Below are 57,239 nucleotides of genomic sequence, written 5' to 3'. Positions count from 1 at the left end.
TTTCAGCGGAGCCCATGAAAGCAGATAATCCCCTGCTGAAAGCCAGGAACTGCATCATCACCCCTCACATTGCCTGGGCTCCAAAGGAAACGAGACAGAGGCTGATGAATATTGCCGTAGATAACTTAAGGGCTTATGCCGAGGGCTGTCCCCAAAATGTTGTAAATAAATAACCGGCACTTATTTTCAGAATGCCGGTAAAAATAAAAGGTTTGTGGAATGAAAAAGGAGTATTGCAATTATGATGGAATAAAATGACATTTGACTGGAAGAGGAGAGCATATGATAGTTTCATGGATGACAACAAACCAGTGCAATCTTAAGTGTAAGCATTGCTATCAGGATGCAGGCAGCAAAAAGGCAGATGAACTGACAACAGAGGAAGCGAAAAAACTGATTGATGAGATTGCTGCGGCAGGTTTCCGCATTATGATATTCAGCGGAGGGGAACCATTGATGCGCCCGGACATTTACACTTTGGTATCTTATGCGTCCGGCAAAGGGCTCAGGCCTGTTTTCGGCACCAATGGAATGCTGATTACAGAGGACGTGGCTAAGAAGCTGAAGGAGTGCGGTGCCGCATCTATGGGCATCAGCCTTGACAGCCTGGATGAAGAAAAGCATAACCAGTTCCGAGGAGATGAAAACGCATACCGCCTGACTCTTAAGGGAATTGAAAACTGTAAAAAGGCCGGTCTTTCTTTTCAGCTCCATACGACCATTATGGACTGGAATCAGGAAGAGGTAAGCGATATCATTGATTTCGCCGTAAAAGCCGGGGCTGCCGCCAGCTACTTATTTTTCCTGATTCCCGTTGGAAGAGGAATATATTTGGAGGAAACCTCCCTGGAAGTGATGGAATATGAAAGGCTTTTGCAGACCATTATGGCAAAGCAAAAGGAAGTTCCCATTGATATCAAGCCTACCTGTGCCCCTCAGTTTACAAGAGTGGCAAAGCAGATGGAGGTGGATACCCGTTTTACAAGAGGATGTCTTGCAGGACTTTCCTATTGTGTGGTCAGCCCTGTAGGAAAGGTCCGGCCCTGTGCCTATATGGTTGAGGAAGCAGGGGACGTCCGCAAGGACGCTTTTGACCAGATATGGAAGAACAGCAGCCTGTTTGAAAGCCTGCGCACCCAAGATTATAAGGGGACATGCAGAGAATGCACCTATGGGAAAGAGTGCGGGGGCTGCCGGGCCAGAGCAGGATATTATCATGAGGGTGATTATATGGCAGAGGATAGTTACTGCGCTTATGGAAAACAATTATTGGAAGAAGGAGCCTTGCTTAATTGAAGATAAAAATAATGTCTTATGCAGTAATGTTTCTTATGGTGTTAAGCGTGCTTGCAGGATGCGGGAAAAAGGCGGCAGAACCGGCCTCTGCCTCCCAGGAAGGATATCGGTTTACCGATGCCCTGGGGCAGGAGATAACGGTTCAAGAGCCCAGGCGTGTGGTTGCTTTAATGGGAAGCTTTGCAGAAATCTGGCTGTCAGCCGGAGGCACTTTGACAGGTGTTACGGATGATGCTTTTGAGGAAAGAGGGCTGGAGCTTTCAAAAGAAATTGTTTCCGTGGGGAAATACAACAGTCCCAGTACAGAGGAAATCATAGCCTTAAATCCGGATCTGGTTCTGCTGTCCTCGGAAACAAAGGAGCAAGCAGCCCTTAAGGAAGTTTTCAAACAGGCAGGTATTCCGGCGGCTTATTTTAAGGTGACTCACTTTGAAGATTATCTTTCCATGCTTAAAACCTGTACGGAAATAACAGGAAACCATGAGCTGTATCAGAAAAACGGGCTGGATGTGGAAGCAGAGATCAAAGAAATCCTTTCCGCACCAAGGCCTCAGACAGCGCCGTCTGTTTTGCTTCTCATTACCTATTCCGGCGGAGCAGCGGCTCAAAATTCCAAGACCATGACGGGAAAAATGCTGAATGACTTGGGCTGCAGCAACATTGCCGATGAGAATCAAAGCGTGCTGAAGGAATTTAATATGGAAAGCATTGTAAAGGAAGACCCGGATTATATTTTTGTGATTCCTATGGGAAATGACGATGATCTTGCCAGAAAGAACTTAAAGGAAACCATTGAAAAAAATCCGGCCTGGAGCACCCTTACTGCGGTGAAAGAGGGCCGCTACATCCTTTTGCCAAAAGAAAAGTTTCTGTATAAACCAAATGGAAAATGGGCAGAAAGCTATACATACCTTTGGGAGATTCTTTATGGAACGAAATAATAAAGCCAGGATTCTGATTATCCTTTTGTCAGCCGCAGGGCTGGCGGCTTCTGTTTTGCTTGGGTTGTGCCTGGGAGCCAGTCATATCCGGCCCTTTGAACTTATTGCCACACTCTTTGCAGGTGATCCTGCTGATTCCCTATACCGGATACTTTACACAGTGCGTCTGCCCAGAGTGATGGGAGCCCTGCTTGCAGGAAGCGCCCTTGCAGTATCCGGTGCTGTGATTCAATCTGTTCTGAACAATCCTCTGGCCAGTCCAAATGTCATAGGTGTTAATGCTGGGGCAGGGCTGATGGTTTTGTTGACTTCCGCCTTTCTTCCGGCAGCCCCTTTGCTTTTGCCTTTGGCAGCATTTTCCGGTGCACTTTTGGCCTGTATGCTGATTCTGGCAATTACCATGTTTGCCAGGATGTCAAGGGTTCTGCTGGTTTTGACTGGCTTTGTTGTCAACAGTATTTTCAGTGCAGGGATGAATACAATTATGATTTTGTATCCTGATGCTTATGTAGGGGCCGGAAACTTTCTTGTAGGAGGGCTTTCTGCAGTTACTTCCGGCACCCTCGTTTATCCTGGGGTTTTTATCGGTGCCGGGCTTATTCTGGCATTGTTTAGTTCCAAAGGACTTAATATTTTAAATCTTGGGGCTGACAGCGCAAAAGCCCTGGGCATGAATGTAAATGCATGCCGTTGTATTTATTTGACCATTGCCGCTATCCTGGCGGGTGCGGCGGTCAGCTTCGCAGGAATGATCGGCTTTGTAGGCCTTTTGGTTCCCCATGGGGTGAAATTAATCATAGGGCAGGATAACCGCTTTGTCATTCCTGCCAGTGCTTTGGCAGGAGGAATGTTTGTTATTTTATGTGATCTGCTGGCGAGAACCTTGTTTCTTCCGTATGAGCTTCCGGTGGGCATTCTGATGTCATTTTTGGGAGGTCCGTTTTTTCTTTATCTGATTTTTAAAAACATGCAAAAGAGGTGAGAGAAATTATGATCAGGCTGGAAGGCGTGACTTATTCCTACAGTAAGCAGCCGTTAATTCAGGAAATGGATTTAAGCTTTGAAAAGGGGAAGATAACCACCATCATCGGCCCCAATGGCTGCGGAAAGAGTACAGTGTTAAAGCTGGCCTCCCGGCTTTTGCATCCAAATAAGGGAAAGGTGTTTTTAGAAGAGAAAGAGATCGGCGGTATGAAACGGAAGGAGTTTGCCCAAAAGGTGTCCGTGTTGCTGCAAAGCGGATATACACCTGATATGGCCGTGGAAGATGCGGTGATGTCGGGAAGATATCCTCATCAATCCCCTATCAGCATTTCTTCTGCCGAGGATAAACGGCTGACGGAATATGCCATGGAGGTGACCTGCTGCCAGTCACTCCGAAAAAAGAGCCTGCGCCAGCTATCGGGGGGAGAGCGGCAGAGGGTTTTTCTTGCCATGGTTCTGGCCCAGGATACTCCGGTTATTTTTCTCGATGAACCGACCACTTATCTGGATATTAATGTTTCCTATGAAATTATGGAACTGATCAGCCGCTTAAACAAGGAACTTGGAAAGACCATTGTGCTGGTTCTTCATGACCTGAATCTGGCTTTGAACTATTCAGACCGGCTGGCAGTGATGGAAAAGGGGAGAGTAGCTGCTTATGATGAGGCTTCCAATTCTGAGGTCCATCGCTGTATCAGTGATATTTTTAAGGTGGATATCCGGCAGATGACGGAGAATGGGAGGTCTTATTATTATTCCTTTAAGATATAAAAGAGAGGGGAAGGGCGCGTATTCAATATATGCAATGTATGGCAATGGTCAACGGCTGGATAACATCGATTTATCTGAATATGTAACGGTTGTTTATAATGGCATAGAGGCAGAAAAAAAGCCACTGGATATTCCATCCAATAGCTTTTTAAAAAATAAATTTAGTTTCCCGAAAGTATTTTTGCCAATTCACTGTCTTTATTCAAAACAATAGTCTTATTTTCGCCCTTTAACGAAGCTTTCAACGCATCTAAAGACCGGACATAATTATAAAAATCAGCCTTCGATTCATCATTATATGCATTACTTAGTATCTGCATATATTCAGCTTCAGCCTTTCCTCTGGTTTTTTCGGCTTCAGCCTCAGCTTTTGCAATGGTTTCTTTTACTGATTTATCAGTTTCATTGCGAATCAGGGAAGATTGATAGTTTCCATCTGCAGTATACTGTGCAGCTATATTATTCCTTTCTGATATCATACGCTGATAAACGGATTCTTTATTGGAATCGGGAAGATCCAATTTTTTGGTTTCCACAGCATGAACTAAAATACCGTAGGAATCCATGGATATTCCTATATTTTCTGTAATTGTCTTGGCCAATAGCCCTTCTCTGCCGGAAATAATATCGTCCTGGCTTGTTGATGACATGATTGTTTTAATTGAGTTATAAACAACGTTATCAAGTCTTATTTCAGCTTTTTCAATGCTTGCATTCAAAGATGAAAGATATTTTACAGGGTCTGTAATTTCCCAGATAACGAAAGAATCCACATTCATTACTTTTTTATCTTTCGTAGTGACATCGCTTGGACGGAGGTCGTAGATCATCTTCATCTTTGGAATATTCTGTGTCGTTTGAATAAGGGGGATTTTATATGACAGACCAGGTGAGGATTCCACTCGAACCACCTGACCAAATTGCTTAATCAGGGTATATTCATTTGCTTTTGTAACTACTGTCGGATTGAGAACCAGAAAAGCCAGTAATAATAAAAGGCAGATTGCCAGGACTTTCATTGTTTTACTGATCGCTTTCATTTGAAACACCTCCATTTTGTATATTTGTGGAAAACTGATCTAATGGCAGCAGCATCTGGGTTCCATCGGAACCATCAATGATAACTTTTAAAGAAGGCAGCACATCTTCCATGGTTTCATAAAACATTCTTTTCTTGGTAATAAGGGGATATTTTATATATTCATCATACATTTGATTAAATCTTGCCACCTGTCCTTCCGCTTCACTGATTCGCTGCTGATAAAACGCATCTGCATCTTTTCTGGCTTTATCCGCGCTGGCATTTGCTTCCGGTATCCTTTCTGACTGATACTTCTTTGCTTCATTGATCATGGTATCCATACTTTGTTTGGCATCTTCAACAGCCTTAAAAGCATTGTTTACTTCTGTTGTTGGAGGCTCTGAATCCTGAATTGTGACGTTTTCAATTCCAAGACCGATATCTTCAAGTTCCAGGCGTTCTGACAGCTTGGACTTTACTGTGGCCTGTATCTCAGCTTTTCCGGTAGTAATTACCTCATCAACATTGTAAACACCAACGGTATCTCTGATATAAGACTGAGCCAGATTCCTCAGTATTTCAACAGATGTGTCCTTATGGATATAGGCTCTGACCGGATCAATGATACGATATTCAATGTAGAAATCAATATTGACGAAATTGAAATCTTTTGTGATCATTTCAGATTCAGAACGTGTGGATTCATCCTGCTCATTATATCCGATACTCATACCGCTTATTTCTTTTGACATTTTATAAACTTCCTGTATAAATGGAATTTTAAAATGAGGGCCTGCTTTTGTTACACTTATTGGCTTGCCAAATGTATTTACAACTGCAACCTTGTCTTCCGATAACATGTAGAAGCTATTGGACAATAAAAAGGCGGCAACAATCAAAAGCAGAACTATTTTAATTCCGCCGGCACCGGCTTTGGCTATTTTTTCTGTTGGAATCTGGTGAGAATTCCTTAGTTTTTTAAACATAGAAATCTGATTCTCCTTTTCTTTTTCTCTAATAAAAATAATATGAGTGACTTCATTTAAGTAGTATAGCATATAGTAACTGGTGGATGCAAATGGACAAACTTTCGTCACAAAAAATAGATTGACAATAAATGAATGATCGTTTATTATAAAGTCATAGAGGTGATGGCATGAGAAAAAAAGACGACGAAAAGGCGAGAAGCATAAAAGAAGCAGTAATTAAGCTGATCCTGCAGGAGGGCTTTCACGGCACCTCTGTCTCTAAAATTGCCAGACTGGCAGGGGTTTCGCCGGCAACGGTGTATATCTATTTTGAGAATAAAGAAGATATGCTCCACGACATTTACACGGAGTATTCAGAAGATATCTATGATTACCTTCTGGCCCGCATCAACCGGGAGATGGAAGGACGAAGGCAGATTGAAATGCTGATCCGTAGTTACTACAATTATATATTAGAGAACAGGGACGTATTCAGCTTTGTGGAGCAGTTCTCCAACTGCCCATCTTTAGCCAATAACTGTTCCGGAAAAAAGGGTGTCTGTAACATCTACGATCTGATGACAGACATGAAGAGGAGCCGCATCATAAAGAATTATCAGGAAGATAATTTACTGGCGATCATGTTTCAGCCGGTAAAAGTAATTGCCATTGATAACTGCAAAACCGAAGAGCAGAAGGCAGATCTTTTACAGGAAATGATTCAGATTATTCAGGATGCAATATTATTATAAGGTTTTTAACAGGCGGGATTCTTTTGTAAAGCTGTTTTTACGAAAAGTCTCGCAAAAAATCGAAACATAATTAAACGAACATTCACTTTTGAAATACTCACAGAAAGGATAAGACCATGATGAATAACTATGAAAGCAAAACAGGAATCGTTTTTCCCATATCAAATAAAGTTATACTTCCTCATACCGACGCTATGCTTCTGTTTGATTCTGTAAACAACAGCCAGATTCAGTACCTGGAAGACGGCGAAGCCGTAAAAATCGCTCTTCCTTTGAGCAGCAGCAACAGCGGCAATCTTAAGGAAGAAGATTTTCATAAAGTCGGCGTGATCTTTAAGGTAAGCGGTGCAGAGCTTACAGAAAAAGGCGCCAAGGTGGCCGCAAGGATTTTAGACCGGGTGGAAATAGGAGAAATCCGGACAGAGGGCGGTGTCACATATGCCCAGTACCGGCTTAGTCCTGACCAGGAGGACTTAGATGAAAAGAGCCGGGAGGAAATCCTTGGCTATATTAAAAAAATCACCGGTGAAATCAGTGCCAAATTTACAGGCGGAGAGCAGTATCAGAAAGTGGTCAACGGTTTTCACGACATAAATTCTCTCATATCCTACTTATCCCAGTTCACCCAGATACCGGCTCAGGAAAAATATGAGCTTCTGGAAATGAGTTCTCTAAAAGAGAGAAGCCTGCGTTTTATGGACTATCTGTTAAAGCAGAAGGAAATGATTGAGCTTCAGATGGAGATATCCGAGAAGTTCTCAGAAAAGGCTAACAAGAATTACCGGGAAACCGTACTCCGAGAGCAGTTAAAGGCCATTCAGGAAGAACTGAACGAGGGCAGAGAAGGCGGTAAAAAGGACGTAGATTACTTAACCAGAATTGAAGAGGCCGGTATGCCTGATGAGATTAAGGAAGCCGCTCTGGAAGAACTGGATAAGTTAAATGAACAGGAATCCAACAGGCCGGAATATAATATTATCCGTAATTATTTAGATCTCCTTGTTCAGCTTCCCTGGAAAAAGGAAGCAGCAAAGTCTATTGATTTAGAGAATGCCAGAAAGATTTTAGACGACCAGCATTACGGCCTGAAAAAGGTAAAGGACAGAATGATCCAGCATCTGGCTGTTATGCAGTTAAATAAGAACAAAAAAGGTTCCATCCTGCTTCTTGTAGGACCGCCCGGAACAGGTAAGACCAGCTTAGGAAAGAGCATTGCAGAGGCCCTCGACAGAAAATATATCCGCTTAAGCCTGGGCGGTGTCCGGGATGAATCAGAAATCAGAGGCCACCGGAGAACCTATGTAGGGGCCATGCCGGGAAGGATTATTCAAAGCATGAAAAAGGCCGGGGCAACCAACCCTGTCATGATTTTAGATGAGGTGGATAAGCTGATGTCCGGCGGTTTCAGCGGAGACCCTGCCAGCGCCTTGCTAGAGGTTCTGGATCCGGAGCAGAATAACACATTTACCGATCATTACTTAGATCTTCCTTATGATTTATCCGATGTATTCTTTGTGGCAACGGCCAATTCTCTGGATACCATACCAGGACCCTTGTTAGACCGTATGGAGGTCATTCAGATATCCAGTTACACGGCAGATGAAAAGTTCCATATCGGAAAAAATCACCTGATTCCATCTGTTTTGGAAGAACATGGATTAAAGCCGGAGCAGATAGTTATTGATGACCAGGTATTGCAGAAGATTATCAGCGACTACACCCTGGAAGCAGGAGTGCGGGGACTGAAGAAGCAGTTGGCAAGCATAGCCAGAGTTACGACAGAAAAAATCGTTTCCAATAAAGCAGAGCTGCCCTTTGAGATTAGAGAAGAAGATTTGGAAGATATCCTGGGCAGAAAGGTATCCCGCCACGACAAGGCACAGCTTGACAATCCTCCGGGAGTGGTGACCGGCTTGGCCTGGACTCCGGTGGGAGGAGAAATCCTCTTTATAGAAGCGACCCATATGCCTGGAAACGGAGCCATTATGCTGACCGGAAAACTGGGAGATGTGATGAAGGAATCAGCCAGAATCTCTCTGAGCCTGTTAAAATCCAGACTTCCCTTAAATGCCTTTGATTTTAAAGAACGGGATCTTCATATCCATGTTCCGTCAGGAGCTGTTCCAAAGGATGGCCCGTCAGCGGGAATCGCATTATTTACAGCCCTGGCCTCTCTGGTGACAGGCAGCAAGGTGGACCCAAAACTTGCCATGACAGGCGAACTCACCTTAAGGGGTGCCGTACTTCCAATCGGCGGCCTGAAAGAAAAATTATTGGCAGCTCAAAGAGCCGGAATTAACCGTGTTCTCATTCCAAGAGATAATGTCAGTGACTTAAAAGATGTTCCGGAGGAAGTGAAAGACCAGCTTACTATTATTCCGGTAGAAACCATTGAAGATGTGCTGAAAGAGTCCTTAGGCATTTTCCTTCCCCGCATTGAGCATGTACTCATGCAAAACAGCGGGAATGGACGGCTTTTGGAAGGACCTGATCCATCATACATGAGTATGAAAGGAAACGCTTGACAAACAGAACGATCCTATGTCAAGATAGAGTGACACCCTCCTGAATGCCGGTATAAATTCGGAAAAGGGAGTGATACTATGGGTGAAATCGAAAAAAGGAGTTCAGAAAACTTATGATCAAGCCATACATCTTTTTTAACGGTAATTGCGAAGAGGCCTTTCAGCTGTATGCAAAAGCCTTTGACGGAGAGATAATCCACATGCAGAAATACGGGGAGATGCCGCAAAACATCGATTTTCCAATCTCAGAAGAGGAGAAAAATCTGGTGCTGCATGCTCAGGTAAGTTTGAATGAAGGCGGAGTTTTAATGGGAGCTGATGTTGCAAGACCTTTGGAAAAAGGAACAAATATCAACTTCAGCCTTGAGATGACTTCTGAAGAAGCAGCTAAAAAAGCATGGAACCTTCTGAAAGAAGGAGGTCAGGTGCTGATGGAACTGGAGCCCTCATTTTTTGCCAAATTACACGGTTCTCTCCAAGATAAATATGGAATGATCTGGCTGTTTTCTGTATCATAGTCAGTATTTGAAAACGGGGCGCAGTGAGGAAAACTGTCCCCGTTTTTATCTGCGTCTAAAAACTTTTTGAAAAAAGATTGACAAAAGAGCATCGTACTAGTATAGTAAACATATATGTTTAGTATGATATGAATATAAAGCAAGGAGAAAAGACATGAAAATCAATTACCAACAGATTATGAACAACAAAATGCAGTGCTGTTGTTGCTGTAGATGCTTCGTTTGTGAAGAGATACGGCCTGTTGGTGTGCGCATTTAAGTGTCTGATTTCCAATTTTTGTCTTGCAGTATTGAGAGAATGAATGGAAGGGAGCGGGTGTGCGCGCATGCCCCTTCCTTTTTTCATTTTATATGAAAAAGGGAGGAATATTATTACATGTATCAGATAGAGGATAAGGCGGGAGGGGAGAAATATCATGGATTTTGAATTTATCCGCGCCCATGTGCCTATGTATATAGAAGCGGCAGGTATCACACTCCGGATTTCTTTGGTGGGGATTCTGCTGGCAACGGCCATTGGCCTTTTATGCAGCCTGGTCAAGGTATTCCACATACCGGTACTTAGAAATATTGTAAACGGATACATCGAGGTTTCCAGAAATACACCTTTATTGATCCAGTTATTCTTTTTATATTTTGGCCTTCCCAAGCTGGGAATTGTTTTAAGCTCTGAAAGCTGCGCCATTATCGGCCTGTCTTTCCTGGGTGGAAGCTATATGGCGGAGGCGTTCCGGACAGGAATTGACCAGGTGCCGCCCATTCAGTCGGAATCAGGTCTCAGCCTGGGACTTACAAAGTGGCAGGTATTTCTCCACATCATACTTCCCCAGGCCATTACCACGTCGGTTCCGGTGTTTTGTGCCAACATCATATTTCTTATTAAAGAAACATCGGTGTTCAGCGCAGTTGCCCTGGCTGACTTAATGTTTGTGGCAAAGGATTTGATTGGAATTTACTATAAAACAGATGAGGCCCTTTTCATGCTGGTAATCGCTTACCTGATTATTTTACTTCCAATATCCTTACTTTGTACCTGGATAGAAAGGAGGGTCCGTTATGCAGAATTTGGGAATTAGAATACTGTTTGAGGGAACCAACTTCCTGCGCCTCCTTGGCGGGCTTTGGGCATCCCTTCGGATTGCGGTTATAGCCATGGTGCTGTCTGTAGGGCTTGGAATTTTACTTGGAATGGTCATGACCAGCAAGAAAAAGCCTGTCCAGATATTCTGCCGCCTTTATCTGGAGACTGTAAGGATCATGCCTCAGCTTGTGCTTTTGTTCCTGGTTTACTTCGGAGCGGCAAAGCATTGGAATATCAATCTCTCAGGCGGAACAGCGGCCATTATTGTGTTTACCTTCTGGGGAGCGGCGGAAATGGGAGATCTGGTGCGAAGCGCCCTGGAATCCATACCGGTTCACCAGTACCAGAGCGGTTTTGGACTTGGTATGACAAAGCTTCAGGTATACCGTTATATCATCATCCCCCAGACCGTGAGAAGGCTGATTCCATCGGTGATGAATCTTTTGACCAGAATGATCAAGACTACCTCCCTGGTGGTGCTGATCGGAGTCATTGAAGTGGTCAAAGTGGGAAAGCAGATCATTGACGCTTCCAGATATACCATTCCAGATGCATCCCTTTGGGTGTACGGTGTGATCTTTGTGATGTATTTTGCAGTCTGTTACCCGTTTTCCAGGGCAGCCGCTCTGTTGGATAAAAAATTAAAGGATTGAGAAAAATGAGACAGGAAGAGATTTTAAAAATAGAAAACCTCAGGAAATCTTACGAAAACGGGCAGCCGGTTTTAAAGGATGTTTCCTTTACCTTGGAAAAGGGAGAGGTAGTTGTGGTAGTAGGGCCTTCCGGATGTGGAAAGAGCACATTTTTACGATGTATCAACATGCTGGAGCCCATTGATTCCGGGACTATCCAGTTTAAGGATCAGGTCATTGACAGAAATGGCCGTGATGTTTATGAGATCAGGCAAAAGATCGGCATGGTATTCCAGAGCTATGATTTATTTCCCCATAAGACCATTCTGGGAAATATCCTGTTGGCGCCTTTGAAGGTGCAGAACCGGGATAAAAAGGAAGTGACGGAAGAGGCAGAAAAACTTCTGGAACGGGTCGGGCTTTCAGATAAGAGGGATGCCTACCCGAGACAGCTTTCCGGAGGTCAGAAGCAGAGAGTAGCCATTGTACGGGCTCTCATCATGCACCCGGAAATCCTGCTTTTAGATGAAATTACAGCAGCCCTGGACCCGGAAATGGTCCGGGAGGTTTTACAGGTAGTATTGGAGCTGGCAAAGGAAGGAATGACCATGGTCATTGTCACCCATGAAATGGAGTTTGCCAAGGCAGTGGCAGACAGGGTCCTGTTTATGGATCAGGGAGTCATTGTGGAACAGAGCCGGCCGGAAGAATTTTTTACTTCTCCGGAAACAGACCGGGCAAAACAGTTTTTAAATACGTTTCATTATGAAGCGTTATAAAAAAATATAAATGGAGGATATTATTATGAAGAAAAAAGTATTCGGTGCATTATTGGGCGTAGTCATGGCAGCAGGTATTTTAGCAGGCTGCGGTCAGACAGGTGGAACAAAGGAGAGCGCAGCAGGAGAGGCTGGCGGAGCATCTGCACAGGCCAGGACTCTTGATGAGATTAAGGAAGCCGGAACTATTAAAATCGGTGTATTCAGCGACAAAAACCCATTTGGATACGTGGATTCCAACGGAGAAATCCAGGGCTATGACGTTTATTTTGCAAAGCGTATGGCAAAGGATCTGCTGGGAGGCGAAGACAAAGTTGAATTCGTATATGTTGAGGCTGCAAGCCGTGTGGAATATTTAAAGTCTGCTAAGGTAGATGTGATTTTAGCTAACTTCACTGTAACAGATGAAAGAAAAGAGCAGGTAGATTTTGCACTTCCTTACATGAAGGTTGCTCTGGGCGTGGTATCACCGGATGCAAGTCTGATCGAGGATGTGGCTGATTTAAAGGATAAGACTCTCATTGTGGTAAAGGGAACAACAGCAGAAACATATTTCTCTCAAAACCATCCGGAAGTGAAGCTGTTAAAGTTTGATGAGTACCAGGAAGCATATGATGCCCTGTTAGACGGAAGAGGAGATGCTTTCTCTACCGATAACACGGAAGTTCTTGCCTGGGCAATTCAGAACAAAGGATTTACTGTAGGAATTGAATCCATCGGAAACCTGGATACCATTGCTCCAGCCGTTCAGAAGGGCAATAAAGAACTGTTAGACTGGATCAACAGCGAGATTGAAACTCTTGGAAAAGAGCAGTTCTTCCATAAGAATTTTGAGGAAACCTTAAAGCCGGTATATGGCGATGAGATTGATCCGGAAAATCTGGTTGTAGAAGGCGGTCAGGTTTAAGAAATAGAAAATAGAATGAAACGGGCAGAGGCAGTCGGAGAATATCTGACTGCCTCTGCCCGTTTTAATATTGGATGGAAAATGGGGTGAGATGGTGGTACAATACAGATATGCGGGATGTTTTATTGTAATAGTCAGATGAAACTGAGGGAAATAAGGAATGGAAATGATATTGAGAAAAGGGGAGTCGAATACGGGTATGAGATTATTTCAGATTTATTTTAGTCCGACAGGCGGAACAAAAAAGATTGTTGATTTCATGAGCAGGTCATGGGACTGTGAGAAAGTGGAAATAAATTTGTCAAATTCTTTGGAGGATTTTTCGGAATATGAATTTGGTGAAAATGATGTCTGTATGGTGGCAGCTCCTGTATTTGGGGGGCGTGTACCTATGCTGGTGACGTCAAATATCCGGAAGCTGAAAGGGAATGGTGCAAAAGCAGTTCTTATTGCAGTGTATGGAAACCGGGCTTATGAGGACGCTTTGCTGGAATTGAAAAATACCGCGGCATTGGCCGGATTTTGCTGTATTGCCGGAGTTGCTGCTGTTGCGCAGCATTCTATTATGAATCAGTTTGCAGCGGGTAGGCCGGATTTGCGGGATGAGGAAGAGTTGCTGGATTTTTCTGAAAAGATTAAAGGTATTACTGGAGAGAATACAGTGGGAGCTGAACTGTGGGTTCCGGGGAACGATCCTTACAAAGAATATAAAGTAGTTCCGGTGATTCCGAAAACCGGAGAGGAATGTAACCAGTGCGGTTTATGCGCAGAAGAATGTCCTGCTGGTGCCATTCCCAAGGAGAATCCTATGCTGACGGAACCGGAGATGTGTATTTCCTGTATGCGGTGTGTGGTGATTTGTCCTCAAAAGGCCCGTTATGCAGATGAGGGGCTTGTAGAGATGATGTCAAAAAGGTTAGGGGAAGTATGTTCTGTCAGAAAGGAAAATGAATTGTTTCTTTTGGACTTTGCGGAGGAGTGATATGAATAAGGGGATTCAGGAGTATATTGAAAGGTACAGCAAAGAAATACAAGACCTTTTTGCCGAAATACGGAAACTTATCATTAAAAGTGTCCCGTGTGAGATAGAAGAAAAATTATGGGCCAAACTGCCAAGTTTTTATGTTGGGGATAAATTTATAAAAATTATTCCTTTTAAGGATCATATTAATATTGAAGCTGCGGCAGTTATCAGGTATAAACCGCAGTTGGAACAATATAAAATCACGCCTAAAGGGATGTTGCAGATTTATCTGAATCAGGATATTCCATGTGTTATTTTAGAGTCAATTTTTATGGAATCATTAACATAGCTATATTTTAGCAAGGAGGGGCCAGATGGAAATTAAAAATATTGATCAGCTTTCAGATGAATTTATTTGGCAGGATTCTGTGGGGTTAATTACAAAATCATTGGGTGCCGCAGGAGGAAGTCAGAAAGTTTATGTGAATATTGATTATGTTCCGCCGAAAGCATATAGTACCAAATACCATAGTCATTCCCAACAGGAAGAATTTTTTATAATTCTTTCCGGCACTGGTACCTTGCGGTTGCAGGATAAGGAACGGGATGTGAAGCAAGGAGATTTTTTTGCAAAGCCCGCTGGGCAAAACATTGCCCATACATTTTATAATTCCAGTGATGATATTTTAGTTATTTTGGATGTCGGGACAAATGAAAAGGAAGATACCTGCTACTATCCGGACGAAGATGTGTACATGCAAAAGTCAAATGAACAGCGCCGTGTTTTTCGGGGAGGGGATTCAGACCTGCTGTGGACATCGGAACCTAATCAGTGAGCGTTGTATGAGTTTAAATTTCAACTTGCAGTCTTATTAAAAATGTATTCCACATATAATACGGATTATATTTTAACGAAAGAAAGTGACTTTGAAAAGGCTGTTTATGTTCTTGGATGCAACGTCTACGAAATGAAATAATAAAATTCTGGTTTTTTGAGCCGGAATTATTGAATGAATTACAGGTGACGGAGGGGAGAGTAAGAAATTAAAATGAATGGTTCTTTATTGTTATTACCCTTTTGGCTGATAAGGTTTGGGCTTTTGTCAATTTTAAGCAAGGATGCCATAAGACGTGCGGCCCATTTTCCACCAATGTTTGGAAATGAGATATTAGCATATTGGATATATCAGGTTTCAAATGCAGCAATATTTGTGTATTTATGTTTTCTCAAAGTTACAATAGAAATTTCTTGGCAATTCTATACAGGATTAGTTTTCTATATATTTGGATTAATATTATGTACAATCACAATGATAAACTTTGCGTTTTCTTCCAATGAGGGATTAAATCGTAATGGGCTTTACCATTTTTCACGTAATCCTATGTATTTGTCATATTTCATATATTTTATTGGGTGCACCTTGCTGACGCGGTCATGGATATTATTTGGAATCGTATTAATATTTCAAATCGCTTCCCATTGGATTATTCTTTCGGAAGAAAGATGGTGTATTGATAAATTTGGAGAAGAGTACAAGAAATATATGAAAAAGGTCAGACGATATATTTGATGTTAAATGTTACAGCAACTAAAACAAAAGTTAAATAGAGGAGAATAATTTACCGGGGGGATCGGGAGCAGAGTTTTATAAAAAGATAGGATTCATGCCCAATAAAGATATCTTTTTAAGTATTCTTTGTAAACGGTTTTGAAATTGAAGAATTTAAAGTGCAGATTATTTATATTACAGGAGGCTCACGATGACAGAAAAAGAACTTTTTAACCCTGTGAAGTCCGTTATAGCTATTTATCTGGTATGTATCGTATTCAGGGTCATTGAATACATGGTTATCCGTACGGATCAAAGTATTTTTGGGGAAGCGTTTCTACATAAATTGGCGGGTATTGCTGTGCTTTTGCTTGCGATGCGGTATGTTTCCCTGAAATGTATGGACATGGGTTTTGCAGGTAAGTCAGCAATGAGATATGTGACCTATGGACTGTTGCTGGGCGCAATCGTATTTACAATTGCCTACGGAACCGAATTTTTCATACATCTTTCAAGTGGCAGCCAACCTGGACTTCAAATTTATATGACCAGCTATGCAATTGACGGTAATATTGGACGGCAAACTGGCCTCATGTTTTTTATCTTTTGCATAATTGGAAATTTAATCAATGTAGTTATGGAGGAAGGAGTATTCCGGGGCCTGTTTGTGAAGCTGCTGGAAACGAAATACTCATTTATTAAAGCAGCTATTTTTTCTTCAGTGCTCTTTGGTTTTTGGCATATCATTGCTCCAGTACGCGGTCTGTTGGATGGGGAAATTAGCCCAACCGGAGCGGTGATGTCCGCCCTTATGCTGGTTGTAACCACAGGCATCACTGGATTAAAATTCTGTTTGTTGGCTAAAGTCACCGGTTCGCTATGGATGTCCATGGCTGATCACTTTTTAAATAACACGGTTATCAATCTTCTGCATGTCATAACAACCTCCGGCGCGGATGAGTTTCAGATAATACGTATTTCAATCGCGCAGACGGTATCATTTCTGATCGTTCTTTTTATCTATTGGAAAAGCGGAGCGCACCACAAGCCGACATTCCGCACATAGGTATACAGATAAAAACATTGATTGATGAAGATTAAATCAGATCAGGGTAAATAGTTTGCGCAAACCATTTGGATAAAGTATACTGATTTTAAGAAAAATTACAATAGAGGGATGAATTTAAAATTGAAAGGATTTGATAGCATATGAAAAAGAATCCGGCAAGGAATATGGCTGCTGCAATTTCTTTGTGCGTGATCCGTTTTTTACTATTGGCACTTCAATCATAGAGGGCTCTTTGCGGTTCTTTCACCGAAGAAATGAAATCCTTCCAATCAGAGATATTCTCGTTAAAGAAGCCTATGACAGCGACGCTTTTTATGTGTCAGTGCCAAGACCAGATATTTCGGAAGGGTTAGAAGATGAAAAGGGACCTTTTTTGGAGGGTGGAGATATCCTGGTTTTAGGAAAAACTGTTTTTGTGGGCAATTCCGGATTAGCTTCAAACCATAATGGCTATCTTTGGCTCAAATCATATTTGTCCCACTGGAATTACGAAGTGGTGGAGGTTCCGCTGAAAAAAGATGTGCTTCATTTGGATTGTGCCTTAAGCTTAGTGAAGGATGGATTGATGATTGTTTGCGAAGAAGCTCTGTTAAACGGAATCCCCGAATCATTGAAGAATTGGGATAGAATTTCTGTTCCTTATCAGGATATTGCCTATCTGGCTGTGAATGGCCTTCCCGTAAATGAGTCTGTTTATATTTTAGATCCTCAATTTGAATATATTGCAGAGCAATTAAGAGCGCGAGGGATAACTGTGGAATATGTTGATTTTAAAATCTCAAGAAGCCTGGGAGGTTCCTTTCGATGCAGTACCCAGCCGCTTGTAAGAATATAGATGGAAAAGAGGTATATCCTGTTAAAGAGACTGCGTTGGAAGGTATACGTTTTTGGAGGTGCATACCATTAAGGAGATCGTTGCTAAAAGTCTGATTTCGGCAAAAAATAATATGAACATATACCGTGGCTGTACACATGGCTGTATATATTGTGATAGCCGAAGTGAGGTTTATGGTAAAACCTATGATTTTGAAGATATTGAGGTAAAAGTCAATGCAGTAGAACTAATTGAAATAGAACTGTCTAAAAGAAGAAAGAAATCAATGATAGTAACTGGCTCAATGACTGACCCTTATATTCCGCTTGAGAAAAAGCTGGAAAACACAAGAAAATGCCTTGAAGTCATTGAAAGGTATGGTTTTGGAGTGGCTCTTTTAACAAAATCAGATTTAATTTTAAGGGATATTGATTTGTTAAAGAGAATCAATGAAAAGTCAAAATGTGTTGTTCAAATGACACTTACAACTTTTGATGAAGAACTTTGCAAACTATTAGAACCTAATGTCTGTACTACAAAAAGACGGGTTGAAGTGTTAAAGGAAATGCAAAGGGCAAATATTCCTACTATTGTTTGGCTTACTCCAATTCTGCCTTTTATAAATGATACAGAGGAAAATATTTTAGGTATTTTAAATTACTGTAAAGAAGTGGGTGTGAAAGGTATTATAACCTTTGGTATTGGTATGACACTCAGATATGGAAACCGTGAATATTATTATAAAAAATTAGAAGAACATTTTCCAAATCTTAAAAAAGAATATATGAAAAAATATGGTTCCGCTTATGGGCTTAAGAGTCCTCGTAGTGGAAAATTATCCAAACTAATACAGTCATTCTGCAAGGAAAACAATATGCTTTATGGCGAAAAGGAAGTTTTTAACTATGTTTGGGATTTTACGGAACAAGATGGACAACTCTCATTGTTTGAGAGTTGAGAAAAAACAGATTGGATACGCTATTTGCTTTAAAATAGATCATGTACCAATTTCCAAGTGGCAGGGTGGGGGAATCCGGACTATGTGTTTGGTTCGGTATTTCTACGGCATATGGCTGCACCCGGTATAAATGAGAGGAGAGAATATTATGAATGACAAAACTGTAGTATTAAACGCCGGTCTGGTAAATTATGATGGAAATGTTGATTACTCACAAATTGCATCTGAGGTGGTAATCTATGATGAAACACCAGAAGATAAAATTTTGGAGAGAGTTGAAGGTTTTACGATTGTTGTAACGAAAGAAATGAAAGTCAGCGGTGACATTATTAGAAAGTTTCCTGATAGTGTAAAAATGATTTGTGAAGCCGGAACCGGATACAATAATATAGATTTGGATGCGGTACGTGAAAAAGGAATCATCGTATGTAACATCCCTGCGTATAGCAGTGAGCGGGTGGCACATACAGCAATCCTTTTAATTTTAAGCCTGGCAAGCTCAATGCAAAAACAGATTCGTATGCTTGCAGAAGGCAATCATGACAATTTCCATAAACATTTAATGGTGGACCACGTAGAATTAAACGGCAAAACATTGGGAGTGATCGGTTATGGAAATATTGCAAAGGAAATAATCAAAGTAGCCCAAGCACTGGGAATGGATATTTTAGCAGCTACCAGAAATCCAAGAGCAGATGTGGGGAACATTCACTTTACAACTAATGAGGAAGTTTTAAGGCAAAGTGATTTTATTTCCCTTAATTGTCCTTTAAATGAATCAACAAGACATTTGATTAACAAAGAAACTTTAGCAATGATGAAACCAACAGCATACTTAATCAATACTGCACGAGGAGCGCTGGTTGATGAAAAAGCACTGATTGAAGCATTGCAAAATAATGTAATTGCAGGAGCGGGATTAGATGTGCAGGAAATAGAACCATTGGATGATGCAAGTCCATTGTATACAATGGATAATGTGATCATTACTCCCCACATGGGCTGGAGGGGATTAGAAACAAGACAACGTTTAGTTTCATTAATCCAAGGCAATATCAGTGCTTTTTTCAAAGGGCAGCCGATTAACAGAGTGGATTAAAAAGTCAATTAGAATCTTAGGTTATGGCCAATATCCGGCATAATAAGAGCAAGGCAGTTTTGTATTTATTGATATTAATATTTAGTAGATAGGAAAAAAGAATGAAGTCATTTTTACTAATTGGACAGTCAAATATGGCAGGTCGTGGATTTACACATGATGTGTCTCCGATTTATAATGAAAGAATTATGATGCTGCGAAATGGCAGATGGCAAATGATGACTGAACCAATTCATTTTGACAGGCCGGTTGCGGGTGTAGGGCTTGCGGCATCATTTGCAGAGGCTTGGTGTGAGGATAATGAGGGAGAAAAAATTGGTCTTATTCCATGTGCAGAAGGCGGCAGTTCCATTGATGAGTGGTCGACAGATGGAACATTATTTCGTCATGCAATAAATGAAGCTAAATTTGCAACGGAAGACAGCGAATTGGCAGGAGTACTATGGCATCAGGGTGAAAGTGACAGCCAGGATGGAAAATACAAAGAATACTATGAAAAAATGCAAAGAATTTTTCATGAAATAAGAAGAGAATTATCCATACCTAATATTCCATTTATCATAGGTGGTTTGGGTGATTATTTGGGTAAGGAGGCATTTGGCGCAGGATGTGTGGAATATCAATTCATTAACGAAGAACTTGAAAAATATGCACAGGACAAAGAAAATTGCTATTATGTTACTGCTAAAGGACTTACATCTAACCCAGATGGTATCCATATTAATGCCATGTCACAGAGAAAATTTGGCATAAGATACTATGAGGCGTATCATAAAAAAGAGCATATATATGAACCATTGACAAATGAAAATGAGTTGGTGGATAAATGCCATAATAGAGTGAATACCTCAACAGAAAAAACATATATAACACTGGAAAGATTTACTTTGGGAAAGATTTCTTATGAAGAGCTGATGAAGGCTTTTTCGTAGGAATATGGCGGCAAGAAATTTCAATTTGAAAGGATGTACTCTATTATGGAAATCAAAATATTAAAACAAGATTTATCAGTATGCAAAGTTAAAGATTTATCCCAAGTGGATTATTCAGATGAAATCTTCTTTATTGGAAAAACAGATGAGGAATTGTCTTTGGTTTGCAGTTCAGAAAAAGTGCCGGACAACGCCATTGAATGCGATAACGGCTGGAAAGCATTCAGGATCCAGGGCGTTTTAGATTTTTCGCTAATAGGAATTTTATCTAAAATATCTTCGTTGCTGGCTGAGAATAAAATCGGGATATTTGCAGTATCCACATACAATACGGATTACATTTTAACGAAAGAAAGTGATTTTCAAAAGGCTGTCGACGTTCTTAGCTGTAATGGCTACGAAATCAGACAATAAAATTCTCGTTTTTTGAGTTGAATTATAGTTTTATATCAGCCGAATGCAATCCCGAATACACACAGAGAGGTATTATCATGAAAGAAAATATATTATTTCAACTAGATATGTGCTGGCAGCTTTATCTTTATCATATGAACGATCTCGGGGAAGAAGAGGCACTATGGGTAATCAATCCGGAAGGGCTGCAGGTACACAAAGAGGATGAAGGCTGGCGTATAGACTGGCCTGAAACTGAAAGCTACGACCCAGGGCCGCCCAGTATTGCATGGACTTTATGGCATATTATGTATTGGTGGAGTTCTGCATTGGATTACAACTTTGGTGAAGGTACTTTAGAGAAAGAAGACATTCTCTGGCCTGGAAGTATTGAAAAAGCAAAGGCAGAAATAAACTCCCTGCATGATAAATGGGTTTCAAAGCTAAATGATTTATCAGATGCAGACTATGTTTCTAAGCAATATACCAAATGGCCGCTGACTGATCGAAGTTTTCTGGATACTGCCTTATGGTTGAATGGAGAATTGATGAAAAATGCAGCGGAAATAGGTTACGGACGATTCTTATATAAAACCTGTCAAAAATAAGCAGGAAAACGTGACGGATATGGGAGGAAGTGTATGACATATGCAGCATTGTTCCGGGGGATCAACGTCGGAGGAAAAAACATTGTTAAAATGGAAGAATTAAGGCGGTTTTTTCTTGATTTGGGAGTATCTGAAGTAAAATCTTATATTCAGAGCGGCAATGTGGTTTTTGAAACGGATTTGGAAGAAACATATTTACAAGGAGCAATTCATAAAGGTTTTGCTGAACACTTTGGATTTGAAAGCCATGTGATTTTGCGAAATATAAATGAAATAGAAACTTTAATTACCCGGATTCCGATTACGCCGGATGAAATTACAGCAGCAGAAGCGTTTGATCCGAAGGTAGAACACCTTTATGTCTGTTTTTTAGATACTGTGCCGGAACAATCACAGATTGACTCCATTTGCAAGGAATATGTGGGCCGGGATATGTTATTGGCGGGGAAGAAGGAACTATATCTTTTATGTTATGAAAGCGTACGCAATTCAAATCTGGCAGTTCATATAGCAAAGGCGTTTCCGGTTTCCACTATGAGGAACTGGAAAACTGTTAATAAATTGTATGGTATGATGACTGGTCTGTAACGCTTGCGTTATTCTGATGAGTTATAGCAGATGAGATAGGAATTACGAAAGGATATAATCCATATGAGCAATGCGTTAATTGTTTATTATTCACTTTTCCGTAATACGGAAAGTCTGGCGTTAGAAATAGCGGTACAAACTGGCGGTACTTTAAGAGAGTTAATTCCTGAAAAGAATTATTCTTTTGATTATAATACAGCTGCAAAAGAAGTGAGAAACCAAATCTCCCGGGGATATGCACCTAAGCTAATATCCGGATACGAACCAATAAATGATTATGAAACAATATTTATAGGATCGCCTAACTGGTTTAAAACAATAGCGCCGCCAGTTCTGAGCTTTCTTAGGCAGCATGATTTTACAGGCAAAACTGTGATTCCCTTTTGTACTCATGGAGGCGGCGGATTTGGACAAATTGAAAATGATATATCCAAAGAATGCTCTAAGTCCTTAATCTTGCCAGGTATTGCTGTAAACGGTAATGCTGAACCTGAAGATATTATAAATTGGCTTGAGGCAATTGGTTATCAATGACAAGAAGTTCTAATTTTGCGGATGAAACAGCAAAGCATGAATTTTACAGGTGATTAAAATGAAAAATTTTAACAGGACAAACTTATCCTTTTCACTTTGCGGCCTTAATTGCGAGTTATGCCCGATGCGCTTAGATGGGCATTGTCCCGGATGCGGAGGCGGCATAGGAAACCAATCTTGTGCAATCGCAAGATGCAGCATGCAGCATGATAAAGTTGAATACTGCTTTCACTGCACGGAATATCCATGCCAACGGTATGAGGGGATAGAGGAATATGATTCATTTATTACCCATCAGCGCCAATTAAAAGATATGATAAAGGTCCAGGAAATGGGAATAGAAGCTTACAATGCGGAACAGCGTCAAAAGGTCAAAATTCTGAAAACTCTTCTGTCCGATTATAACAGCGGACGTAGAAAAACATTCTATTGTGTTGCGGTAAACCTATTACCCTTGAAAGATATAGAAAATGTGATGGGACAGATTGTTAAAAATGTTTCATTTTGTGACTGGACAGCAAAAGAAAAGGAAGAAAAAATAGCTTCTCTTTTTCAGGAAATTGCAGTCGAGCAGGGGCTTATACTTAAGCTCCGTAAAAAGCCGGTTAAAAAGAGTGAATAAAGATTTACAGGAGCTTCGACCGCTGAATCATTGGTCATAGTGGAGGTGAATATGGATAAGCGGATACAGGAAGCTATTTTAAATTTACAGCGGAATAATATGGCTGGATATTTTGTCGAAACCAAAGAAGAACTGCTGGAACTTATGGCATCATTAATAAAAAGCGGAGAACGGGTTGGCTGGGGTGATTCTGTTACGCTGGAAGAAACCGGGGTGTTTGAATTTGTCCGCAGCGGAAACTTTATACTTAATGACAAGCACCAGCCTGATTTAACGTCGGAGGAAAAGAGGGAGATATATCTGAAAAACTTTGATGTTGATACATTTCTGACTGGTACGAACGCCATTACACTGAATGGGAAGCTATTTAATATCGATGGAAACGGGAGCAGGGTTGCGCCCATGCTGTACGGGCCCAGGCAGGTAATCGTTGTGGCCGGTATCAATAAGCTGGCAGATACTGTGGAAGATGCGATCCATCGAACAAGGCAGATTGCGGCACCTTTGGATGCGGTAAGGCTTAATAAAGATACACCGTGTACAAAACTGGGCAAATGTATTGATTGCAGGCACGCACAAAGGATTTGCAATGATTTTGTGCTGATTGCAGGACAATTTGTGAAGAACCGGATAAAAGTGATTTTTGTTAATCAGGAATACGGGTTTTAATTGGTGAATAAAAAATTCCTAAGGAGGGATGCAAGTTGAGTAAATATAATTTATTATGGGAATATGTTCAGAAAAAAGGGGATCAATCATTCAAGTTAAGTTTTGAGGAAATCAAGGATATTGCCGGAATTCCCTTAGATCATTCTTTTTTGAACTATAAGAAAGAACTGGTAGATTTTGGATATCAGGTAGGCAAAATATCTATGAAGGAACAGACTGTTATTTTCAACAAAATTAACTGATCAATTTCTCTTTCTCAATATTGAAGAAATGCATATACCGGAAATAATATCTTTTGACTTTGGAAAGGGAGTAAACAATCAACACTTATATATGGCTCAAGGAGGTGCTCTGGTGTTTAATGCTGGAAACAGAATTGTGAACAATTGGATTTATTCTATTCCAGAAGGATTTGTATTAATTGATACTGGATATGAAAACGGATTTGCACACCTTAAGAAATGGTTGTCTTCACAAAGCATAGATATAAGAGAGATACGCTATATCTTTTTGACACATGCACACGATGATCACGCAGGCTTTTTGAATGAGCTTTTTGATGAATTGCCTGATGTACAGGTGATTATGAGTGACAAAGCTATAGAAGGGCTATATCGGGGACAGAATTCATTTACCGGAGGGTGTACCAGCCGGCTGGCTCTGTTTTTCTGCTGTTTCATGGGATTTGTGGGAAAAGGCGCCCATCGTTTTCCACCGTTGAATAGGGAATTTGAAAAAAGATGCATTGCTGTGTCGGACTACAATCGTGAAGAGGCGGGAGTGAAGCTGAATGGTTCAATTATAGATACACCTGGGCATACCGGTGATTCCATTTCCCTCTTCCTCAATGACGGCAGCTTGTTCTGCGGGGATGCGGCAATGAATGGATTCCCAAGCCTGTACAAAATTGCAATTTGGGCGGAGGATAAAGAAGCCCTTCTTCAGTCTTGGCGAACAATTATTGGGCTTAAGCCTGCAAAGATTTATCCGGGGCATGGAAACCCATTTGATTACAGTGAATTAGAGAAAAACCAGTGTCATGTCCACAAAATGAAGCTGTACCCTTTAAACAATGCAAAATAAATAGAATGTGGAATTCAATAAACTTGAAAGGGGAACGATCAATGAAATACTATAAAAAGCTGGTTGGCAGCAAGGTTTACTTATCACCTATGTGTTTAGACGATGCTGAAACCTATACAAAATGGCTCAATGATCTTTCTGTAACTGAGAAACTTGGCACGTCACATAACATGGTATCTGTTTCTGGTGAACAGGAGTGGATAAAGGAGAATTCTCAGGGCACACAATTCGCCATAGTCAAGGCTGAAAATGATGAACTCCTCGGTAATTGCGGATTTAATTCTGTGGATCAGATACATCAATGCGGGGAAGTCGGGATATTTATAGGCGATGAAAAAAATCGGAATAATGGCTACGGATCAGAAGCAATGGGACTTCTTGTGGATTTTGGATTTAACTATTTAAATCTTAATAATATAATGCTGAAAGTTTTTTCCTTCAATGAAAATGCAGTGAACTGCTACAAAAAAACAGGTTTCAAAGAAATTGGGCGCAGGCGTCAGGCGTATTACTTAAAGGGCAAATATTATGATGAAATTTTCATGGATATCATACGGTCGGACCGGCATGAATATTAGCTTAAATGAAAAAAGACAGTTGATATGATAGACAGTTTTAACATAATTCAATTTTTGCAGCAGCCGGAACAGATAGTACAAATTATTTATATTTTTCAAGAAAAGCTTGACTATCACCTTGGGTATTGGCTTAAGCTTTTGTTGAGGTGATAAATATGTTAATAAATCAAGTTAGCAAAACAACAGGCTTAACTAAAAAGGCAATAGAATATTATACTTTACAGGGGCTTATTTCGCCCTCCATTTTAGACAACGGATACCGGGACTACAGCAAAAATGATATTGAAACCCTAAATAAGATTTCTATACTGAGAAAGCTTAACTTAGGAACAGATGAAATAAGAACCGTTCTTTCTGACAAGTCCAATACTGCTTTACAAGCTATTTCCGCCAGAAAAGAACTGGATTTTCAAAGGGAAGCGGTCAGAAATACAATCCTCAGTAAATTAAGCAGCGGTAAATCTTATTATGAAATTAGTACAGAACTGCAGGCCCTTGATCACAATAAAACAATTACCGAAAAGCTTTTAGAAGCCTTTCCGGGGTATTATGGCAGATTTCTCTGTCTGCACTTTGCCCGGTTTTTGTACGAGCCTATTAAAACAGAAACTCAGCAGGCCGCTTATGAAACGATAATATCTTTTTGGGATAATGCTCCGTCATTTGATTTACCGGAAGAATTGCAGCAGTATTTAATCGAGGGTACAAGGCATATTGGCACAGAGCAGATTAAAGATATGGTTGAAAGCACAAAGAAGTCCATAGAAAATTTCGATGATTTTCTGGCAGCAAACAAAGAAGCATTAGAACAATATCTGAAATTTAAGCAGTCCGATGAATATAAAAATTCTCTTGCTTATAAAAGCATAGAAATGTTAAAATCGTTTAATCGTACAAGCGGATACTATGATATTTTTATTCCGGCGCTTAAGCAGTTGAGCAGTTCATATGCAGAATATTGCAGACAAATGGAAACGGCAAATGAAAAGCTATTGGTTCAATACCCGGAGATTTCGAAATTAAATAACTAAAGATAATGGGTACTATGTTATTTTTCACTTCCAGAATCTTTACATGTAATGATACCCAAAGATACTCCAAATACACCTATTACAACACCTGTAATAAAAGATATAAGTGTATTACTATTGTACCATATGAATAATGAACGTCTGAAGACAATAGGCAAATGGAAGGAAAAAATGATGAAAATTGAAAAAGGCTGCCTGAATGATATAAATGAATTAGAATGTCTATACAATGATTTAAATGATTACCTTGAGACACATATCAATTTCCCGGGCTGGAAAAAAGGGGTATATCCTGTAAAGGAAACTGCCCTGGAAGGTATTAAAGAAGGCAATTTATTTGTAATTAAAAATGACAAACATATCGTAGGCAGCCTAATTCTAAGACATGAGCCGGAGCCGGCTTATTCCAGTGCTGATTGGAAAATAGAGTTAGATTATAAAGACATCTTCGTCGTATACACATTTGCAGTGCACCCTCTTTATTTAAAACAGGGAGTAGGAAAGGCACTGATGGATTTTGTTATTCAGTACAGCAAAGACATGAATATAAAAGCAGTTCGTTTGGATGTGTATGAAAAAAACACACCTGCGATTTGCCTTTATAAAAAATATGGTTTTCAATATATAGATACGGTGGATTTAGGCTATAGCGAATATGGCTTGGATAAATTTGAACTTTATCAAAGACTTTTATAAATTTACCACTGACCACAGGATCTAAGCGAGGTACTCCAATGGATAAATATATGGATAAGATACTTTATAATGAATATGGAATCCGCGTGCAGTCTTTGCAGCAAGTTCCTGCAGGCTGGTCAGCATCTGCATGGAAAGTACATTCTGATTGCGGTGATTATTTTTTGAAGGTTTATGATAAGCATAAGCCCTCCACAAAAAGCTGGGTTGCAAGAATCGACAGTTATATGCCGGTTGTTTTATGGTTATATGAAAACACAAAACTTCAAAAGAAAATGATAGCACCGATTCTGACCAAAGATGGAGATTATAAAATAGAAGATTCATCTTTTATTTACATGGTGTTTCCCTTTATCCAGGGCTCAACCCTATGCAATGAAAAATTAAAACCAGAGCAGATAGATGAAATTGCGCAGATTATTTCCGAACTCCATCTTTATGGTGCTGAGATACCTGTACCGGCGAACAGCTTGATTGAGAACTTTGATGTTTCGTTTTGTATGATTTTAATCAACCGGCTTAAGAATATACATGGTTCTGTTTACTTACAAGAGGTATTAAAACCCTATATAACAGAGCTTATTCAAGCGATAGAAGAGCTTCAAAGTATGGCGCGCTGGCTGCAAAATTCTCAAATGAGATATACCCTATGCCACACAGATATACACGGCTGGAATCTGATACAATCTGAAAATCTCCTCCTGATTGATTGGGAGGGATTGAAACTCGCACCTGTAGAAGCCGACCTCTTTTCGTTTACTGAAACGTTCTTCTTTGGTTACGCATGGGACGAGTTCATAGCTTCTTACCGTGGTGTGCATAAGGACTATGAGATTAATGCCGATGCAATGCATTTTTACAGATTGCGGCGCAGACTGGAAGATATCAGTGAGTTTGTTGAAAGTATCTTGTTTGATAATCTCGAACAGGATGATATGAGCCAATCACTTAATTATTTGAAAAAGGAATGTGAACTGCTGAATGCAGTGCGCTGACAGGAATATTCACTTCACAGCTTTCGCTTTTCAATAAAGGAGTTTCTATATGAATCAAAAAATATATGAATTTGATGAAATCATCCATAAGGTTCCTGACATGGACGGCGCATATGTGGAAATTCCGTTTGATGTAAAGGCGGAATTCGGCAAGGGACGTGTACTTGTTCATGCTACATTTGATGGTGAGCCATACGATGGGCAGATGGTGAAAATGGGCACGCCATGCCACATCATTGGCGTACGTAAAGATATCCGGCAGAAAATAGCCAAGCATCCGGGTGATATGATTCATGTAACTGTACAGGAACGAGAGAAAAGTTAAGGTCAAATATGTTCTGGAAAGGCGAGGATATATATGAAAAGAATGATCAGTTCATTATTAATCAGTTTGATAGCCCTGACTCTTTGCGCCTGTTCTGTAAATGATGGTGCCAAAGAGCAAAGCTCAACATCTCCCTCCATAACCACACAACCCGTTACTGAAGGCAATAAAAACAGAGAAATGACTGCCACCGCCTATTCACTTGGTATCACTGCGAAGAATTATCCAATCATTGATGGATCAACTTCCACATTGCCCCTTGTACAGGCCATATATCGGGCGATGTACGGTGATGAAGCATATGGAGACAGTAGCTACCCGAAAGAAGCGTCGAAAACCGTTCCTTCCTACCGTCGCCTGATCCGAGGGGAAGCCGACCTGATTCTCGTTCCCTATGCCTCAATTGATGTACTGGAAGAGGCAAAAAATGCAGGAGTAGAACTGGAATTCCACAAGATTGCTTCCGAGGCCCTGATATTCATTACTTCTGTTGAAAATACAGCAGAATCCATAACCTTAGATCAGGTTAGAGAAATATATCTGAACTATGGGATTACCAACTGGAGCGAGCTGGGAGGGCCGGATAGAAAGCTGGTTCCCATTTGCCGGAATTCTGACAGCGGAAGCCAGTCTCAAATGGATAATCTGGTTTTAAACAATGAGGAAATGCACCCTGATATTCAGAATAATTATGTGGAATTGACTATGGAAGGCATGCTGGAGCTGGTGGCATTTTATCATGGAGGAGGAATGTCCGGAAGTCCAACTAACAGCTATGCGTTGGGCTATACCCTTTATACCTACCTGCAGCAGATGAATGAAGTCACTGGAATTGGTGATCGTCTAAAAATTCTTTCCTTTGATGGAGTACTCCCTACAGCAAAAAACATAGCAGACGGCCATTATCCGCTTGCAAACGGCTATTACGCAGTTGTTCGAGCTGATCTTTCAAATGATCATAGTGCCCGTAGCATTATCACATGGCTTCAAGGAGAAGAAGGTCTAGAGGCTATAGAAAATCTCCAACTGATTCCCAGTGTAAAATAAACGCAGTAAGAAATACGGTGTATCCCAATTCACTGAAGGAAATAATTTGCCGGAGAGGATCATTGCATCAATGAAAAATATAACTATTGGAAAAATAGGTTCAATTATCACGGGAACAGCAGTTTTAGCCTTTGCAATCTCTATGCTGATTGGTCTGTTTTCAGATACTATTTTTGTAAGCTGTTTATCAAGTATATTTATAGCTATTGGTTTTTTACCATTTATGACTGCACTTTATAGTGTAAATGAGGATAAAGAGAAACAAGCATGCGGTATTGCAGGTATTGGTTTTGCTGTTATTTATGCTGTTTTGGTTTTTATTGTCTATTATGCGGAATGTACTACAATCCGCATGAATAAAGGACTGAGTGAAGCAACACTGTCTATTATCAGCTATGGGCATTTAGGCAGTCTGTTCTTTAATTATAATTTATTAGGATATGCTTTTATGGCATTGTCAACATTTTTACTGGGTACAACGCTAAATGTAGATAATAAAGGGGATAAGTGTTTCAAAGCAATGTTAATGATACATGGAGTGTTTTTTATTGTGTGCTTATTTATTCCTATGTTTCCTATCTTTACAGACGGAACAAGCAACGTCGTAGGAACGGTAATATTAGAAGCATGGTGTATTTATTTCTTGCCCATATGTGTGCTTGGATATAGATATTTTAATAAGCAGTACAGATAAACTCCTATTGAAAATGTATCATTAAGCAGGATTACAATTTTACAGAAAGAGAGGACATCAGCCATGAAGACACACACGACAAATTATTCAAATGTTTTTATAGAAACATCAGAGGACTGTCCGGTAAAAATCGCTGAAATTCCACCCGATAGAGAACCCAAAACAGCGGTAAGGCTGGAATACGAAATGTTGGCTGACAGTCCATATAGTTACACCTCAGATGATGTGATATATGAAACAAAGGGAGTGCCAAAAGGAATCAACCGTGAGACGTTTTTTTCAAAAGGTCAGCCATGTTTCAGGGCTTCAGCACTGACTAAGCGATATGGCTGGGGTGTTCATAGTGATGCAGAAGGCAAAATCGCCATTTATGCCATGGAATCCCCAGAATATAGTCATTTCGTATCCGACGAATCAATCGAGCATATAAAGGCCATGCGAAACAAGAAAAAATGAAAATAATCAGGAAAAGTCATTTACCGGCAATCAGGTTGGTTGATGAAATAAGATGTGAAAGTATAGCAGCAGATTATCAATATATAATGAGACAATAAAACAGGAATTTATGGAGGAAAAGTCTTGAATATACAACTTATTTATGAGCCCCCAACAGCACAGGACTATGTGAATCTCCGGTTACGTTCTGGGATGGGAAATAAAGATTTGAAGAGAAGTCAGACTGCCCTGGAAAATTCTTTGTTCACAGTATCACTTTATGACGAAAAAAGGCTTGTTGGATTTGGCAGAGTCGTTGGTGACGGAGGAATAACCTACGTTGTGAGCGATATTATGGTGGACGAAGAATATCGGCGGAAGGGTTTTGCAGAGCGGATTATGGGTGCAATTGATATTTATTTTGAGGAAAATACACATGAGGACAGCTATATCTGTCTGATAGCAAACCACCCTGCTGATAAGCTTTATCACAAACATGGATTTAAGTATTTACCAGAAGATAAATGCGGAATGCTGCGAAACCAGAATAGTGACAGCACCAAACTCTGAGCCTGATTCGCAGAAGGAAAAAATTTATCGGCAGCCGTATTATCTGGTGGAATGTGCTGGAAAAGTATGGTTACGGATTTTAAAGCTGTGTACGAGATGGTGAAACAAAGGTTTGTGACCGGAAAGTCTGATCTTAATATATTATCGAAACAAAAGATAAAATTGAAAGTCTTTTGAAAACTATAATGGAAAGGCAAAATACACATATGCAAGAATTGGTAGTAAGGAAAGCAACTAATCTGGATATGAACGATATCATGAAGCTACAGGTAAATGTATTTTCAGGAGAACAGAAGATCCCTGAAAATATGATTGAGGTGATCGGAGAAGAGACTGTCCAATGGTGGTGTGTCACGGTAAATTCATCACTTGTAGGAGCAGTTGCAGCATGGAGAGAAGATAAACAGACTCATTGGGGAAGATTTGCAGTAAACAGTGATTATAGGGGGAAACAGATTGGTACAGCGTTGGCTAAGTACTCATTGGAAGACTTGTTTTCACAAGGAGTTAAAGAGGTATATATGGAAGCACGGGAGGCAACGGTGAAGATTATTTGTGGTATGGGCGGAAAAATTGTTGGTAAGCCTGTTTCATTTTATGAAGGTACAATCACTCCGGTGCTCATATGCGAAGAAGATTATTATAGATAAATAGAATTGCTGCAATATACACTTTAACTTAAATTTCAATCTACAGGAGGAAATGACTTGAAAACAATTGGATTACTTGGCGGAATGAGCTGGGAAAGTACAGTTACATACTATCAAACCATAAATGAAATAATAAAACAGAAGTTAGGCGGATTGCATTCAGCCAAAGTACTGCTATACAGTGTGGATTTCGCCGAAATTGAGAAATGCCAGGCGGAAGGTGACTGGGAAAAAAGTGCTGATATTCTATCCGCAGCAGCAGAGAATCTTGAAAAAGCCGGTGCCGATTTTATTGTAATCTGTACCAATACCATGCATAAGGTAGCTCCCCGGATTCAAAGCAGAATTAAGATTCCCATCCTCCACATTGCCGAAGCAACGGCAGAGGAATTGAAATTACGCAATATTACAAAAGTTGCACTTCTGGGAACAAAGTACACAATGACGCAGGATTTCTACAAAGAAAAATTAACAAATGCAGGGATCGCTGTTCTTATCCCAGACGAACAGGAAATCGAGACAATAAACGATGTGATTTATCATGAATTGTGCTTAGGAATTATTTCAGAAACATCAAAGGAAGAATACCGCCGGATTATTGATGGACTTGCCAGGCAAGGTGCCCAGGGAGTGATTTTGGGATGTACAGAAATTGGCCTATTGATTCAGCAAAAGGATACTGACTTGCCTGTGTTTGACACAACTCAAATTCATGCTTCCAAAGCTGCCATGCTTTCTATAGAAAATTAAAAAATCAAAGCTTGATAAGGAGTATCCAATGAGTAATTACGGTGAAAAAGATTTATCAGATGCATTAAAAATAATATCTTCCACAATCAGCAACTGTGAAAAGACGCAGCTTAAATTTGCAGCTGGAACATCACACCATTCCCTGCTGAAAAACAGAATAAAAGCGCTCTATATATCCCAATCACTGGTAATGGATGACGGTTCAATAAGAACGTATACTCAGGAAGAACTGAAAAAAGCATTACCGCCTGTAACATCTATTATAAGCAAAACAGAAAAGGCCCAGAGCAAGTATGAAAGGGAAAGTACGCAATACAGGCGGTTTGAGCCCATTATTAAGGCAATGCAAATTTCTGAAGCATTGATCAAAAAAGAGCTGCATAAAAGAGAAGATTGTTAAATTTCCCAGACCCGGCCAATATGTGGAAGCTTCGCAGCTATCTGGAAAAGAACCTTATCCATATTCGTCGCTGAATGTGAATATCTGGTATCAATATCAGGAATAATAAAATCAGGAAAGACCGGCTGAATATGCCGGTCTTTCCTGATTTTGTTATCCAAAAAGCAGCTTGCACAAGAAGAGATTTGTTTCAAAATTAGAATCAAGTGTATCCTTTTATGTATTTTTGTAATGTGGTAAACACTATTTATTGAAAAACAATTTTTGTAAACTAGTAATGCACAAATAAAAATTCTAAGCTACAAAGATGGGGTAAGACTAGAATGAAAAAGACCTTAGGGAGAAGAATTAACCAGTTACGAAAAGAAAGGGGTATGACCTCTGAACAATTGTCAGAACAGTGCGGTGTGAATGCGGTGCATATTCGCAGAATTGAGAGTGGAAGCGGTTTGCCAAGTTTTCATCTTTTTCTGAAAATATGCAATGTACTTGGAACTTCTGCAGATTATCTGCTGGGAGATCTTTTGGACAGCCCTGTCATTCCTGACAGTGTGAAACAGCTCGGTAAGCAGCTCAAGCATCTGGAGCCGGATCAGGTAGACATGATCAATGAGATGGTCGAAGTCATGATCCGGCACACGAAAAAAGAATAGGGCGTAAGACAAGCGGGGGCCTCTGGTTAAGAGGCTCTATTTTAATATCTTATTTGTCTTGCCTTTTCAATGGTCTGTAGTTTATAATGATACAAAAGATAGTATTATGTTACAATTGAGGATCTCCTATGAGAAATACCATACAGAAGATGAAGAATGGAGAAAGCGAGATGCGCAAAAAATCCAATCACCATAAAAAGTATTATTTTCCGGATAAGCTCATAAAACAGCTGGACCAGATACCGGACTATCCATTGACCATTGTGGAGGCACCGTCGGGATTTGGAAAAACAACAGCCGTCAGGGAGTATTTGAAAGGCAATCTTCCTGACGGTGCCTGTGAGTATTGGTATACATGTCTGGGAGGCCCCGCTTCTGTTTCGTGGCAGGGCTTTTGTGAAGTATTTGCAAAGGTTGATGAAAAGACGGCTGAGGATCTTAAAAATCTCAACCTGCCGGCAAGGGATACATTGTTTTATATGGCTTCATACTTAAAGGATGTCTCCTGCCAATCGGAGACCTATTTTGTAGTAGATAATTTTCAGCTATTTGACTGCGAGTTTCCTCACAAGCTGGGAACTGCTTTTTTCATGCATGGAAATCCCAATCTGCATATTATTATCATCACTCAGCAGATGAAAGCCGGACAAAAAGTGTCACTCTACAACAGCGATGTTCACATGATTGATGCTCCTTATTTTTTCTTTGACAGAGAGAGTACGGATATTGTGCTCCGCATGGAAGGGATTCAATTAAATCAGGAGGAATTAGAGAAAATATATGAGAATACGGAAGGCTGGGTATCGGCAATCCGGCTGCAGGCCATTAACTTAATAGAAACGGGTTCATTCAGTTTTAATGCCAATATTGAACAACTGGTAGAGACATCCATTTGGAATAAACTTGATCCGGAGGAACAGGACTTCCTGATGTCAGTATCAGTTTTAGGCAGCTTTACAGCGCATCAGGCGGCTATTATGCTGGGGCAGGAGACTATCCCTCATAAGATTGAAGTACTCCTTAAGAATAATGATTTTATACGCTATTTTCCCCATAAATACCTCTACAGTCTCCACAGTATCCTGCAAAATTATCTGAAAAACCGCTTTTATCATTTTCAGCCGGAGGCATATCAAAAACAAGTGTACCGAAGAGCCGGGGAATCCTACGCCGTCATCTCACAGAATTATCTGGCCGCCGTATTTTACTATAAAATCAGAGATTTTGATGCTATCCTGTCATTGCCTTTTACCGTTGAATGCATGGACATACAGGAAGCAAAATACCAGCCTGAATTCATTGAGAAAATAGTCTATGAATGTCCGGAAGAAATATGGATTAAATATCCCTTTGCTATATTGGCTTTTGGATATTATGCGCTGATAGAGGGATACATACAGATATATGAAAGACTGAGCGGATTACTTTACCGGGCAGTTGAAGATGAAACAAGCTTCAGCTCAGAAGAATTATGGAGAATAAAAGGAGAGCATGCCATTTTAGAGACTTTGGGAAATTTCAACCAGGTTCCCAAAATGATAGAAGGTCATGAAAAAACTCTTCAATATTTAAATAGCCATTCTAATCTGGTCAAGGCTGGTACGCCTTGGCTGTTTGCTGCAACCTCTGTATTAAATATGTTCTGGAGAGAATCCGGCACACTTAATGAAGTTCTGCAGCAGGTAGACAGAGGGGCTCAGTTATATTACAGGTTTACACAGGGAAATGGTGCCGGATATAACATCATCATGCGTGCCGAAGCCATGCTCATGCGCGGGGATGATGATGAGGCTGAAATTCTATGTTATAAGGCTCTTTACGAGGCCCGCAGCAACAGACAAACCGGCATGTGTATCTGCGCAGAATTTATCCGTGTCCGGATTGCCATTCTCCGCGGGGATGGGGAAGGTTACTCAGAAGCAATAACCAATCTCCAGGGCTATGGGAAAGAAAACTCTGATTTATATATTTTGCATATGATTGAATACTGTATGTCGGTTATAAGTGTTGTATTAGGTGTAAAAGATTATGTAGCCCCATGGCTTTATGATATGGAGCGCATAAAAAAGGTATTGCATGTTCCTATGGTTCCATTTGCGCAGATGATTCACTTAAGCCTTTTGCTTATGGATAAAAGATACAATGAATTCTATGGTGTTTGCCAGCTTGCCCTGGATCAGGGAAGAGATTTCAATGAAAGAATAAAGTATCTCATGCCTCAGGTATACAGCCTTATATTTTTTTCTATGGCAAAGCGTAACAGCGGGAAGTATCTGGAGGCTCAGGAACGCCTCAGAGAAGCTCTTGATCTGGCACTGCCGGACCAGGTTTACCTTCCTTTTGCTCAATTTTCAGGTATGGAAGAGTGCTTGTCTGAGATGATTGTGCGCCATGTTGGTCTTGAAAATGAAATGAATACCCATGCCGGCTGGGGCGGCAAAATCGCTGCCTTAAAGATTCTCTGCATCAGGCAGCAAAAAGGCGTATCCGATATCAGAAAAGCCATTCTGCAAAAGAAATCTCCTCTCACCTCAAGGGAAAGAGAGGTTGCCCTGTTGGCTAAGGAACGGCTGACTACAAAAGAAATTGCCGGAAAGTTATATATTTCTCCAACAACTGTAAAAGCAATCCTCAGAAATGTGTACAGCAAGCTGGATATTCATTCCAAAACCGATCTGACTGCACGAGATTTCTGATAAAATAGTCCCAAAAGGAGTATGCCATAAAAAATAATCTGCGGTAAGCTTTATATAGCAGATTATTTTTTATATACTCTCTTTTTTGCCATGACGTTTATGCTCATGGTGTTAATCAGGTAAACTTGTTTCGTTAATTTCGGAGGTGAAAAATATGAAAAACCGGCTTGAAAGCAAAGGCAGCTTCAATCCTGAAAAAGCGAAAGGGGACCGGTACTTTAAGAGTGTGAAGGCCTTACCGGATTACCGGTTGGAAGTGATCATGGAGACTGGTTCCATTATTCAGTTTGACTTTCGTTCCAGACTGAATACTGCCCGTTTTGGCGTGCTTCGTGATGAGGAATTGTTTCAAAGTGTAAATACGGACGGAGATTACTTGATTTTCTGTAAAGAAAAAAGAATGCCCGTTAGAATTACGGCTTCAGAGTTTATGGACCTGATACTCATTGATCGTGGGAAGTAAGGCACATCCCAGGATCTCATTAATAAAAAAGTATACCAATAGAGAAAGGACAAATGATATGTTAAATTCAACGTTAAACTCAAGTCAAACAAAAAACAGCATTTTTAAAAACCTCACTGTTACAAAAAAGTTGGGTGCCGGATTTGGAATTATACTCGCTTTGATGATGTCAGTATCTCTTTTAGCTCTGTTTTGCATCAATAACATCGGCAAACAAGTGGAGCTGTACGGAACGTACACGGTGCCCAATGCGGAGCACGTCAGGAGCATGCAGGTAAATATGCAGGGGATTCTTCATTACTTGCTGGATGCAGTAGTGGAAAATGACATGGAGTCTTCCAAAGACAGCCTGGATGCGGCCAGCGCTTCCGGTAAAGCAGTTATTTCCTCGCTGGATGCATATGAAAGCAACCAGAGGAATCATGATCTGGACGCAGATATTGAAAAGATCCGCACAATTTTATCAGAGGCCGCTGAGAAACGGGAGAAGATATCAGCCCTTGTTTTAGAACACTCTGATGCAAGTCTGGAGGAAGCGTTTGCCTTTTTTAAGGACGAATATGAACCAAGAATTGATGAGGCGATGGAAATTCTGTTTAAGCTGTCCACAGTCGCTCAGGAACGGGCGGTGCACCAAAGCGATGAAGCGGAAGCAGCTCAGCGGCTTGCGTGGATTTTGCTTGTGTCTTTTGGCGCAATCTCAATATTACTGACGGTCATAGTGGTACTTGAAATCAGAAAATCAATCCTTCATCCGATCAATGAGATTGTAGATGCATACCGCGAAATATCCAAAGGCAATCTAAACGCTGAAATAACGTATCAAAGCAGGGATGAAATGGGGCAGATGGCTGAATTCATCCGAAACGGCAATCGTATGCTGATGGCCGTCATTCATGACGTAATTGAAAAAATCACCCGGATTGCCCAGGGAGATCTTCGGATCAGGGTAGACCTGGACTATCCGGGGGATTACAGGGTGCTGAAAGAGGCAATTATCCATACTGCTTCGTCCATAAACAGCACAATGCATACCATCAATGCCGCAGCCGGACAGGTCAGCATCGGTGCTGATCAGGTTTCCAGCGGAGCTCAGGAGCTTGCAGCCGGTTCCACAGAGCAGGCTTCTTCTGTGGAGGAATTGAGTGCCTCCATCATGCAGGTCGCAGAACAGGCTGCCCAAAATTCAGACAGTGTCACAACTGCTGTTCACTATGTGAGACAGGCAGGTGAAGCTATTTCAAACGGCAATGAACATATGGAACAGCTTACCCAAGCTATGTCAAATATCGCTTCTGCCTCAAGCCAGATTGCCAATATTACAAAAGTGATTGAAGACATTGCTTTCCAGACCAACATCCTCTCCCTGAATGCTGCCATTGAAGCGGCCCGGGCCGGAGAAGCCGGAAAAGGCTTTGCTGTTGTGGCTGACGAGGTTCGCAATCTGGCTGTAAAATCTGCGGAAGCAGCCCGGCAGACAGGAACCCTCATACAAAATACAGTCAATACTGTATCTGACGGAACGAAGATAACAGAACAGACAGCACTGGCTCTGCAGGAAATGGAGACCGATGCCAATCAGATAGGAGCCATCATGGGAACCATCAAAAGGGCATCATCTGAGCAGGCCGATGCAATTGAGCAAATTAAGCAAGGCCTGGAACAGGTTTCTGCCGTTGTCCAGACCAATGCGGCAACTGCTGAAGAAAATTCTGCCACAAGCGAAGAGATGTCAGCCCAGGCAGCCACATTGCGGAAAGAAGTGGAACGGTTTAAACTGGACTCCCTTCCTCCTTTTAGCTCCGGCGGACTGGTGACGGAAGCTGTATCAGGTTTGGGAAAATATTGAACCCGGAGGGGGAGGAGGATATTATCATGAACTTATGAAAAACCTTGTGGGGCAGTTTCAAATGAGATAAAAGGATAGCACCATCGACGGGGGTATATAAATAGGAGGTGCCATTTTGTATAATCTGAATATATTTGCCATGCTTGTCTTTGCGGCAACGCTGTGTTCAATGCTTCTGGTATTATACTCAATTAAGCAGCACCATGCTGAAAAAGCTTACTTTCTGATTTTTTTGTCCGTCACTAATTTTATGTACAACTTTGGATATCTGCAGGAGATCACTTCGGCCACGCTGGAAACGGCTTTTTCCAGCGTCCGCCTGCAGTATATGGGACTGCCTTTTCTCCTTCCCATATCATATTTGTTTGTACGTGACATATATGGACAAAGGAGGCTTAATAAGGTAAGGCTCTTTTTGATTTTTTCTACGCCTTTCCTCAGTATGCTTGCTATGCAGACATATCCGGTACTGAAGATTTTCTATAAAAACATGGAATATATCTCCAATGGGTTCATCGCTAACTGCAGGGTGTACCCCGGGCCGGTTTATCACCTGTATACCGTATACAGCTACGTAATTTTTTCCCTGATCCTTCGTCTGATTCTCAGGCATTTATTTTCAAGGGAAAGCAGCAGGCTGAAAAGACAGCAGAGCCGTATTCTTTTGGTATCATGTCTGGTTCCTATGCTCTGCAGCATTCCTTATGTCTTTTCCACTGCCAAATTCCGCTACGACCCAACTCCGGCCAGCAACACCATTTCCATGGTTCTGCTTCTTTATTCGGTCAGATATCACAATCTGCTGAACATAGTGCCTTTGGCACGGGCCAAAGTGATTGAATCAATGGATGACGCCTTTATTGTCTGCGATAAGGATTTTAATTTTCTGGATGCAAATGAGGCTGCTAAAAGGCTGTTCCCTGTTCTGAAATCTTTAATACCGGGTGATACCATACCCGGCATAGAGAGGTTTAAAAACTCAACGGAGCTGATGAAACTGCTGACTGATAAGGGGGCACGGTGTTACCGGGCAACCCAGACGCCCATCCTGCAGGATGCAGCGGTCAGCGGCATATGCTTCCTGCTTCACGATGTTACTGAAAATGAAAAGCTGTTAAAGAAGCTGCGCATTCAGGCTTCCTTTGATCCCCTGATGCGCATTTATAACCGGGGAACGTTTTTTGATTTAGCCAAGCTAATGCTGTGCAATGGAGAGGCAAAACATACTCCCTATGCCTTGCTGTTGATTGATATTGACTTTTTTAAGAGGGTAAATGATACTTATGGGCATCCCGCAGGAGATGCTGTACTGAGGTCTGTGGCCCTTATCGTGAAGAACAGTTTTCGCAAGGCTGAGGATATTGTAGGACGGTACGGCGGCGAAGAAATCGTTGTTCTTCTTGGAAATGTTTCCATGGAACAAGCATTTGCTGCCTCTGAGAAGCTGCGGAAAACCATTGAGAAGACACCTGTTTCTTATCAGAAACACTCTATAAATATCACTGTCAGCATTGGGATGGCATACTCTTCTGGCATGGAAAATGGTCATTCCCTGGAAAATATGTTAAATGAGGCTGATATAGAGATGTACAAAGCAAAAAATAACGGACGCAACCGGACAAGTCCTCATTGTAAAATTGCCGGGGGATAGAAAAATCCGTGGGTTGGTGATACAATGGAGTCAGGAATAAAAAATTTACAGCACACGGAATTTGGTGGGGTATTGAAACAGGAGGATTTTATGGTTAAGCGGGATTATATCATGCGTCTGATTTATGAAATGATAAGAACTTTGTTAAAGCTGGTTTTTAGCATTGATTTGGACAAAAAGGAAGAACTGGTTTTTCCAGAGAAGGAAAAACAGGAAGAGTATGATAAACTGCGAAGCCTCATTGACCTGGGAAATATCAATGAGGCGGAAAATGAATTGTGGAATAAATTGAATGCCGGGGATGTGGAATATTATAAAATGGCGCTTATGTTTTATTCCCATCTCAATGAAAAGAGTGTAAAATTTCTGGAAGAACATGATTTTTCAGAAGAAGAAATAATCGATGGACTAAAATATGCTTCATCTATCTATGGTTATGAGAATATGGCAAATACGCTTCTGGAGATTATATCAGAATAAGCCTGATGCCCCTTTTATATCACAAAAGCAGAGAAAAAGGGGCGGACAAAACGATCATTTACACAGCGTTATAAAATCTTTGGCGCTCTCTGTCAGGAATTTATTGCGATGGTGAATGACGCAAAAATTTTGACGGAACTGCATTCCATTTAAGTGAAATTGATTAATTTCATCCCTGTCCAGGGAATCCTTTACCAACAGGTAAGGAAGCACCGATACACCTAAATTAGCTTGGACCGCACGGACTATTGCTTGGGTGCTGGTGCTTTCCCATGCCGGGGAAATTTCCAGTCCATAAGTTATCATCGCTCTGCTGAATATCTCACGTCCCGCACTTCCTGACTCTCTTAAAATAAAATTTTCTTGTTGCAGCTGTGACAGTTCAATATTCTCATGCCCGGCAAAGGGGTGGTCATTTGCACAGATCAGTACCAAATCATCATCACGGAATTTTTGATCAATGATATATGGACTATTCAAAGTTCCTTCAATCAGCCCGATATCTATTTGATTAGACAAAACATACTGTTGAATTTTGTCAGAGTTATCTATAACTGCTTTCACATCCATCTGAGGATGTATCTGCTTAAATTCTTTTATATATCCGGGCAGCAGGTAATTGCCGATGGTAATACTTGCTCCAATGCGGATCACACCCATTGCATCAAAGTTCTTAATCTCTTTTTCCATGTCCTCAAAAAGTCCCACAATATGTGTTGCGTATTGAAGAAAATGCTTACCGGCTTCTGTAATATGAAGCCTTTTTGCAATGCGATCAAATAATTTAATTCCATAATAATCTTCAAGTTCAGATATTGCAAGGCTGACAGAGGGCTGTGCAATAAATAGTTTTTCTCCCGCTGCAGTTGCACTTCCGGTTTTACAGACAGTGACAAATATTTTCAGATGTCTCAGAGTCATTATATCCTCCTGTTTTAATATAATAAATATATTATGAACCATATAATATAATACTATTTAACATATATAAAAGCAAGCCTTATAATAAACTAAAAGGAGGTTTGGTTAAGTGGATCATAAAAAACATATTTACAGAAAGCTTTTTAGCTCAACGTTTTACTTAAGTGCATTTACCTTTGGAGGGGGATTTGTCATCATCCCTTTAATGAAGAAAAAATTTGTGGATGATTTGCAATGGATTGAGGAAGAAGAGATGCTGAATATGGCAGCAATTGCTCAATCTTCCCCCGGAGCTGTTGCTGTAAATGCCTCCATACTGCTGGGATACCGTATGGCAGGCATATCAGGCACTGTCGTTACCATTTTAGGGACAGTACTGCCGCCGTTGATTATCATTTCAGTCATATCTCTTTTTTACGCGGCATTCAGAGACAATATCGCAGTCAATGCGGTTTTAAAAGGAATGCAGGCAGGCGTTGCCGCTGTCATTGCTGATGTTATACTGAACCTTGGCGGCAATGTTGCAAAGGAAAAAGATATCATATCTCTGCTTGTTATGATTGGAGCATTTACAGCAACATTTTTTTTGAAAATCAATGTCATGTACATTATTTTAGTATGTGGATGCATTGGAGCGGCAAGACTGCTGATTCAGGCAAAGAAAGCTAAAAAGGAAGGCACATGCAAATGACAATTATAAATCTTTTTTGGAGTTTTTTTCAGATTGGTATGTTCAGTATTGGGGGAGGAATGGCGGCAATACCGCTGATCCAAAATCAGGTGGTTGAATTGAATCATTGGCTGACTTTGACCGAATTTACTGATTTGATTACCATTGCCGAAATGACACCGGGACCCATTGCAGTCAATTCCGCCACCTTTGTGGGAATCAGAATTGCCGGCATTCCAGGGGCGCTTATTGCCACCTTTGGCTGCATTCTTCCCTCATATGTCATTGTTTTATCGCTGGCATGGGTTTACTTTAAATGCAAAGAATTAACCATAATACAAGGCGTACTCTCCGGGTTAAGGCCGGCGGTTGTTGCATTAATTGCATCAGCTGGTCTGTCCATTTTTATATTGGCTGTATGGGGAGAATCGGGATTTTCAATCAATCCTCAATCCATAAACTATATTGCAATCCTGTTATTTGGATCAGCTTTATTTATATTGCGAAAATGGAGGCCCAACCCGATTTTTGTGATGCTGGGTTCAGGGGTTATGGGAGGAATCGTTTATTTATTGATATAGGGAGGGAAAGGTTATGAAACTGCGAATTCGAAAGGGACTTTTCGCTTGGAGCCTGATAGATGAAAGCGGAGAGACAGCGGCAAAAATCAGCAATCAAAAGTTTATAGGAGCGGCTAAGAAGATCAGTGATGGGAAAGGTAATATTGTCTTTACCACAGACATTATAAACCTTTCCAAAGACAAAGAGGATTGGAATTGCGATGATTCTAAAAAATATATCATTTATAAAAATACTGCTCCTGTAGTAACTGCAACCCTTTCTTTTACAGAAAAAACGGAATCTGCAAAATCACAGAATTTCAAGTTAAGACCTCCCCGGGTTGAAAAAATGGACTTGGAAACACCGTATGGTATTTGGATTATTCAACGTCAGAAAAATCACAGTTTAATAATCACATACGGTGATGTCCAGTTGGGGAGCGTCACTCCGTTTTTTTCACTAAAGCCTGTTTACTTTGAATGTACAGAAAGATATGATGCTGTTTTTTGGGCTGGAATCTATGTGCTCATGGAGTATATGATGCACGAAGATGATTTGGTTGTGGTTTAGATGTTTTGAAGGCTGATCTTACCAGATTCCCAGAAAATGCTGTAACACAAGGCTTACCGCCGTAATCCCTGTCCAGCAGCAAAATCCCATAATCATCGGTTTGCCGCCTGACTTCACCAGTTTTACCACATCGGAATTCAACCCAATGGCTGACATTGCTAAAACAATTAAAAATTTACTCAATTCTTTAAATGGCATAAAGACAGATACCGGAACCCCAAAACCTGCAGCAGCCGTAGTGATAACAGAAGCCAGTATAAAATAAATAATAAAAAACGGAAAGATATTTCTCATATTGACTTTCTTCCCAGCGGAATTTCCTTCCCTCTTTGTCCGGACAAATGCCAGCACAAGGGTAATAGGAATGATAGCCAGGGTTCTTGTCAGCTTAACCGTAACAGCTTTATCAAGAGTTGCAGAGCCTAAGCCGTACATACTGTCCCAGGTGGAAGCGGCGGCAGTTACAGAGGAAGTATCGTTAATTGCAGTTCCGGCAAAGATGCCGAAGGGGCCTCCGGAGGAAGTGGAAAATCCCAGCCAGGTACCAAGAGAAGGAAATAAAACAGCAGCAATAATATTAAAAAAGAAAATCACTGAAATCGCCTGAGCCACTTCATCATCATCTGCATCTATGACGGGAGCAGTGGCGGCGATTGCAGAACCGCCGCAGATGGAAGATCCCACACCAACCAAAGCGGATATGTTTGCCGGTATACCCATGGCTTTATGCAGGATGAATGCAATAACAAGAGAAGCAGTAATTGTGCTGATAATAATTGGCAGAGACTGCCTTCCTGTTTCCAATATAACAGACAGATTCAGGCCAAATCCCAGCAGAATCACAGCATACTGCAAAACCTTTTTTGAGGTAAAATGAATGCCTGATTTATATTTTCTCTTATCTTTCACAAAAAACGTGACAATCATGCCGGCAATAATTGCAATCACAGGCCCGCCGGCAATGGGAAACCGGCTGCCCATGAACCAGGCCGGAATAGCAATAGCCAGACACAGAGCCAGTCCGGCTCCATTTTTTTTGATGAAGTTCATAGTTACGCGCTCCTTTTTCTATTTGGATATGGAAATCCAATCCTTGTAAACGTTTATAAACATATCATAAGCGGACAATAAAATGAAATTATAAATATTTATTATTTCATAAGAAAATGTTATCGATTGTGATATAATATAAATAATTACTTAAGAGTATCAGAAAAGGAATGGGAAAGATATGAGAGATTTTAGGATTGACACTTTTTTAGAAGTGTGCAGATATATGAACTTTACAAGGGCTTCTGAAGCGCTCAGCATCACCCAGCCTGCAGTGTCACAGCATATTCATTACCTGGAAAATTTTTATGGCGCAAAGCTGTTTGAATATGAAGGCAAAAAAATGTATTTAACCGATGCCGGAAAGACCTTGTATCAGGCGGCCATTACCATGAAGCACGACGATCTTTACTTAAAGCAGATCATCCAGGCTTCCGGCAAGAAGAAAAACAATCTGGTCTTTGGTGCCACCTTAACCATAGGAGAATTTGTCATAGCTAAGGGAATCAAGCAGTACTTAAGCCTGTATCCGGACACAGAGGTGCGGATGCTGGAAGGCAATACCAGTGAGCTGCTGGAAAAATTAAATTCAGGAGAAATCGATTTTGCAATCGTTGAAGGGAATTACAGCAAGAGAGAGTATGATGATCTTCCCTATTCCCAGGAACGCTATATACCCGTGTGCAGCAAAGATTATGCATTTCAAAGCAAACCAAAAAAACTGGCAGATTTGCTGTCAGAACGAATCATCATAAGGGAAAACGGTTCCGGAACAAGAGATATATTTGAAAAAAACATGGAAGCCAGAAATCTTGAAATAAGAGATTTTAAATATACAGTTGAAATAGAAGGGATCAATGCTATAAAGTCCCTGGTAGAAGAGGGCTGCGGAATTACTTTTCTCTATGAAGCAGCAGTAAAAAAAGAACTGGAGGCAGGAAGTCTCATAGAAATTAAATTAGAAGATTTCCAGGTACTCCATGATTTTGCATTTATCTGGAACAGAGGAAGTGTTTTTTCTGAGAATTATCGTGAAATATATAAAATACTGAAAGCCTGAGTATCGGTGAAAGAAAGTCAGGTAGCCAAAAAATAAGGGTGCTCCCAAAGCCGCGAAACAACTTGAGGAGCATCCTTATTTATATTACATTTATATTCCCATTTCCAATGTCTTAGCAGATAAAGCGCTTCCCTTACGAAGCTCCTGACGTGCTGTCTGTATGAGGGAATCCATTTTTTCAAGTTCCTCCAGCAAGACCTTTTCTTCCTCACTGGTATCAATCACCTTGCTGATTCCGCCGTTTTTAATAATAATACGCCTGTCAGCCATAAGCGCCAGAAGAGGATCATGAGTTGCCATTAAAACGATTTTGTCAGAAGAAACCAAAAGGTCAAGAGCCTTTTTCCGGTCAATTCCGGCATTTTCAATTTCATCAATGAGAACGATAGGAGAGGAGCTTAAAATGGCGGTATCCGCAATCATCAAAGCTCTGGACTGTCCTCCGCTTAAGCTGGTAACAGGAGTGGTCAAATCAAATTTTTCTCCTGCCAAATTGTTGGCGGCCAGAATAATCCGATCGATGACACTCTGGGGATCCTCCACCAGACGGCTTACGGCGTGCATTCTTAAAAAGTCCTCTACCGTAAGGTCCATAACAAAGTTCATGTTCTGGGAAAGCTGTGCCACCAGTCTGTTGTTGGAGGAAAAACGCCATTTATTATCAGGCTTTTTGCCGTTGATTAAAATGCTGCGGCCCGTAGGCGTATCATTTTGCGCTGCCCATTCAATATCGGCCAGAAGGCGGCTTTTACCGGAACCTGTAGGCCCTACGATGGAAATGATCTGGGAGGTTTCCACCGTAAGCTCTGAAAAGCCTTCTGAAACACCGGATTTGTCATGTCCGGCCAGTATGGTTAGGGACAGAACCTGGTTGTCTTTTTCCAGACCCAGAAATGCCTTCATCTGTTCAATATAAATCGGAAGATTTGCCAGAAGCTTGTCCTTTTCAATGGCCTGGTCTTCCACTTCTTCCTCTGTAAAATGCTCTAAATATTCTTCAAAGGTCTTATCCCCGTATCCTGCAATATCCAGTTTGTTCTGTTCAAAATAGGATGTGGCAAAGGGATATTCCTTAAGCAGTTGGTCTAAAGTTAAATTCATCATGTCTTATCCGCCCCCAAATTGATTTTTTTAACATTTCCCATCTGAAATGCTTCTCCGATTCTCGTTTCTCCAAGACAGTAGGAGCAAAGAGCGGAAGGCATTGGGAAGCGAAGCTGCATGCCCTGAACCGATTCGATGTTCTGGTTTTCATCGTAGATAAGACTTCCAAGCTCATAGGCACCCTGGCCTGTCAGGCCGTTTACGTGCATGGTGACGGCACGGGGATTGACGGAGCTTACGCAGGAAGCGAAAACTTCACGCTCTGCCTGGGACACAATATCTCCCTTGGTAATGACAACAAAGTCAGCGGACTTCAACATAGGGCCGATTTTTTTCGGCGTATTGATTCCGGAAAGGTTGTCGATCACGCAGACACCCTTGATTTCCTTTAAATAAGGAGAGCATCGGTTGCAAAGTCCGGCGGATTCGGTAATAAGTAAGTCCAGCTTTTCCTGGTTGCCCCAGTTTACCACCTCTTCGATGTTGGAAGCGAAGAAATGGTCCGGACATAAGGCACCGGAAAGGCCCTTTTTAACCGGAATACCGGCTTTTTCATAAGCAATATCATCATCTGTATAAAGACAGTCAAATTTCACTACGCCTACCTTGATATTTCTGGTCCGAAAGGAGGCAATGGTTTTTAAGATGACAGAAGTCTTCCCTGAAGAGGGAGGGCCCGAAAATATAATTAAATTCATAAGAGCTCCTTTTCTGCAGCACGGTAAAACAGTTTTTCAGTGGTTTTGATCAGTTCTCCGATATCATGGCTGTGAATATAATCCCAGCCAAGCCACATGAAGTTCTGTTCCGGCTTTAAGTGATTATCTACCAGCGGATTGGTAGAAGGGAACTTTCCGTTAGAGGAAAGAATATCGCCGATTTCTTTGGAATAAAGGAAATCCACAAAAGGCTTCACCTTATCTCTGTTCTTTCCCTTTGCCAGAAGGAAGATAGGGCTTATGATTGCTCCATCCTTTGGCCATACCGGGCGCATGGGGCTTTTCTCGTCTGCCATGGCAGCAAAGAAGTAAGGAGAAATGGTAACAGCGGGAACCTTATTTCCGTCCCTGGAAATATGGGACTTCACCATCTGAGCCGGATGCATGCTGCGCAGAAGAGCTTTTCCCATCTTCTCAATGCCCTCATCGCCATAATAACGGTGGATATGAAGCAAAAATGCATTGAACATATCCAGATCCTTCATAGGCATGCTGACGCTGTTTTCAAACTCAGGTTTCATTAAGTCTGCCCAGCTTTCAGGAACTGGTCTGTCACCTAAAACATTGGTATTTACCATAAAGACGGCGGGAACAATGCCGATGATGGCATACTGGTTTTTCGGATCTTTTAAGGAAATCGTGTCCTTATCAAAATCAGGATTGATCTTCTCTATATCAGAAAGATCTTCAAATACGCCGGCTTCTCCGTAACGCCCCATCAGGTTTTTATCAAAGAATAAGTCAAAGCCTGCGGATAAGTAAAGATCAGATAAAGCATCTGCATTGCCGTTTGCTGCAATGACACGTTCCTTTACATCGTCAAGGCCTAAGTTGGCAGACTTTAGATTGTAGTCCACCTTGTAATCCATAGAATCCTTCTGGGATTCCATCCAGGCTTCAAATTTTTCTAAAAGAGGAAGACGGATAGGGCAGGGAAGCACGCCTTCAATGCGGATATCCCCGCCGTCTTCCTTCTTAGTAGGGGTGAGGCCGGAGGTAAAGCTGGGAAGATTCTGCTCAATGACTTCTTCCAATTTCTCTATAAAAATTTCCTGATTCAGCTTTCTCATGGATAAAGCCATTTCAAGAGTAATGCTCTTTCCAAGGGTGCTGCGCATGGCCGGGTCATTTAAATTTTCAAAACCGTTTGAAACAAACAGACCGATTGTCTCAGGGTATTTTTCGGTTATATCATAAATGGTATCAGAAGCTTTAAAATAGTTTGCCATTTTTTCGTCCTTTCTCTGGTGATAACGTCAAAGTTATATGTTATACTTATGATAGCATATGATTTCCGGTTTGTGCGTTGTAAATACAACAAATTGAGAAATAAAAAAGACAAAATAATATAAGTAAGATATCACAATTGGCAGATCTGTTAGGAGAATTTTGTATTATAAATATAAAGCTATCCGAGTCCAAATGACTGGAGATAAGGTAATCTGCTTTTATCATTGTTGTAAAAGGATACATGTGTGGCATATACGAAAAGAGTTTAAAGTCGTTTTCCATAATGTCTTTTAAACGGATAAGTGCTTCAAGGCGTGGTTTTACAGAGGCATTATATTGAGTACCCCTGTTTATTTGCATATATGTGATGTCCTTGTTCATAATTCTGTCGACTATTTTTGGGGGATTATATTTTGGAAGAGATAAATCTTTCAAATACTGAAATCCTGCAAGATGAGGAAAATCCTCAGAAGAAAAGGTGAGATTGATTGTATAAAGCTTGTTTTTGCAGCCATATATAAAAACATAGTTGTATTCTGTTAGGCTCTTCCATACAGATGCAGCCTGATAAAGAAGATCCTGGCCTGACTCATTCAAAGGAATCCTCCTTTCCTTTAAAATAAAGGACCTTGCAAAAGCAAGGCCCTATTTATGCGTTTTCGTTCGATTCCAAAGAATCTATTCGGTTAGTGGTTTCCGCATAACCCACAGGCTGGCTCCACAGAAGGCTGCATACCGACACAGTCAACTGCTTCGATGCCGCGATAGCTAGTCAACGCTGCTATCCTCTGCTTTTATTATAGCACACAACAGCCTTAAGTCAATGAAAACCAGGATATCCAAAGCTTGAAGCTGTTATAGACACGCATGTACATGTGTCCTATTTATTATATGCAGAAAGTAAAAAAATGAAAATAAAAATATCTTATAAACCCAGACAATAAATGGATATCCAGTCCAACCTGGATATCCTGAAAATTCATATAATTATCAGGAGGAAACAGATGACCCTGCAGCAATTAAGATATATCATACAAATCGCACAGACAGGCTCCTTTCACACGGCTGCACAGACCTTCTTCATTACCCAGCCCAGTCTTTCCAAAGCCGTTGCAGAGCTGGAAAAGGAAATGGGTATTTTGATTTTTCACCGCACCAACAGAGGGGTGACCCTGTCCGAAGAAGGAACCAAGTTTTTGTCCTATGCCCGTCAGGTCATGGAACAGGCAGAGCTTTTGGAACAGCAATATAAGCAGAATACGCCGGTGCGACGGGTCTTTGCCATTTCCGCACAGCACTATGCCTTTGTGGTTAACGCCTTTGTAACCCTGATACAGGAATACGGACAGGCCCAGTATGAATTTTCCCTGAGAGAGTCGCGGACTTTTGATATTATTGAGGATGTGCGCACAAGGCGCAGTGAGTTGGGAATTCTGTATATGAGCCATTTTAACCGTGAAGTCATAAAGCGCATTCTGCGTGAAAATAACTTACGCTTTGTATCCCTTTTTACCGCACAGCCCCATGTCTTTGTCAGCAGCAAAAACCCTTTGGTTAAAAAGGAATGGGTCACCTTGGAAGACCTGGCGGATTACCCTCGCCTTACCTATGAGCAGGGAATCAACAATTCCTTTTACTTTTCAGAAGAGCTGCACAGCGTGGAATTCAGTCCTAAAAGCATTGTGGTTTCAGACCGTGCAACGCTTTTTAATCTGCTGATCGGCATTGACGGATATACAATTTCCTCCGGCATTCTCAGCAAGGATTTAAACGGAACCGATATTGTGTCCATTCCTTTAAAAAGCGAGGAAACCATGGATATCGGTTACGTTTATGACGAAGGCAGCCAGTTAAGCCCTCTTGGAGAGCGCTATATTACGCTGCTGCGTGAGTACGTTGCCTCTTATTACACGATATAGCTTTAAGTTATCGCAAATGATTGAATTTTAGTATTAACGCATAGCAGTGAGCTTATTGTATAATGCAGACATACAAAAACAGTTAAGGAGATTATACATATGAGCACACAATTTTCTGCACGCACCAGTGCACCCTTTCGTTACGATATTGTCGGAAGCTTCCTGCGTCCGGAGCATTTAAAACAAGCCCGTTTGGATTTTGCCCAGGCTAAGATAACTGAAGAACAGCTAACCGCCGTGGAGGATGACTGCATCCGGGATTTGGTGGAAAAGGAAATCCAGGCCGGACTTCTTTCCGTCACTGACGGAGAATTCCGCCGCAGCTATTGGCACCTGGACTTTATGTGGGGATTTGACGGCATTGAACACATTGAAATGGAACACGGTTACTTTTTCCACGGTGAGGAAACCCGTGCAGATTCCGCAAGGGTCTGCGGAAAGATCCGTTTTTCCTCTCACCCCTTCATTCAGCATTATGAGTTTCTCCGTGACACGGTAAATGGCCGTGTACTGACCCGTCAGACCATTCCGGCACCGGCACAGTTTTTTGCAGAACTGGTCCGAGGAGAAAATGAAGACCGTTTAAATACCGTTTATCCTGACCGTGAAGAGCTCTATCAGGACTTGACAGTTGCTTACCGGGACTTTATTCTGGCTCTTTACGATGCAGGCTGCCGAAACCTTCAGCTTGATGACTGCACCTGGGGAATGCTCTGTGACCAGGGCTTCTGGAAAAATATGGCCGGTGATTCCTACAGCCCGGAAAGCTTACAGAAGCTTTACCTGCGCTTAAATAACCTTGCCGTTGAAAATCTGCCTGCCGATTTAACAGTCAACACACATGTCTGCCGGGGCAATTATCATTCCACCTGGGCAACCAGCGGCGGCTATGGACCTGTTGCCGATGTGCTGTTTGGCGGTGAAAACGTACAGGCGTATTACCTGGAATTTGACGATGACCGCTCCGGTGACTTTGAACCGCTTTCCAAGGTTTCCGATAATAAGCTGGTAGTTCTTGGCTTAATTACCTCCAAGTATCCCCAGCTTGAAAATGAAGACCAGATCATTGCACGAATTCATGAAGCCAGCCAGTATGTACCTTTAGACCGGCTCTGTCTCAGCCCTCAGTGCGGCTTTGCTTCCACGGAAGAAGGAAATATTCTGACCGAGCAGGAGCAGTGGGATAAGATCAGCCTTGTAAAAAGAATTGCAGAAAAGGTATGGGGATAAGCTGATACGTCATATTTGGTGCTTGTCAGCCTGTTTTGGTAACATAAGTAACACAAGTAATATAAAAATCCGGCAGAAAATCTCATGCATCAGATTTTCTGCCGGATTTATTGTGACTGAATCCAGACTTTCCTATAAAACCATATCTTTTCTCAACTTGGCATACCAGATAAATCCCGCTATATCCGCCAATGCCCAGCCCATAGGAATGCTCCACCAGATACTGCTGAGACCAAATCCCAGCCATACAAGAGCATAGGAGAAAGCTACACGTATTCCCAGAGAAATAAGTGTCAATACCGTTGATGTATAAAAGTGACCAAGGCCGCGGTAAAAGCCATAATGCAAAAACAGATACCCGATCAGCACATAAAAAGCCCCTTCAATGCGCAGATACTGAACACCGGCTTCTATGACCGCCTTGTCGTCAGGAACAAACAGGGCAATGAGATTGGGAGCGAAAAAGCAGACGGCTGCGGAGATGATTCCGCAGAAAACCGTGGAGCAGAGAATGGCGGAGTGAAAACCTTCCCTTATGCGTTCCGTTTTCCCAGCCCCCTTATTCTGGGCAATATAAGTAGCAAAGGCATTTCCGAAATCCTGGGCTGGCATATAGGCAAAGGAATCAATTCTCACCCCTGCGGTAAATGCCGCCATTGCCACGATTCCAAAGGAGTTGACCAGCCCCTGTACCAATAAAATGCCGAAATTCATAATAGACTGCTGTAAAGAAGTCAGCAGCGAGTATTTGGCGACCCTGATGAACATAGTCTTATTAAAGCGGAAGCCAATATCCAGGAAATCCAGCTTTTTCAGTGCAAATATGCACAGTGGAATTCCTGAAAAAAATTGTGCAGCAAAGGTAGACCAGGCCGGTCCCTTTACGCCAAGGGGCGTATAAATCACCAATATAAAGTCAAACGCAACGTTAATGACGGATGCAAGAATGAGAAAAATCAAAGGTGTTTTGGAATCCCCTGCCGCCCGCAAAACCGCAGAAGCAATATTGTATAAAAACATAAATGGAAGCCCGGCGAATATAATGCGCAGATAGCTTTTAGAAAGCACAAGGGCATCCTCCGGCACCTGAAACATGCGGACAAGAGGGTCTAAAAAGATAATGCAGACAGCAGAAATAAACACTGTCACACTGAAAATAAAAATCACGGTAGTGGAAACTGCATCAGATAATTGCTTATATTTTTTTGCACCATAAAATTCTGCAAACAAGATACCGCTACCCATACACAAGCCGATTAATATAGCATTAATAAAGACCACCAAGGCAGAAGAGGAACCTACGGCAGCCAGGGCTTCCTTTCCAAGAAAACGCCCTACTACTAAGGTGTCTGACATACTGTATATTTGCTGAAATACGTTTCCTAAAAAGATCGGTAAGGAAAAAAGCAGTATTTTCTTTGTTGGATTTCCGGTTGTCATATCAATGTTTTTCAATTCTATCTCTCCCAGCCAGTTCGTTTTTATAAATACATCGAATATTCACCATACCAGCAATCCCTTTATTTGTCAAATCTTTCTGTTTTTCTGATTTTATATTTCATTAAGAAGTCAAAGAAGAAAGTTATGGTAGAATGATTCTGACTTATTTAGTATAATGAATGAAAGCATATTTGGAAAGCAAAGACAGGAGGAGCCATGGTAAATGAAGTAAAGCGGTGCGACTGGGCTGCAAAAAATAAATTAGAGCAGGAGTACCATGACAATGAATGGGGAATTCCCGTCCACGACGATAAAAAATTGTTTAAAATGCTGATACTGGAAGGTAAACAGGCTGGACTCAGCTGGTCAACCATTTTATCAAAAATGAACACTCTTTGTGAAGCCTTTGACAATTTTGCCCCAGCAGTCCTTGTGACCTATGACGATGCAAAAATAGAAGCACTTCTGCATAACGATGGAATCATTAAAAACAGGCAAAAAGTAAATGCAGTGGTTCATAATGCAAAGGTATATTTTAAAATCTGCGAAGAATTCGGTTCTCTGGACAACTATTTGTGGTCATTTGTAAATTACCAGCCCATTATCAACTCATGGACCCGGATTGAAGAAGTTCCGGCCAGCACCCCTGTTTCAGACGCCATCAGCAAGGATTTAAAAAAGAAGGGCTTTAAATTTGTGGGCAGCACCACTGTTTATGCATTTATGCAGGCAGTTGGAATGGTTAATGATCATTTGACTACCTGTGCCTTTTATAAACGCAGCTAATTATAAACGAGAAAGAGGTAATTATGGAAAGCAAGGAATCAAATCACAAGCGCCGTGTTCGCTATAAGGGGACTCACCCCAGAACATTTCAGGAAAAATATAAGGAACAGCAGCCGGAAAAATACGGGGATACCATTGAAAAGGTAATCCAGAAGGGAAGTACGCCTGCGGGTATGCACATTTCCATCTGTGTCAATGAAATCCTGGAATTTCTTCAGATTAAGCCCGGACAAAAAGGGCTTGATGCAACTCTTGGCTACGGCGGCCACACCCAGGAAATGTTAAAATGCCTGGAGTCAAAAGGCCATATGTATGCTCTTGATGTGGACCCCATTGAGATTGTAAAAACAAGGGAACGTTTAGCGCAGGCAGGCTATGGCCCTGAAATTCTAACCATCAAACAGCTTAATTTTGCCAACATTGACCAGGTGGCAGAAGAAGCGGGGCGGTTTGATTTTGTGCTGGCAGACTTAGGCGTTTCTTCCATGCAGATTGACAATCCGGACAGGGGATTTTCCTTTAAAACAGAAGGCCCTCTTGATCTGCGGTTAAACCCGGAAAAGGGGATTCCAGCAGCAGAACGGATACGAACCATTTCTCAGGAGGAGCTGCGGGGCATGCTCCTTGAGAATGCGGACGAGCCTTATGCGGAAGAAATCTCAAAACGGATTGTAAATGAGATAAAAAGAGGAAATGAGATTGACACCACAACGAAATTGCGGGAAGTGATTGAAAAAGCCCTTGCATTTGTACCGGAAAAGGATCAAAATGAAGCCGTTAAAAAATCCTGCCAGAGAACGTTCCAGGCTTTGCGGATCGATGTGAATAACGAATACGAAGTTTTGTACAGCTTCCTGGAAAAGCTTCCAAAGATTCTTGCGGTCGGCGGTCGGGCGGCTATCCTGACTTTTCATTCCGGAGAGGACAGGCTTGTGAAAAAGTCTTTTAAGGACTTAAAAAAGGCAGGAGTTTACAGCGAGATTTCTGAAGAGGTTATCCGTCCGTCAGCAGAAGAGTGCAACAGAAATCCCCGTGCCCGTTCCACTAAAATGAGGTGGGCGGTGAGGGCCTGATAAATACAGGCCATGGTCAAAAGCCAAACAGGATCAGGCAGGTTTTGTGAAGACAAAGCCCGTCTGGTCCTTTTTCTGATCTCTTGAATCTTACAGTCTTTTGCCATATACCGATCCATTCAAAAAAAGTGAAGTAAATTGGATTTGTTGGCGGTTTCATTGGAATGCTATACTCATTACATGAAGGAGGAAACTATGGAAAATCGACTTCCGGAAATTTTCCGTCTTGTCTGCCAAAGCAGCCGTGAGTTCACTGTCCGGGAACTGGCGCAGCAGTTTTCTGTAAGCACAAGAACCATTTACAGCGATATTAAAAAGTTAAATGAATTGCTTGAGGCTTCCGGCTATTCTGAAATCAATGGGGATAAGGGGAAACTGTTTTATAAGTCACCGCTGGTGATTAAATTTGAAAGTCTGATCCATTCGACATCAGCCTTTGTTTTATCAAATCCGGGGATCCGGCGTTTGCGGATTATTGAAACCATCCTTTTGTCCGGTGACCAGTTTACGGTAGAAGAGCTGCTGAAAAAACTTGATATTTCGAGAAATACCCTCATCGGTGATTTGAAAGAAATAAAGGAAATGCTCAGCTTCCATTCTATTGTAATAGAAGCGGCTCCTTTTAAGGGGTATCGGATTTCCGGAAAGGAGCGGAATATCAGGAATCTGCTGATCCTTTCCATCAGCGAAGATCCGTTGTTTTTTGAGCATAAGGCGGATAAAAAAGCTTTACAGATATTAGATTCCTGCGAGAAGTTTTTAGACGATATAGCCAGGGAGATCAATGTAGAACTGAGCGATCTGTGGTTTAACCGTGTACTGATCGCCTTTTATGTCACCTGTGCAAGGATATCCATAGGAAAAGTTTTCCCTGAAGGTCCAAGGGAGGTTCTGACAAGAGAAGAAAAGGCTTTTGTGGAACGGCATAGGGAGATCGAGAAAATATTCGGCCGGGAAGTTTCTTTGGATGACTGCTTTTACCTGGCAACTAAGCTGGCAGAAGCTTCTGTCGTCAGATCTGAGGAACTGCTGTCTGAAAAATGGCTGCCTTTTAATCTGGTAACAAATCAGTTTATCGATGCTGTGGCGAAAGAATATCCCTTTGAAGCATTCCGGACGGATTCCAAACTTTATGAAGGCCTGCTGAATCATCTGCGCCCCGCTTATAAGAGAGCCCTGGCAGCAGAATGGGCTGAGAATCCTCTGATAAACTACGTTCTGGAAAATTTCTCTGAGCTTAACAAGGCGGTGGAAAAAGGGGTTAAAGTACTTGAAGAAAAGCTTAAGGTTCATTTCAATGATCATGAGATATCCTATTTTACCTTATTTTTTGCTTCGGTAATCGAAAGAAACGAAAAACAGATATGCAGGACGCCCAATGTCATCATTGTGTGTAATGCAGGAATCAGCACCTCTGAGATATTAAAAAGCAGGCTCCAGGCCATCTTCCATGTGAATGTATGGGGAACCTTCAGTGTGAGAAATGCTGCGCTCTGGTTGGCGAATCATGCTCCTGACCTGATTATTTCTACAGTTCCTTTTGAATGGAAGGACGCAAAAGTATTAAAGGTGACTCCTTATTTGTCGGATTATGACATAAAGGAAATACAGAACCAGTTGTCCTTTCTCACTGCCCGGATTCATATGGGTGAGGTAATGGACATCATCGTCAAATATGCGGAGATCGAGGATCGTAAGCTGACTCCTTTAAAAAACGAATTGAGTGCATATTTGGGAATTACTGAAAATTCAGAAACAAAGAAAGGAATTTATCAACCCATGTTAAAAGAAATTTTGACTGAGGATTTAATCAAAGCAAAATTTGAAGCAGACAGCCGGGATGAAGCCGTTAAAGCCAGCGGCAGACTCCTTGTGGACAAAGGGC

Annotated in this window: 65 protein-coding genes (1 of these 65 running past the window's edge); 56 read left to right on the top strand and 9 right to left on the bottom strand. The window is 41.3% G+C overall.

Going from position 1 to position 57,239, the window contains the following annotated elements; all coding sequences use genetic code 11:
* From V7M78_RS08915 to V7M78_RS08895, 5 genes are all read left to right on the top strand, one after another.
* Positions 1-173 carry the end of a D-2-hydroxyacid dehydrogenase gene (locus V7M78_RS08915; RefSeq protein WP_333648579.1) on the top strand. It extends 787 nt beyond the left edge of the window, so the window shows 173 of its 960 coding nt (coding positions 788-960); its start codon lies off the left edge, out of view; it ends in the stop codon at positions 171-173.
* Between the two features lie 109 nt (positions 174-282).
* On the top strand, positions 283-1,296 hold the full coding sequence (gene nirJ2 / locus V7M78_RS08910) for a putative heme d1 biosynthesis radical SAM protein NirJ2 (RefSeq protein ID WP_333648577.1): 1,014 nt from the start codon (positions 283-285) through the stop codon (positions 1,294-1,296).
* Entirely contained in the window at positions 1,293-2,237 is a 945-nt protein-coding gene (locus V7M78_RS08905) for an ABC transporter substrate-binding protein (RefSeq protein WP_333648575.1), read from the top strand. The genes nirJ2 and V7M78_RS08905 overlap by 4 nt, the downstream gene beginning before the upstream one ends.
* Positions 2,224-3,219 (top strand): FecCD family ABC transporter permease, encoded by a 996-nt coding sequence (locus V7M78_RS08900; protein WP_333648573.1) that lies wholly within the window; start codon positions 2,224-2,226, stop codon positions 3,217-3,219. Before V7M78_RS08905 ends, V7M78_RS08900 begins: the two co-directional genes overlap by 14 nt.
* An 8-nt stretch (positions 3,220-3,227) precedes the next feature.
* Positions 3,228-3,992 carry an ABC transporter ATP-binding protein gene (locus tag V7M78_RS08895; protein ID WP_333648571.1) on the top strand — a complete coding sequence of 255 codons (765 nt, stop codon included), beginning with the start codon at positions 3,228-3,230 and terminating at the stop codon, positions 3,990-3,992.
* Between the two features lie 161 nt (positions 3,993-4,153).
* Here the strand turns inward: V7M78_RS08895 and hflC are convergent, their stop codons facing one another.
* Both hflC and hflK read right to left on the bottom strand, forming a co-directional pair.
* Positions 4,154-5,032 (bottom strand): protease modulator HflC, encoded by an 879-nt coding sequence (hflC, locus tag V7M78_RS08890; protein ID WP_333648569.1) that lies wholly within the window; start codon positions 5,030-5,032, stop codon positions 4,154-4,156.
* The gene (gene hflK / locus V7M78_RS08885; RefSeq protein WP_333648566.1) at positions 5,016-5,999 is read right to left on the bottom strand and encodes an FtsH protease activity modulator HflK; all 984 of its coding nucleotides are present in this window, start codon (positions 5,997-5,999) and stop codon (positions 5,016-5,018) included. Before hflK ends, hflC begins: the two co-directional genes overlap by 17 nt.
* 170 nt (positions 6,000-6,169) lie before the next feature.
* Here hflK and V7M78_RS08880 point away from each other — a divergent pair, with 170 nt between their 5' ends.
* The 42 genes from V7M78_RS08880 (at position 6,170) to V7M78_RS08670 (ending at position 41,021) form a co-directional block, all read left to right on the top strand.
* The gene (locus tag V7M78_RS08880) at positions 6,170-6,733 is read left to right on the top strand and encodes a TetR/AcrR family transcriptional regulator (RefSeq protein WP_333648564.1); all 564 of its coding nucleotides are present in this window, start codon (positions 6,170-6,172) and stop codon (positions 6,731-6,733) included.
* A gap of 116 nt (positions 6,734-6,849) precedes the next feature.
* A complete protein-coding gene (gene lon, locus V7M78_RS08875; protein WP_333648562.1) occupies positions 6,850-9,258 on the top strand; it encodes an endopeptidase La in 2,409 nt (802 codons plus the stop codon).
* A gap of 113 nt (positions 9,259-9,371) precedes the next feature.
* Positions 9,372-9,776: a VOC family protein gene (locus tag V7M78_RS08870; RefSeq protein WP_333648560.1), complete on the top strand. Its 405-nt coding sequence runs from the start codon at positions 9,372-9,374 to the stop codon at positions 9,774-9,776.
* A 416-nt stretch (positions 9,777-10,192) separates the two neighbouring features.
* Complete coding sequence (locus V7M78_RS08865) at positions 10,193-10,852, top strand: amino acid ABC transporter permease (RefSeq protein ID WP_333648558.1); 660 nt, start codon at positions 10,193-10,195, stop codon at positions 10,850-10,852.
* The gene (locus tag V7M78_RS08860; RefSeq protein ID WP_333648556.1) at positions 10,833-11,510 is read left to right on the top strand and encodes an amino acid ABC transporter permease; all 678 of its coding nucleotides are present in this window, start codon (positions 10,833-10,835) and stop codon (positions 11,508-11,510) included. Before V7M78_RS08865 ends, V7M78_RS08860 begins: the two co-directional genes overlap by 20 nt.
* A gap of 5 nt (positions 11,511-11,515) precedes the next feature.
* Positions 11,516-12,268 carry an amino acid ABC transporter ATP-binding protein gene (locus V7M78_RS08855; protein WP_333648554.1) on the top strand — a complete coding sequence of 251 codons (753 nt, stop codon included), beginning with the start codon at positions 11,516-11,518 and terminating at the stop codon, positions 12,266-12,268.
* A 25-nt stretch (positions 12,269-12,293) separates the two neighbouring features.
* The gene (locus tag V7M78_RS08850; RefSeq protein ID WP_333648552.1) at positions 12,294-13,175 is read left to right on the top strand and encodes a cysteine ABC transporter substrate-binding protein; all 882 of its coding nucleotides are present in this window, start codon (positions 12,294-12,296) and stop codon (positions 13,173-13,175) included.
* Positions 13,176-13,335: 160 nt separating this feature from the next.
* The gene (locus V7M78_RS08845; RefSeq protein WP_333648550.1) at positions 13,336-14,157 is read left to right on the top strand and encodes a 4Fe-4S binding protein; all 822 of its coding nucleotides are present in this window, start codon (positions 13,336-13,338) and stop codon (positions 14,155-14,157) included.
* Between the two features lies 1 nt (position 14,158).
* Positions 14,159-14,488, top strand: coding sequence for a DUF1801 domain-containing protein (locus tag V7M78_RS08840; protein ID WP_333648548.1), 330 nt, complete (start codon positions 14,159-14,161; stop codon positions 14,486-14,488).
* Between the two features lie 25 nt (positions 14,489-14,513).
* A complete protein-coding gene (locus tag V7M78_RS08835) occupies positions 14,514-14,975 on the top strand; it encodes a cupin domain-containing protein (RefSeq protein WP_333648546.1) in 462 nt (153 codons plus the stop codon).
* Positions 14,976-15,188: 213 nt separating this feature from the next.
* The gene (locus tag V7M78_RS08830) at positions 15,189-15,710 is read left to right on the top strand and encodes a methyltransferase family protein (RefSeq protein ID WP_333648544.1); all 522 of its coding nucleotides are present in this window, start codon (positions 15,189-15,191) and stop codon (positions 15,708-15,710) included.
* Between the two features lie 190 nt (positions 15,711-15,900).
* Positions 15,901-16,755 (top strand): CPBP family intramembrane glutamic endopeptidase, encoded by an 855-nt coding sequence (locus V7M78_RS08825; protein WP_333648542.1) that lies wholly within the window; start codon positions 15,901-15,903, stop codon positions 16,753-16,755.
* Positions 16,756-16,888: 133 nt separating this feature from the next.
* On the top strand, positions 16,889-17,593 hold the full coding sequence (locus V7M78_RS08820) for a dimethylarginine dimethylaminohydrolase family protein (RefSeq protein ID WP_333648540.1): 705 nt from the start codon (positions 16,889-16,891) through the stop codon (positions 17,591-17,593).
* 67 nt (positions 17,594-17,660) lie between these two features.
* Positions 17,661-18,530, top strand: a complete 870-nt coding sequence (locus tag V7M78_RS08815; protein ID WP_442914638.1) for a radical SAM protein — start codon at positions 17,661-17,663, stop codon at positions 18,528-18,530.
* A gap of 148 nt (positions 18,531-18,678) precedes the next feature.
* Positions 18,679-19,629 carry a 2-hydroxyacid dehydrogenase gene (locus V7M78_RS08810; RefSeq protein WP_333648538.1) on the top strand — a complete coding sequence of 317 codons (951 nt, stop codon included), beginning with the start codon at positions 18,679-18,681 and terminating at the stop codon, positions 19,627-19,629.
* Between the two features lie 101 nt (positions 19,630-19,730).
* Complete coding sequence (locus V7M78_RS08805; RefSeq protein ID WP_333648536.1) at positions 19,731-20,561, top strand: sialate O-acetylesterase; 831 nt, start codon at positions 19,731-19,733, stop codon at positions 20,559-20,561.
* Between the two features lie 45 nt (positions 20,562-20,606).
* A complete protein-coding gene (locus V7M78_RS08800; protein WP_333648534.1) occupies positions 20,607-20,975 on the top strand; it encodes an ACT domain-containing protein in 369 nt (122 codons plus the stop codon).
* A gap of 77 nt (positions 20,976-21,052) precedes the next feature.
* Complete coding sequence (locus V7M78_RS08795) at positions 21,053-21,562, top strand: DinB family protein (protein ID WP_333648532.1); 510 nt, start codon at positions 21,053-21,055, stop codon at positions 21,560-21,562.
* Positions 21,563-21,595: 33 nt separating this feature from the next.
* Entirely contained in the window at positions 21,596-22,150 is a 555-nt protein-coding gene (locus V7M78_RS08790; RefSeq protein WP_333648530.1) for a DUF1697 domain-containing protein, read from the top strand.
* Positions 22,151-22,213: 63 nt separating this feature from the next.
* Positions 22,214-22,684, top strand: coding sequence for a flavodoxin (locus tag V7M78_RS08785; RefSeq protein WP_333648528.1), 471 nt, complete (start codon positions 22,214-22,216; stop codon positions 22,682-22,684).
* 58 nt (positions 22,685-22,742) lie between these two features.
* A complete protein-coding gene (locus V7M78_RS21620) occupies positions 22,743-23,306 on the top strand; it encodes a DUF3795 domain-containing protein (protein WP_442914637.1) in 564 nt (187 codons plus the stop codon).
* Positions 23,307-23,357: 51 nt separating this feature from the next.
* Entirely contained in the window at positions 23,358-23,975 is a 618-nt protein-coding gene (locus V7M78_RS08770) for a lactate utilization protein (protein WP_333648526.1), read from the top strand.
* Positions 23,976-24,010: 35 nt separating this feature from the next.
* Entirely contained in the window at positions 24,011-24,217 is a 207-nt protein-coding gene (locus tag V7M78_RS08765; protein ID WP_333648524.1) for a hypothetical protein, read from the top strand.
* 112 nt (positions 24,218-24,329) lie between these two features.
* Entirely contained in the window at positions 24,330-25,058 is a 729-nt protein-coding gene (locus V7M78_RS08760; protein WP_333648522.1) for an MBL fold metallo-hydrolase, read from the top strand.
* 41 nt (positions 25,059-25,099) lie between these two features.
* Entirely contained in the window at positions 25,100-25,636 is a 537-nt protein-coding gene (locus tag V7M78_RS08755) for a GNAT family N-acetyltransferase (protein WP_333648520.1), read from the top strand.
* Positions 25,637-25,791: 155 nt separating this feature from the next.
* The gene (locus V7M78_RS08750; RefSeq protein ID WP_333648756.1) at positions 25,792-26,667 is read left to right on the top strand and encodes a MerR family transcriptional regulator; all 876 of its coding nucleotides are present in this window, start codon (positions 25,792-25,794) and stop codon (positions 26,665-26,667) included.
* A gap of 171 nt (positions 26,668-26,838) precedes the next feature.
* Positions 26,839-27,363, top strand: coding sequence for a GNAT family N-acetyltransferase (locus tag V7M78_RS08745; protein WP_333648518.1), 525 nt, complete (start codon positions 26,839-26,841; stop codon positions 27,361-27,363).
* A gap of 38 nt (positions 27,364-27,401) precedes the next feature.
* Positions 27,402-28,358: an aminoglycoside phosphotransferase family protein gene (locus V7M78_RS08740; protein WP_333648516.1), complete on the top strand. Its 957-nt coding sequence runs from the start codon at positions 27,402-27,404 to the stop codon at positions 28,356-28,358.
* A gap of 49 nt (positions 28,359-28,407) precedes the next feature.
* A complete protein-coding gene (locus V7M78_RS08735; protein WP_333648514.1) occupies positions 28,408-28,683 on the top strand; it encodes a DUF1905 domain-containing protein in 276 nt (91 codons plus the stop codon).
* 33 nt (positions 28,684-28,716) lie between these two features.
* Entirely contained in the window at positions 28,717-29,730 is a 1,014-nt protein-coding gene (locus V7M78_RS08730) for a PstS family phosphate ABC transporter substrate-binding protein (protein WP_333648512.1), read from the top strand.
* A 70-nt stretch (positions 29,731-29,800) separates the two neighbouring features.
* Entirely contained in the window at positions 29,801-30,424 is a 624-nt protein-coding gene (locus V7M78_RS08725; protein WP_333648510.1) for a hypothetical protein, read from the top strand.
* Between the two features lie 63 nt (positions 30,425-30,487).
* Positions 30,488-30,880, top strand: coding sequence for a DUF6157 family protein (locus tag V7M78_RS08720; protein WP_333648508.1), 393 nt, complete (start codon positions 30,488-30,490; stop codon positions 30,878-30,880).
* Positions 30,881-31,003: 123 nt separating this feature from the next.
* A complete protein-coding gene (locus V7M78_RS08715; RefSeq protein WP_333648506.1) occupies positions 31,004-31,429 on the top strand; it encodes a GNAT family N-acetyltransferase in 426 nt (141 codons plus the stop codon).
* A 206-nt stretch (positions 31,430-31,635) separates the two neighbouring features.
* On the top strand, positions 31,636-32,079 hold the full coding sequence (locus V7M78_RS08710) for a GNAT family N-acetyltransferase (RefSeq protein ID WP_333648504.1): 444 nt from the start codon (positions 31,636-31,638) through the stop codon (positions 32,077-32,079).
* A gap of 57 nt (positions 32,080-32,136) precedes the next feature.
* On the top strand, positions 32,137-32,829 hold the full coding sequence (locus V7M78_RS08705; RefSeq protein WP_333648502.1) for an aspartate/glutamate racemase family protein: 693 nt from the start codon (positions 32,137-32,139) through the stop codon (positions 32,827-32,829).
* Between the two features lie 28 nt (positions 32,830-32,857).
* Entirely contained in the window at positions 32,858-33,229 is a 372-nt protein-coding gene (locus V7M78_RS08700) for a hypothetical protein (protein ID WP_333648500.1), read from the top strand.
* Positions 33,230-33,552: 323 nt separating this feature from the next.
* Complete coding sequence (locus tag V7M78_RS08695; RefSeq protein ID WP_333648498.1) at positions 33,553-33,882, top strand: helix-turn-helix domain-containing protein; 330 nt, start codon at positions 33,553-33,555, stop codon at positions 33,880-33,882.
* Between the two features lie 128 nt (positions 33,883-34,010).
* Positions 34,011-36,578 carry a LuxR C-terminal-related transcriptional regulator gene (locus tag V7M78_RS08690; protein WP_333648496.1) on the top strand — a complete coding sequence of 856 codons (2,568 nt, stop codon included), beginning with the start codon at positions 34,011-34,013 and terminating at the stop codon, positions 36,576-36,578.
* Positions 36,579-36,732: 154 nt separating this feature from the next.
* Positions 36,733-37,041 carry a hypothetical protein gene (locus V7M78_RS08685; RefSeq protein WP_333648494.1) on the top strand — a complete coding sequence of 103 codons (309 nt, stop codon included), beginning with the start codon at positions 36,733-36,735 and terminating at the stop codon, positions 37,039-37,041.
* 58 nt (positions 37,042-37,099) lie between these two features.
* Positions 37,100-38,890, top strand: a complete 1,791-nt coding sequence (locus tag V7M78_RS08680) for a methyl-accepting chemotaxis protein (protein ID WP_333648492.1) — start codon at positions 37,100-37,102, stop codon at positions 38,888-38,890.
* A 115-nt stretch (positions 38,891-39,005) separates the two neighbouring features.
* Complete coding sequence (locus V7M78_RS08675) at positions 39,006-40,541, top strand: histidine kinase N-terminal 7TM domain-containing diguanylate cyclase (RefSeq protein ID WP_333648490.1); 1,536 nt, start codon at positions 39,006-39,008, stop codon at positions 40,539-40,541.
* Positions 40,542-40,631: 90 nt separating this feature from the next.
* Positions 40,632-41,021, top strand: coding sequence for a DUF6483 family protein (locus tag V7M78_RS08670; protein ID WP_333648488.1), 390 nt, complete (start codon positions 40,632-40,634; stop codon positions 41,019-41,021).
* 54 nt (positions 41,022-41,075) lie between these two features.
* On the opposite strand, the gene V7M78_RS08665 is transcribed toward V7M78_RS08670, so the two are convergent.
* Entirely contained in the window at positions 41,076-41,942 is an 867-nt protein-coding gene (locus tag V7M78_RS08665) for a LysR family transcriptional regulator (RefSeq protein WP_333648486.1), read from the bottom strand.
* A 109-nt stretch (positions 41,943-42,051) separates the two neighbouring features.
* Between V7M78_RS08665 and V7M78_RS08660 the strand changes: the two genes are divergently transcribed.
* The 3 genes from V7M78_RS08660 to V7M78_RS08650 are packed head-to-tail and all read left to right on the top strand — an operon-like array spanning position 42,052 to position 43,743.
* Positions 42,052-42,633, top strand: a complete 582-nt coding sequence (locus V7M78_RS08660; protein ID WP_333648484.1) for a chromate transporter — start codon at positions 42,052-42,054, stop codon at positions 42,631-42,633.
* Positions 42,630-43,193, top strand: coding sequence for a chromate transporter (locus tag V7M78_RS08655; protein ID WP_333648482.1), 564 nt, complete (start codon positions 42,630-42,632; stop codon positions 43,191-43,193). Before V7M78_RS08660 ends, V7M78_RS08655 begins: the two co-directional genes overlap by 4 nt.
* A gap of 13 nt (positions 43,194-43,206) precedes the next feature.
* A complete protein-coding gene (locus tag V7M78_RS08650) occupies positions 43,207-43,743 on the top strand; it encodes a hypothetical protein (protein WP_333648480.1) in 537 nt (178 codons plus the stop codon).
* Between the two features lie 18 nt (positions 43,744-43,761).
* On the opposite strand, the gene V7M78_RS08645 is transcribed toward V7M78_RS08650, so the two are convergent.
* Positions 43,762-44,793, bottom strand: a complete 1,032-nt coding sequence (locus V7M78_RS08645; RefSeq protein ID WP_333648479.1) for a YeiH family protein — start codon at positions 44,791-44,793, stop codon at positions 43,762-43,764.
* 181 nt (positions 44,794-44,974) lie between these two features.
* Here V7M78_RS08645 and V7M78_RS08640 point away from each other — a divergent pair, with 181 nt between their 5' ends.
* Positions 44,975-45,853, top strand: coding sequence for a LysR family transcriptional regulator (locus tag V7M78_RS08640; protein ID WP_333648477.1), 879 nt, complete (start codon positions 44,975-44,977; stop codon positions 45,851-45,853).
* Positions 45,854-45,943: 90 nt separating this feature from the next.
* On the opposite strand, the gene V7M78_RS08635 is transcribed toward V7M78_RS08640, so the two are convergent.
* The 4 genes from V7M78_RS08635 to V7M78_RS08620 are packed head-to-tail and all read right to left on the bottom strand — an operon-like array spanning position 45,944 to position 49,503.
* Positions 45,944-46,957 carry an ATP-binding cassette domain-containing protein gene (locus tag V7M78_RS08635; RefSeq protein WP_333648475.1) on the bottom strand — a complete coding sequence of 338 codons (1,014 nt, stop codon included), beginning with the start codon at positions 46,955-46,957 and terminating at the stop codon, positions 45,944-45,946.
* Positions 46,954-47,655 carry a GTP-binding protein gene (locus tag V7M78_RS08630; protein ID WP_333648473.1) on the bottom strand — a complete coding sequence of 234 codons (702 nt, stop codon included), beginning with the start codon at positions 47,653-47,655 and terminating at the stop codon, positions 46,954-46,956. The genes V7M78_RS08635 and V7M78_RS08630 overlap by 4 nt, the downstream gene beginning before the upstream one ends.
* A complete protein-coding gene (locus V7M78_RS08625; RefSeq protein ID WP_333648471.1) occupies positions 47,652-48,905 on the bottom strand; it encodes an ABC transporter substrate-binding protein in 1,254 nt (417 codons plus the stop codon). Before V7M78_RS08625 ends, V7M78_RS08630 begins: the two co-directional genes overlap by 4 nt.
* A 46-nt stretch (positions 48,906-48,951) precedes the next feature.
* Positions 48,952-49,503 (bottom strand): PBECR4 domain-containing protein, encoded by a 552-nt coding sequence (locus V7M78_RS08620; protein ID WP_333648469.1) that lies wholly within the window; start codon positions 49,501-49,503, stop codon positions 48,952-48,954.
* A gap of 407 nt (positions 49,504-49,910) precedes the next feature.
* Here V7M78_RS08620 and V7M78_RS08615 point away from each other — a divergent pair, with 407 nt between their 5' ends.
* Both V7M78_RS08615 and V7M78_RS08610 read left to right on the top strand, forming a co-directional pair.
* Entirely contained in the window at positions 49,911-50,825 is a 915-nt protein-coding gene (locus V7M78_RS08615) for a LysR family transcriptional regulator (RefSeq protein ID WP_333648467.1), read from the top strand.
* A 99-nt stretch (positions 50,826-50,924) separates the two neighbouring features.
* Complete coding sequence (locus tag V7M78_RS08610) at positions 50,925-52,055, top strand: 5-methyltetrahydropteroyltriglutamate--homocysteine S-methyltransferase (RefSeq protein WP_333648465.1); 1,131 nt, start codon at positions 50,925-50,927, stop codon at positions 52,053-52,055.
* Positions 52,056-52,187: 132 nt separating this feature from the next.
* Here the strand turns inward: V7M78_RS08610 and V7M78_RS08605 are convergent, their stop codons facing one another.
* The gene (locus V7M78_RS08605; protein WP_333648463.1) at positions 52,188-53,510 is read right to left on the bottom strand and encodes an MATE family efflux transporter; all 1,323 of its coding nucleotides are present in this window, start codon (positions 53,508-53,510) and stop codon (positions 52,188-52,190) included.
* Between the two features lie 201 nt (positions 53,511-53,711).
* On the opposite strand from V7M78_RS08605, the gene V7M78_RS08600 reads away from it, so the two are divergent.
* The 3 genes from V7M78_RS08600 to V7M78_RS08590 all read left to right on the top strand — a co-directional run.
* Positions 53,712-54,281, top strand: coding sequence for a DNA-3-methyladenine glycosylase I (locus V7M78_RS08600; RefSeq protein ID WP_333648461.1), 570 nt, complete (start codon positions 53,712-53,714; stop codon positions 54,279-54,281).
* 23 nt (positions 54,282-54,304) lie between these two features.
* On the top strand, positions 54,305-55,354 hold the full coding sequence (gene rsmH, locus V7M78_RS08595; RefSeq protein WP_333648459.1) for a 16S rRNA (cytosine(1402)-N(4))-methyltransferase RsmH: 1,050 nt from the start codon (positions 54,305-54,307) through the stop codon (positions 55,352-55,354).
* Positions 55,355-55,549: 195 nt separating this feature from the next.
* Positions 55,550-57,239 (top strand): BglG family transcription antiterminator (locus V7M78_RS08590; RefSeq protein WP_333648457.1); only part of this gene is annotated, 1,690 nt, incomplete at its 3' end.

The organism is Lacrimispora sp., assembly GCF_036758025.1.
Classification (GTDB): domain Bacteria; phylum Bacillota; class Clostridia; order Lachnospirales; family Lachnospiraceae; genus Lacrimispora.
The sequence above is the reverse complement of the archived record's forward strand: the minus strand, read 5'-3'. Positions and strand labels throughout refer to the sequence as shown.

Excerpts from the sequence above, each read along its gene's own strand:
- V7M78_RS08665 (WP_333648486.1), bottom strand. The coding sequence starts at position 41,942 with ATGACTCTGAGACATCTGAAAATATTTGTCACTGTCTGTAAAACCGGA.
- lon (WP_333648562.1), top strand. The coding sequence starts at position 6,850 with ATGATGAATAACTATGAAAGCAAAACAGGAATCGTTTTTCCCATATCA.
- V7M78_RS08860 (WP_333648556.1), top strand. The coding sequence starts at position 10,833 with ATGCAGAATTTGGGAATTAGAATACTGTTTGAGGGAACCAACTTCCTG.
- V7M78_RS08850 (WP_333648552.1), top strand. The coding sequence starts at position 12,294 with ATGAAGAAAAAAGTATTCGGTGCATTATTGGGCGTAGTCATGGCAGCA.
- rsmH (WP_333648459.1), top strand. The coding sequence starts at position 54,305 with ATGGAAAGCAAGGAATCAAATCACAAGCGCCGTGTTCGCTATAAGGGG.
- V7M78_RS08740 (WP_333648516.1), top strand. The coding sequence starts at position 27,402 with ATGGATAAATATATGGATAAGATACTTTATAATGAATATGGAATCCGC.
- V7M78_RS08825 (WP_333648542.1), top strand. The coding sequence starts at position 15,901 with ATGACAGAAAAAGAACTTTTTAACCCTGTGAAGTCCGTTATAGCTATT.
- hflK (WP_333648566.1), bottom strand. The coding sequence starts at position 5,999 with ATGTTTAAAAAACTAAGGAATTCTCACCAGATTCCAACAGAAAAAATA.
- nirJ2 (WP_333648577.1), top strand. The coding sequence starts at position 283 with ATGATAGTTTCATGGATGACAACAAACCAGTGCAATCTTAAGTGTAAG.
- V7M78_RS08855 (WP_333648554.1), top strand. The coding sequence starts at position 11,516 with ATGAGACAGGAAGAGATTTTAAAAATAGAAAACCTCAGGAAATCTTAC.
- hflC (WP_333648569.1), bottom strand. The coding sequence starts at position 5,032 with ATGAAAGCGATCAGTAAAACAATGAAAGTCCTGGCAATCTGCCTTTTA.
- V7M78_RS08630 (WP_333648473.1), bottom strand. The coding sequence starts at position 47,655 with ATGAATTTAATTATATTTTCGGGCCCTCCCTCTTCAGGGAAGACTTCT.
- V7M78_RS08785 (WP_333648528.1), top strand. The coding sequence starts at position 22,214 with ATGAGCAATGCGTTAATTGTTTATTATTCACTTTTCCGTAATACGGAA.
- V7M78_RS08840 (WP_333648548.1), top strand. The coding sequence starts at position 14,159 with ATGAATAAGGGGATTCAGGAGTATATTGAAAGGTACAGCAAAGAAATA.
- V7M78_RS08830 (WP_333648544.1), top strand. The coding sequence starts at position 15,189 with ATGAATGGTTCTTTATTGTTATTACCCTTTTGGCTGATAAGGTTTGGG.
- V7M78_RS08900 (WP_333648573.1), top strand. The coding sequence starts at position 2,224 with ATGGAACGAAATAATAAAGCCAGGATTCTGATTATCCTTTTGTCAGCC.
- V7M78_RS08625 (WP_333648471.1), bottom strand. The coding sequence starts at position 48,905 with ATGGCAAACTATTTTAAAGCTTCTGATACCATTTATGATATAACCGAA.
- V7M78_RS08735 (WP_333648514.1), top strand. The coding sequence starts at position 28,408 with ATGAATCAAAAAATATATGAATTTGATGAAATCATCCATAAGGTTCCT.
- V7M78_RS08750 (WP_333648756.1), top strand. The coding sequence starts at position 25,792 with ATGTTAATAAATCAAGTTAGCAAAACAACAGGCTTAACTAAAAAGGCA.
- V7M78_RS08810 (WP_333648538.1), top strand. The coding sequence starts at position 18,679 with ATGAATGACAAAACTGTAGTATTAAACGCCGGTCTGGTAAATTATGAT.
- V7M78_RS08870 (WP_333648560.1), top strand. The coding sequence starts at position 9,372 with ATGATCAAGCCATACATCTTTTTTAACGGTAATTGCGAAGAGGCCTTT.
- V7M78_RS08635 (WP_333648475.1), bottom strand. The coding sequence starts at position 46,957 with ATGATGAATTTAACTTTAGACCAACTGCTTAAGGAATATCCCTTTGCC.
- V7M78_RS08745 (WP_333648518.1), top strand. The coding sequence starts at position 26,839 with ATGATGAAAATTGAAAAAGGCTGCCTGAATGATATAAATGAATTAGAA.
- V7M78_RS08845 (WP_333648550.1), top strand. The coding sequence starts at position 13,336 with ATGGAAATGATATTGAGAAAAGGGGAGTCGAATACGGGTATGAGATTA.
- V7M78_RS08725 (WP_333648510.1), top strand. The coding sequence starts at position 29,801 with ATGAAAAATATAACTATTGGAAAAATAGGTTCAATTATCACGGGAACA.
- V7M78_RS08795 (WP_333648532.1), top strand. The coding sequence starts at position 21,053 with ATGAAAGAAAATATATTATTTCAACTAGATATGTGCTGGCAGCTTTAT.
- V7M78_RS08755 (WP_333648520.1), top strand. The coding sequence starts at position 25,100 with ATGAAATACTATAAAAAGCTGGTTGGCAGCAAGGTTTACTTATCACCT.
- V7M78_RS08835 (WP_333648546.1), top strand. The coding sequence starts at position 14,514 with ATGGAAATTAAAAATATTGATCAGCTTTCAGATGAATTTATTTGGCAG.
- V7M78_RS08895 (WP_333648571.1), top strand. The coding sequence starts at position 3,228 with ATGATCAGGCTGGAAGGCGTGACTTATTCCTACAGTAAGCAGCCGTTA.
- V7M78_RS08800 (WP_333648534.1), top strand. The coding sequence starts at position 20,607 with ATGGAAATCAAAATATTAAAACAAGATTTATCAGTATGCAAAGTTAAA.
- V7M78_RS21620 (WP_442914637.1), top strand. The coding sequence starts at position 22,743 with ATGAAAAATTTTAACAGGACAAACTTATCCTTTTCACTTTGCGGCCTT.
- V7M78_RS08730 (WP_333648512.1), top strand. The coding sequence starts at position 28,717 with ATGAAAAGAATGATCAGTTCATTATTAATCAGTTTGATAGCCCTGACT.
- V7M78_RS08700 (WP_333648500.1), top strand. The coding sequence starts at position 32,858 with ATGAGTAATTACGGTGAAAAAGATTTATCAGATGCATTAAAAATAATA.
- V7M78_RS08655 (WP_333648482.1), top strand. The coding sequence starts at position 42,630 with ATGACAATTATAAATCTTTTTTGGAGTTTTTTTCAGATTGGTATGTTC.
- V7M78_RS08680 (WP_333648492.1), top strand. The coding sequence starts at position 37,100 with ATGTTAAATTCAACGTTAAACTCAAGTCAAACAAAAAACAGCATTTTT.
- V7M78_RS08640 (WP_333648477.1), top strand. The coding sequence starts at position 44,975 with ATGAGAGATTTTAGGATTGACACTTTTTTAGAAGTGTGCAGATATATG.
- V7M78_RS08805 (WP_333648536.1), top strand. The coding sequence starts at position 19,731 with ATGAAGTCATTTTTACTAATTGGACAGTCAAATATGGCAGGTCGTGGA.
- V7M78_RS08615 (WP_333648467.1), top strand. The coding sequence starts at position 49,911 with ATGACCCTGCAGCAATTAAGATATATCATACAAATCGCACAGACAGGC.
- V7M78_RS08770 (WP_333648526.1), top strand. The coding sequence starts at position 23,358 with ATGGATAAGCGGATACAGGAAGCTATTTTAAATTTACAGCGGAATAAT.
- V7M78_RS08880 (WP_333648564.1), top strand. The coding sequence starts at position 6,170 with ATGAGAAAAAAAGACGACGAAAAGGCGAGAAGCATAAAAGAAGCAGTA.
- V7M78_RS08790 (WP_333648530.1), top strand. The coding sequence starts at position 21,596 with ATGACATATGCAGCATTGTTCCGGGGGATCAACGTCGGAGGAAAAAAC.
- V7M78_RS08865 (WP_333648558.1), top strand. The coding sequence starts at position 10,193 with ATGGATTTTGAATTTATCCGCGCCCATGTGCCTATGTATATAGAAGCG.
- V7M78_RS08670 (WP_333648488.1), top strand. The coding sequence starts at position 40,632 with ATGGTTAAGCGGGATTATATCATGCGTCTGATTTATGAAATGATAAGA.
- V7M78_RS08710 (WP_333648504.1), top strand. The coding sequence starts at position 31,636 with ATGCAAGAATTGGTAGTAAGGAAAGCAACTAATCTGGATATGAACGAT.
- V7M78_RS08600 (WP_333648461.1), top strand. The coding sequence starts at position 53,712 with ATGGTAAATGAAGTAAAGCGGTGCGACTGGGCTGCAAAAAATAAATTA.
- V7M78_RS08690 (WP_333648496.1), top strand. The coding sequence starts at position 34,011 with ATGAGAAATACCATACAGAAGATGAAGAATGGAGAAAGCGAGATGCGC.
- V7M78_RS08720 (WP_333648508.1), top strand. The coding sequence starts at position 30,488 with ATGAAGACACACACGACAAATTATTCAAATGTTTTTATAGAAACATCA.
- V7M78_RS08650 (WP_333648480.1), top strand. The coding sequence starts at position 43,207 with ATGAAACTGCGAATTCGAAAGGGACTTTTCGCTTGGAGCCTGATAGAT.
- V7M78_RS08610 (WP_333648465.1), top strand. The coding sequence starts at position 50,925 with ATGAGCACACAATTTTCTGCACGCACCAGTGCACCCTTTCGTTACGAT.
- V7M78_RS08695 (WP_333648498.1), top strand. The coding sequence starts at position 33,553 with ATGAAAAAGACCTTAGGGAGAAGAATTAACCAGTTACGAAAAGAAAGG.
- V7M78_RS08685 (WP_333648494.1), top strand. The coding sequence starts at position 36,733 with ATGAAAAACCGGCTTGAAAGCAAAGGCAGCTTCAATCCTGAAAAAGCG.
- V7M78_RS08645 (WP_333648479.1), bottom strand. The coding sequence starts at position 44,793 with ATGAACTTCATCAAAAAAAATGGAGCCGGACTGGCTCTGTGTCTGGCT.